Raw genomic sequence first — 55,458 nt, forward strand, 5'->3', positions numbered from 1 at the left:
GGGTTAGGGGGTGGGGGTTTGCCTTGTTGCCAGGGTGACGTCGACCCGGGTGAGCTTGCCGTCGCGGACGACGTCGATGGTCGCCTCGTCGCCGGAGGAGTACTGGCGGACGTAGCCGGTGAGGGCGGCGGAGCCGTCGACGGCGCGGTCGTCGATCGCGGTGACGACGTCGCCGCGCTGCAGGCCCGCCTCGGCCGCGGGCGAACCCTGCTCGACCTGCTCGACCCGAGCGCCGGCGCGGGTGACGCCGTCAGCCTCGACCGTCGTGTCGGTGAGCCCGACGCCGAGGAAGGCGTGCTCGACGCTGCCGTCCTCGACGAGCTGCTGGGCGACGTCGGCGGCCTGGTCAACCGGGATCGCGAAGCCGAGCCCGATGCTGCCGGACTGACCGCCGCCACCGGAGAGCGTGGCGATCGAGCTGTTGATGCCGATGACCTGCCCCCTCGCGTCGAAGAGCGGGCCGCCGGAGTTGCCGGGGTTGACCGCGGCGTCGATCTGGATCGCGTTCGTCACGACCGACTGGGTGCGGCTCTGCGTGACGACCGGGCGGTCGAGGGCGGAGATGATGCCGGTGGTCGCCGTCGAGTCCAGCCCGAGCGGGTTGCCGACCGCGAGGACGCCCTGGCCGACGGCAAGGTCGGCGGAGCTGCCGAGCGTGGCCGGGGAGAGGTCGGCCGGCGGGTCGACGAGCCGGACGACGGCGAGGTCGGTCGTCTCGTCCTGGCCCACGAGCGCGGCCTCGTAGAGGCGGCCGTCGGCGAGGGAGACGGTGAGCTCGCGAGCGCCGTCGACGACGTGGCTGTTGGTGAGGACGTGCCCCTCGTCGTCGATGACGACGCCGGAGCCCTGGCCCTGCCCGGACGCGGTCGTGACGTCGATGGCGACGACCGACTCGCGCACGGCGGCGGTGACCGCCTGCCAGTCCGGGGTGGCCGACGTCGAGCTGGCGGGGACGACCTGCGTGGGCGCCGCCGCCGTCGGGGTGTCGAGCGCAGGTGAGTCGAAGGCACCGGTGACGGTGGCCGTGCCGAGGCTCGCGAGGAGCGCGGCGGTCGCGGCGGTGCCACCGAGGGCGGCCCAGCCGCGGCGGCGGCCGTGCGGGAGCACGCGGCTCGCGCGGCGCTCGGCGAGCTCGTCGACCGAGGGCACGCGGGTCACGGGGTCGGGGGCGGGGAGGCTGGGAGCGCCCAGGAGCATGGCGTCGACCTCCGCCTGCTCGCGGGCGGCCCGCTCGTCGCGGGCGATGTAGGCGTCGCGTCGCGCGTCGCCGGTGCTGCCGAAGTGGGTCATGGTGGTCCTCCTGGGTCTGCCTGTATCCCTAGGGAACACCCCGGACCTTGTCCGGCTCTGGGTGCTCCCTGGGAGCTTCCTGGGTAGGGCGCCGCGCGCACGCCGCGGATACGATCGAGGCCGGACGACCGGGCGAGGAGGACGGGTGCGACGGACCAGGCGGCACCGCGTCGAGCGGCTCTCCGTCGACGGCACCAGCCGCCCACGCAGCGACGTCCTCGCCGGTGAGGAGCCGATGGAGCTGCGCGTGGACGGCACCGCGTGGACCGTCACCATGCGCACCCCGGGCGACGACTTCGACCTCGCGCTGGGCTTCCTCGTCTCCGAGGGGGTGGTGTGGGACGCGGAGCAGGTGTCCGGCGTCGCCTACGGACCGGGGGTCGATTCGGACGGCACCCGCAGTTACAACATCGTCGACGTCCACCTGTCCCCGGGTGTCGCACCGCCAGGCACCTCCCACGAGCGCCACGTCTACACCTCCAGCGCGTGCGGCATCTGCGGTACGTCGTCGATGGACGCCGTCACCCGCGCCTCCCGCTTCCCCGTCGCCGACGACGTCCGCGTGCCTCTCGCCGAGCTGCTCGCCATGACCGACCGCCTCCGGACCGGGCAGCGGCTCTTCGCCGAGACGGGCGGGGTTCACGCGGCCGGGCTCTTCGCCGTCGCCGACGACGGGCGGGCGGAGCTGCTGTGCCTGCGCGAGGACGTGGGCCGGCACAACGCCGTCGACAAGGTCGTGGGCTGGGCGCTGCGCGAGCGTGGCCTGCCGCTGCGCCGCTGCGTGCTCCAGGTCTCCGGCCGGGCGTCCTTCGAGCTCGTCCAGAAGGCCCACATGGCCGGCATCGCCGTGCTGTCCGCGGTCAGCGCGCCCTCGGCGATGTCGGTGGAGCTCGCGGCCGGGGTGGGGATGACGCTGGTGGGCTTCAGCCGCGGCGACTCCGCCAACGTCTACGTCGGCCGCGAGCGCATCGTGTCCTGAGCGGTCGCCGCCGACCTGTCCCGCCGCGCCCGTGCCCGCACCCTCTTTTCAGCTTGGGACGCCCTTTCCGATCACGGCTCGCCCTTCCTGGCGCCTGGTGATGAGGAAGACGTGCGACGCATCGTGACCGCGCGTGCGACGGCGTCGCTCACGTGCTTTCCTGCCCTCGCGGTGTGAACCGCACCTCCTCACCACGCTCCACACGCTCGCGCTGGGGCACCACGGTGTACTTCGGGTCGCGCGCGGAGGCCTGGCCGGCCTCGAAGATGCCCATCCGGGTGCAGAAGGACCCGGCCGCGAGCGCCGCGCCGCTGAGGACCGCAGCCCACCGGCGCCGCCCGCCGAGCAGCGTGCCGACGGCGCCCGCCGCCGTGAACGCCTTGGCGGCCCGCATGTAGCGCCCTCCGGTCCCGCTGTGGAGCGGCTCGGCCATGAGCCCCATCGAGCGCTCCATCACCTGCTCGGCGACGAGCTCGACGACGGCGCCCGCCGCCGCCAACCGCCGTGCGGGGCCCGCCTGGGCCACGGGCGTCGCGACCATGGCCACGCCACCGGACGCGGCCGCTGCCGACGCGCAGAAGACGAACGGCAGCTCCCGGTACCCGGCCTTCCACGTGGGAGTGGAGGTGTCGGACAGGAGCACGGCGGTGTACGCGGCCACCGGCGGGGCCGTGAGCGCCGCGAGCACGCCCGTGGGACCGGAGACGGTGCGCAGCAGGCGCGACGGACCGCCGTCGAGCCCGGCGACGCGTGCGATCTCATCGAGGGCGGCGACACCTGCGGGAGCGCCGTAGATGCTCAGCAGCCACGTCCCCACGGACATCGGCGAGGTGAGCTTGACCGTGCGCAGCATGTTGAGGAAGCGCTCGGGACGCCCGAGGTCGCTCACCAGCGCGCCGAGGCTGACGCCGAGCGCGCCCGCGGCGCTGAGGCGCCCCGCCCGCCGCAGCGCCGGACGCCCGGTGAGCTGGGCGCCCGCGGCGAGGAGCGAGGACCCGGCCGCGACCCCGCCCGCGAACATGTACAGCGGGATGCGCACGTCCCACGGCGCGGGCTTGACCACCTGGCGTCCGTAGTAGGAGGTGAACTCGGCCTCCGGCACCGGCTGCTGCTCGGAGCGGTCCCGGCGGGTGCGGGGACGGCGCCCACCGACATGCGTCGCCGTCATCGCTTCCCCAGGAAGGCGAGCGCTGCACCGGCGAGCAGCGCCCCGGCGGCGGCGGTGGCGCGGTTGAACATCTGCGGCAGGTCGCGGGTGGGGACGACGGGGTCGGGCGGCAGGCCGTAGACCTCCGGCTCGTCGAGGAGGAGGAAGAAGGCACCGGTGCCGCCGACGCCGTCGTTCGGGTCGTGGCCGTAGAGGCGGGCCTCGGCCACGCCCTGCTCGTGGAGCTCCGCGCGACGCCGCTCGGCACGCTCGCGCAGCTCGTCGACGTCGCCGTACTGGATGGACTGGGTGGGGCAGGCCTGCGCGCAGGCGGGCTGGAGGCCGTCCCCGAGGCGGTCGTAGCAGAGGGTGCACTTCTGGGCGATGCCGACGTTGAGCGCCCCGGCCGGGCCGCGGCGCCGCTCGATGACCCCGTAGGGGCAGGCCGGCACGCAGTAGCCGCAGCCGTTGCACACGTCGTCCTGGACGACGACGGTGCCGAACTCGGTGCGGAACAGGGCACCGGTGGGGCACACGTCCAGGCACCCGGCGTGCGTGCAGTGCTTGCACACGTTGGAGGACATGAGCCACCGGAAGTCGGCCTGCGCCCCCTCCTCGTCCGCCATCTGGGGACCGGAGCCGTCGGGGCCGCCCGTGTCGGTCTGCGGGGCGGAGGCGACGGTGCCGGGCGGCATGCTCGTGCCCTGGCCCCCGGTGGGGGCGGGCGGGCCGCTGCCGGGCATGCCGAGGTTGACGGTGGGCCGCTGCTGCTCGATGAAGGCGACATGGCGCCAGGTGTTGGCGCCGAGGGAGCCGGTGTTGTCGAAGGACTGGCCGAGAAGGTCGAGGTCCTCCCCGCCCGGCACGAGGTTCCACTCCTTGCACGCGACCTCGCAGGCCTTGCAGCCGATGCACACGCTCGTGTCGGTGAAGAAGCCCTTGCGCGGCGGCGGGTCCTCGTAGCCGGCGTCGAGCGCCGGGTTGACCGGCCCGAACAGGCTGTTCGCCATCATGGGCTCCCTTCGGCTGGTCCGGCTGGGGTGTCCGTGGAGACGTCGGACCGCACGACGGCCCGGGGGTCGGCCGTGACGATCGGCCGCTCGACGTCCGTGCCGGCGCGGGACCGGTAGCCCGCGAGCATCTCGAGGAGCGCGGGGCCGCGAGGACGGCGTCCGGGCAGCACGTCACAGGTGCCCGCCTTCGTCTCCTGGATGAGGACGTTGGGGTCCAGGCTGATGCCGAAGAGGTCGTTGGCGGCGTCACCCGTCACCAGGCCCCGGCTGCCCCAGTGGTAGGGCAGCCAGACCTGGTGGACGGTGCGGCCCGCCACCCGCAGGGGACGCAGCCGGTCGGTGACGACGACGCGCCCCTCGACGGCGGCGCGTGCGGTGACGACGTGGCACCAGCCCAGGTGCTCCAGCCCGCGCTCCTCGGCCAGCACCGGGGACACCTCGATGAACATCTCCGGCTGGAGCTCGGCGAGGTACGCCAGGGTGCGGCTCATCCCGCCCGCGGTGTGGTGCTCGGTGAGCCGGCTCGTGGTGAAGACGATCGGGAACACCTCACTTCCGCTGCCGGGCGGGCTGGGGTTCATCGGGTTGATCGGCTCGCGGTACTCGATGCGGGTGGGGTTGGCCTGCTGGCCGTACAGCGAGTTGCGGAAGGGCGACTCGACCGGCTCGTAGTGGGTGGGCAGCGGGCCGTCGACGAGCCCCGAGGGGACGAAGAGTGCGCCGCGGCCGTCGCCCTGCATGATGAAGGCATCGGTGCCATCGATCGCCTCGACGCCGGTGGCCCCGGGCTCGTGGCGGTAGGTGGGCGGCTTGGTCCGCTCGAAGTCGGGGATGTCGTGGCCCGTCCACTCCCCCTTCTCCTCGTCCCACCACACGTAAGCCTTGCGTTCGCTCCACGGCCGGCCCTCGGGGTCGGCGGAGGCGCGGTTGTAGAGGATCCGGCGGTTGGCCGGCCACACCCAGCCCCACTCCAGGGCCACCCAGTCCTGGTCGCGGCCGGGCTTGCGCCGGGCAGCCTGGTTGACGCCGTCGGCGAAGACACCGGTGTAGATCCAGCAGCCGCCCACGGTGGTGCCGTCGCCGCGCAGCTCGGTGAAGCTCGACAGCGGGCGGCCGGTGGCGACCTCGTAGCCGTTGATCTCCTTGAGCACCGCCTCGGCGCTGGGTTCGTCGTGCTCGCCGTGCACCGGGTAGTCCCAGGCGAGGTCGAGGAGCGGACGGTCGCGCTCGAGGTTCCCCTGTGCCAGACGCTCTCGCATGATGCGGCCCAGGTGGTAGAAGAACCACAGCTCCGAGCGGCGGTCCCCGGTGGGCTCGACCGCCTTCTCCCGCCACTGGAGCATGCGCTGGGTCTGAGTGAAGCTGCCCTCCTTCTCCACGTGGGAGGCGGCGGGCAGGAGGAAGACCTCGGTGCCGCACTCCTCGGTGACGATCTCGCCGGTCTCGATCTCCGGGGAGTCCTTCCAGAAGCTCGCGCTCTCGATCTCGTACAGGTCACGCACGACGAGCCACTCGAGGTTCGCCATGCCCAGCCGCTGGGCCTTGCCGTGCGCGGAGCCGACCGCCGGGTTCTGGCCGAGGAGGAAGTAGCCCTTGACCGAGCCCTCGATCATGTCCAGCACGGTGCGGTAGGTGCCGTGGTCACCGCTGATCCGGGGCATGTAGTCGTAGGCGAAGTCGTTCTCCGCGGTGGCGTGCTCCCCCCAGTACGCCTTGAGCAGGCTCGCGGCGTACCCGGAGGCGTTGCCCCAGAAGCCCTTGGCACCCGGCATCGACATGCTCTCCACCCAGCTGGCGTAGTCCGGGTGGGAGGCGGCGTTGGGCATCTCGAGGTAGCCCGGGAGCAGGTTGAACAGGGTGGGGATGTCGGTGGAGCCCTGGATGCTCGCGTGGCCGCGCAGCGCCATGATCCCGCCGCCCGGGCGGCCCATGTTTCCCAGCAGCAGCTGGAGGATGGAACCGGTTCGGATGTACTGGGCGCCGACGCTGTGCTGGGTCCAGCCCACGCTGTAGACGAGCGCGGTGGTCCGCTCCCGTCCGGACGCCGCGACCCACGCCTCGGCGACCTCGTGGAACTGCTCCGGGGAGATGCCACACGTCTCTGCGACGAGCTCGGGGGTGTAGCGGGAGAAGTGCCGCTTGAGCACCTGGTAGACCGTGCGCGGGTGGCGCAGGGTCTCGTCACGCTCGGGTTCCTCGCCCACCGGCATGCCGTGCGACTCGTGCTGGAGTCCCGAGGCCGTGGCCCTGTTCTCGGCGACCTCGTCCTCGTCCTCACCAGCGCCCTCCGCGCCGGCGTACTGCCAGGTCGAGGTGTCGTAGGTGCGGGTCTCGGGGTCGAAGCCGGAGAACAGGCCGTCGAGGTCCTCGGTGTCGAGGTAGTCCTCGGAGAGGATCGACGCCGCGTTCGTGTACGCGAGGACGTACTCGCGGAAGTCGAGCTCGTGCTGCAGGACGTAGCTGATGATCGCGCCGAGGAACACGATGTCCGTGCCCACCCGGATCGGCACGAAGGTGTCCGCGAGCGCGCTCGTCCGCGTGAACCGGGGGTCGATGTGGATGACCTTGGCGCCGCGCCGCTTGGCCTCCATCACCCACTGGAACCCCACCGGGTGGGCCTCGGCCATGTTCGAGCCCTGGATGATGATGCAGTCCGCGTTCGCGAGGTCCTGCTGGAAACCGGTCGCACCGCCCCGGCCGAAGCTGGTCCCCAGACCGGGGACCGTGGCGGAGTGTCAAATACGGGCCTGGTTCTCGATCTGTACCGCGCCCATCGCGGTGAAGAGCTTCTTGATGAGGTAGTTCTCCTCGTTGTCCAGCGTGGCGCCGCCGAGGCCAGCGATGCCCATGGTGCGGCGCAGGTGACGCCCCTCGGCGTCGGTCTGCTGCCAGGTGGCGGCGCGGGTGGCGAGGACGCGGTCGGCGATCATCTCCATCGCCGTGTCGAGGTCGAGGTCCTCCCACTCGGTGCCGTGGGGGCGCCGGTAGCGGACCGTCTCCAGGCGGTCCGGGCTGGTGACCAGGCTCTTGCTCGCCGAGCCCTTGGGGCACAGCCGGCCGCGGGAGATCGGGCTGTCCGGGTCCCCCTCGATCTGGATGACCTTCTCGTCCTTGACGAAGACCCGCTGCCCGCAGCCGACGGCGCAGTAGGGGCAGACGCTGCGGGCGACGCGGTCGGCGGTGGCGGTGCGCGGCCTGATCTGGTCGGTCTTGCGGGACCGCGCGGCCTTGCCCCGGCCCAGCACGTCCGTGCCGGTCAGCTGCCGCAGCACCGGCCAGCCGAGGAATGCCGCCATCATCGCCCCCTTCGTGTGCTCCCGGTCACCGTAGCGCGCACCTCCGACGTGCGCACGGGAACGGCTCAGCGCACCCGCACGGTCCACTCCTCGGCGGGGACGAGCTCCCCGATGACGGGGTGCCCGGGCAGCTCCCCGACGACGAGCAGCCCCCCGGAGGTCTGCGCGTCGGCGAGGAGGACGAGCTCGTCGTCGTCGACGTCCGCGCGCAGGTGGGGACGGACCCACTCGAGGTTCCGGCGGCTGCCGCCGGGCACGTAGCCGGCGGCGAAGGACTCCCGGGCGCCCGTGACGTAGGGGACCGCCGCGGAGTCGACGACGGCGCTCACGCCGCTCGCCCGCGCGAGCTTGTACAGGTGCCCAAGGAGGCCGAAGCCGGTGACGTCGGTGGCGGCCTGGACACCGGCCGCGAGCGCCGCCAGGGAGGCGTCCCGGTTGAGCGTGGTCATGACGGCGATCGCCTCCTCGAAACGCTCTCCGGTGGCCTTGTGCCGGTTGTTGAGGACGCCCAGGCCGATCGGCTTGGTGAGCGTGAGGGGCAGGCCGGCGCGGCCGGCGTCGTTGCGCAGGAGACGGTCGGCGTCGGCGATGCCGGTGACCGCCTGGCCGTACTTGGGCTCGGGGTCGTCGACGCTGTGGCCGCCACCGAGCACGGTGCCGGCCGCCTCGCACACCGCCGCTCCCCCGCGCAGCACCTCCGCGGCGACGTCGAAGGGGATGCGGTCGCGGGGCCACGCGAGGAGGTTGACCGCGACGACCGGCGTGCCGCCCATCGCGTAGACGTCGGACAGCGCGTTGGTCGCGGCGATGCGGCCGAAGTCGTAGGGGTCGTCGACGACGGGGGTGAAGAAGTCCGCCGTCGCGATGACGGCCCGGGTGCCGTCGATGCGGACCACCGCGGCGTCGTCGCCGTTCTCGATGCCGACGACGAGGTCGGGGTGCGTGCTCGTGGGCAGGCCGCCGAGAACCCGTTCGAGCTCCCCCGGCGGGACCTTGCAGGCGCACCCTCCCCCTGAGGCGTGCTGGGTGAGGCGGAGCTCGGGGTACGTGGCAGTCGTCACTCGGGCCACCCTAGGCCGCTTCCCGGGCGATCACCTGCGCTCGCGCCCCGGCCTGGCTAGGCTGCTCCGCGGAGGCGTACCTCGTCTGGTGACGGGCGCGGTCTTCAAAGCCGTTGTGGTCGAGGACCTCGGCCAGGCGGGTTCGATTCCCGTCCGCCTCCGCCACCGACCCAGGGAGCTCCGTGGTGCCCGATCCCCGGCGCGCGACGCCGCGCACCGACGCCGTCCTGGCCGATCCCACCCTCGCCGCCGCCGCCGAGCGGCTGGGCCCCGCGCTCGTCAAGGACGCGGTGCGCACGGCCATCGAGGAGTGCCGGCAAGGACGCGCGGAGCCGGGTGACGTCGTCGCCCTTGCCCTGGACCTGCTCCCGACGACGGCGACGACGGTGCGTCCGGTCGTCAACGCGACCGGGGTGCTCGTCCACACGAACCTCGGCCGGGCGCCGCTGTCCGCGGCGGCCGTCGAGGCGCTGACGGTGGCGGCGGGCACGACCGACGTCGAGCTCGACCTCGCGACCGGGCGCCGCGGCCGGCGCGGGCGCGGGGCGCTGGAGGCACTGGCCGGGGCGGTGCCCGACGCCGGGGCGGTCCACGTCGTCAACAACGGGGCCGCCGCGCTCGCCCTCGTCACGCTCGCCCTCGCGGCGGGGCGGGAGGTCGTCGTCGCGCGCGGGGAGCTCGTCGAGATCGGGGACGGCTTCCGCATCCCCGAGCTCCTCGAGTCGGTGGGCGCGCGGCTGCGCGAGGTCGGCACGACGAACCGGGTGCGGCTGGAGGACTACGCGGCCGCCGTCGACGGCGGGGACGTCGCCTTCGTCCTCAAGGTGCACCCCTCGAACTTCGCGGTCACCGGCTTCACCTCGAGCGTGCCCGTCGAGCAGCTGGCGACGCTGCCGGTGCCGGTCGTCGCGGACATCGGCTCGGGCCTCCTCGCGCCGCACCCCCGGCTGCCGCGGGAGCCCTCGGCGTCGGCCACGCTGCGGGCCGGGGCCACGCTCGTCACGGCGTCCGGCGACAAGCTGCTCGGTGGCCCGCAGTGCGGGCTGCTGCTCGGCGAGGCGGCGGTGGTCGAGGGGCTGCGGCGTCACCCCTTTGCCCGCGCGCTGCGGGTCGACAAGCTCACCCTCGCCGCGCTCGAGGCCACCCTGAGCGGCCCGGTCCCGCCCGTGCCGGCCGGGCTGGACGCGAACCCCGCGACGCTCCTCGAACGCGCGCGCCGGATCGCGGCGGCGCTGGGGCCGCATATCGCTGCGGACGCCGTGCCGAGCGTCGCGGCCGTCGGCGGGGGCGGCGCGCCCGGCGTCGAGCTCGCCAGCGCCGCCGTCGCCGTCGACGCCGCCTGGGCGCAGCCGCTGCGCACCGGCCCGATGCCGGTCCTCGGCCGCGCCCACCGCGGCCGCCTGCTCCTCGACCTCCTCGCGGTCCCGCCCGAGCAGGACGACGACGTCGTCGCCGCGGTTCGCGCCGTCGCCGCCGCGGGTGCCGGGTGATGCACGTCGTCGCGACGGCGGGCCACGTCGACCACGGCAAGTCCGCCCTCGTCACGGCGCTCACCGGCCTCCAGCCGGACCGGCTGGAGGAGGAGCAGCGGCGCGGCCTGTCCATCGAGCTCGGCTACGCGTGGACCACCCTGCCCGGCGCCGGTGAGGTCGCCTTCGTCGACGTCCCGGGCCACGAGCGCTTCATCAGCACCACCCTCGCGGGGCTCGGCCCCGTGCCCGCCGTGCTCCTCGTCGTCGCCGCGGACGACCCGTGGATGCCGCAGGCCGCCGAGCACCTCGCCGCCCTCGACGCCCTCGGCGTGACGCACGGTGTCCTCGCCGTCACGCGCGCCGACCTCGCCGACCCGGCCCCCGCCCGCGAGCGCGCCCTGGCCGAGCTCGCGACGACGTCCCTGCGCGGCGCCCCCGCCGTCACGGTCTCCGTCCGCACCGGCGAGGGCGTCGCGGAGCTGCGGGAGGCCCTCACCACCATGCTCGCCGGCCTGCCCCGCCCGCCGGCCCACGAGCCGGTGCGGCTGTGGGTGGACCGCAGCTTCTCGATGCCGGGCGCCGGGACCGTCGTCACCGGCACGCTGCCCGCCGGGCGGCTGCGGCCCGGGGACGGGCTCTCCTCCTCCCGGGGCGGGCACCGCGTCCGCGCGGTGCAGTCCCTGGGACGGCCCGTCGAGGAGGTGGAGGGTCCCGCGCGGGTGGCCCTCAACGTGTCCGGACGCGTGGATCGGGGCGAGGCCCTCGTCAGCCCCGGTGCCTGGCACCACACCGAGGTCCTCGACGTGCGGCTCGGCGAGGTGCGGCTGGGAACCGGTGAGCCGCCCCAGCGGCCGCTGCTCCACTTCGGGTCGACGGTGCTCAGCGTCCATCACCGGCCCCTCGGCCCGGGGCTCGCCCGCCTCACCGCCGAGCGGCCGCTGCCCCTCCGGGTCGGGGACCGGGCGTTGCTGCGCGACCCGGGCACCCGGCGGCTGTGGGCCGTCACCGTGCTCGACCCGGCTCCTCCGCCGCTGCAGCGCCGCGGCGCCGCGCGGCTGCGCGCCGACGCGCTGTCGGGCGCGCACGGCGAGGCGGACGCCGCTGCCGAGGTCACGCGGCGCGGCGTCGTCGCCGCCGAGCTGCTCACGAGGATCGGCGTGCCGGTCGACCCGCCGCCGCCGGGGGTGGTGGCCGCCGGCGGGTGGCTCGTCTCCGCGGAGCGTGCCGCTGCCGCGGCGCGGACGGCGGTCGAGGTCGTCACCGAGCACGCGGCGGCCGCACCGCTGGAGCCGGCACTCACCCTGGCCGCGCTGGCCGAGCGGCTCGGGCTGCCGACGGCGGAGCTCGCCGCCGCCGTCGTCGCGGAGCCGCTGCGCGTGGAGGCCGGCCGGGTGCGGCCGGCGGGCGCCGACGACGTGCCCGCCGACGTCCGCGCGGCCGTCGCAGCGCTCCGTGAGCGGCTGGACGGCGCGCCCTTCGCGGCACCGGCGGCCGACGAGCTGCCCGCCCTCGGCCTCACGCCGAAGGTGCAGGGCGCGGCCGTGCGGGCCGGGCTCCTCCTGTGCCCCGCGCCGGGCGTCGTCCTCCTGGCGGGCACCGACGCTCTCGCCGCCGAGCAGCTGGCCGAGCTCCCCCAGCCCTTCACGGTGAGCGAGGCGCGCGGCCACCTCGGCACGAGCCGCCGGGTGGTCCTCCCGCTCCTCGCGCACCTGGACCGCACCGGCCGCACGCGCCGGCTGCCCGACGACCGCCGTCGGCTCACCGGAAGCTGAGCCGGCCGCGGTCCTGCGGTCGCCGGTGGTGCGAGCCTGTCGCATGCTCGTACGTGCCCCGACGTGCCCTGGACGAAGGACGCCATGCCTCACCGAGACGACCGCACCGACTCCGACGAGAGGCTCGTCCCCTCCAGCCCGCCCCCGGAGTACGTGACGGTGCGCCGATGGAAACTGTCGACGGCGCAGGAGATCACGCAGGTCCGCCGCGAGCTCCGCGAGGCCATCGGGGGTGACGGCTCGCCCGCGCGCGGCGCCCTGGCGGTCGTGCCGGAGCGGATGATCCTCGTCGCCTCCGAGCTCGCCGCCAACGCCGTCGAGCACGGCCGCCCGCCGACGATCGTCACGCTGGGCTCGGACGGCGCCCGGAACCTGCTCGAGGTGGCCGACCACGACCCGCGCTCCATCCCGGTGCTCGCCGGCCGCCGCGCCCCGGGAGCCGGGGGCTTCGGGCTGCAGATCGCCCGGCGGCTCGGCCAGGAGGTCGGCTGGTACACGACGCGCACGACCAAGCACATCTGGGTGACCTTCCTACCCCAGGCACCTGCGGCGGCCGGGGCCTAGCCGAGCTCCCGCCGCACGGCCCGGCCCACGCGCTCCGCGAGCCGTTCCCGCTGGTCGCGCAGCTGCGTGCGGTCGAGCGTCACCTCGACGACGGAGCGCCCGACGACCGGCTCGGCCAGCACGTCCGCGAGCTCCGCCCTGCTCGCCACCGCGGTGTGCCGCACGCCGTAGCCGGCGCACAGCGCCGCGACGTCCACCTCCTGGGGCGTGCCGAAGACCCGCTCGAAGGTGGCCGACCGCTCCGGGGCCCCGTGCTCGAGGGTCGCGAAGATCGCGCCACCCCGGTCGTTGAGGAGGACCACCTGGAGGTCGACCTCCTCCTCGAGGGTGCCGCGCAGGAGCGCGCCGGCGTCGTGGAGGAAGGTGAGGTCGCCGAGGACCACCCGGACCGGGGCGGCGGTGGCGAGCGCGAGGCCGGTCGCCGTGGCGATCGTGCCGTCGATGCCGGCCAGCCCGCGGTTCGCGACCACTCGCAGGCCCACCGGGAGCGCGGGGACGGCGAGGTCCCAGTCCCGGACCGTCATCGACGAGCCGAGGACAAGGGCCCCGCGCCGGCCCTGCGCGTGCGCGGCGGCGGCGGACTCGGCCACGGTCCGGGCCACGCTGAGCCCGTCCAGCTCGTCGTGCGCGGCCAGCACCTCCTCGGCGGCGGCTCCGGCCCGCTGCCACCGCGCCAACCAGGCGCCGTCGTCGTCGCCGGTAAGGACGCGCACACCACCCGCGACCCGGGCGGCGGTGCCGGCGACGTCGGGCCACACCGCGCCGGTCGGGGCGACGACGACGACGTCGACACCGGGGCGGGCGAGCAGCGCGCTGACGGGCCGCGAGAGCGTGGGGTGCCCAAGGACGAGGACGTGCTCGACCTCCTCGCCCAGCTCGGCGAGGAGGAGCCGGTAGGCGGCGACCGCGTGGGTGCTGGTCCGCGCGCCGGAGGTCGGCTCCGCGAGCAGCGGCCAGCCCCCGGCCTCGGCGAGACGCGTGGCCTCCGCGCCCGCGCCGTCACCGGCGACGACGACCGTGCGCCCACCCGCGGGCACGTCGACCGTGCCACCGGACTCACGGACCGCGACGACGTCCCGCCGTGCGGGCGGGTCCCCGGGCTGCCAGGCCGTGCCCGGCACGAGCGGGTCACGGAAGGCGACGTTGAGGTGCACCGGGCCGGGGTCACCGGAGCGCGCGCCGGTCGCGGCGGCGAGTGCCCGGACGACCACCTGGCGGGTGGCGGCCGGGGGCGTGTCCGCCGGCAGGTCCGCCTGCCAGCGCGGGGCGGCCGCGAAGATGCCGACCTGCTCGGTGGTCTGGCTGGCGCCGGTGCGGCGCAGCTCGTGGGGGCGGTCGGCGCTGACGACGACGAGGGGGACGCCACTGTGCGCGGCCTCGAGGACGGCCGGGTGGAGGTTGGCGACGGCCGTGCCGGAGGTCGTGACCACGGCGGCGGGCACGCCGTCGGCGCGGGCCAGGCCGAGGGCGACGAACCCGGCCACCCGCTCGTCGACGCGCACGTGCAGGCGCAGCCACCCGGCGTCGTGCGCCGCGAGGAGCGCGTAGGCGAGCGGGGCGCTGCGTGAGCCCGGCGACAGGATGACGTGCCGCACCCCGCCGCGGACGAGCTCGGTGACGAGCTCGCGGGCGAGGAGGGCCGCGGGCGCCTCGGCGCTCACCGGCTCGCCCCCGCCAGCGCGGCGACGTCGGCGAGGCGGGCGCCCCAGCGGCGGCTGACGTCCGGCGGCGCGGCGACGGCGGCGAGGCTCTCGGCGGTCGGGACGGCGGTCGTCACGGGCAGGTAGCCGCCGTGCGGGACGAACGGCTCGGGGACGGTGTCGCGCTGGAGCAGCCGGACGGTGCCGAGCCCGCAGGCGTGGTGGAGCTCGGGCAGGGCGGCGGCGAGCGCGACGCCGGCGGCGATGCCCACCGAGGACTCGAGGGCGGAGGACACGACGACGGGCAGCCCGACCTCCTCGGCCAGCCGCAGGCAGGCGCGCACACCACCGAGCGGCTGCACCTTGAGGACGACGACGTCGGCCGCCTCGGCCCGACGCACGGCGAGGGGGTCCTCGGCGCGCCGGATCGACTCATCGGCGGCGATCGGGACGTCGGTGCGGCGGCGCAGGGCCGCGAGGTCCTCGACGGCGGCGCAGGGCTGCTCGGCGTACTCCAGGCCGCCGGCCGCGCGGTCGAGGACGGCGAGCCGCTCGAGGGCGGTGTCGAGGTCCCAGGCGGCGTTGGCGTCGATGCGGATGTGCCCGCCCGGGCCGAGGGCGTCGCGGACCGCCTCGAGGCGGGCCTGCTCGTGGGCCACGTCCTGCCCGGGCTCGGCAACCTTGACCTTGGCCGTGCTGCAGCCGTCGCTCGCCGCGACGATGGCGGCCGCCTCCTCGGGCCCGACGGCGGGAACGGTGACGTTGACGGGCACCCGGTCCCGGACGGCGGCTGGCCAGCCGAGCTCGGCGGCCTCGAGGGCGGCGGCCAGCCACGGGCGGGACTCGGCGTCGTCGTAGTCCCAGAACGGGGAGAACTCCCCCCAGCCGGCCTCCCCGCGCAGCAGCACGCCGTCCCGGGTGGTGAGGCCGCGGAAGCGTGTGGTCATCGGGCTGGACCAGACGGCGACGGGCGGCGGGACGGCGGGGCACCCGGGCGAGGAGGTCACCTCCCGAGGATAGGGCGGCGAGGGGCCGCGGGGCGCTCAGAGGGCGAGGGCCAGGAGGCGGTGGGCCTCCGCACGCGGGTCGCGGCCCTCGCTGAGGGCGGCGAGGACGGCGCCGTCGACGACGGCGAGCGCCACCTCCGCGCGGCAGCTGCTCCCCGTCGCGGCGAGGAGGCGGCCGACGGCGCTGCCGATGGTCTCCCGGCCCGCCCGGTAGGCCTCCGCGACGTCCCTGGTGCGGCCGGCGCGGGCGAGCTGCTCGTAGTGCCCGCGCACGCCAGCCGGCGGAGGCAGCACGGCGTCGCAGAGCAGCTCGAGCGCCTCCTCCCGGCCCAGCGGCCCCTCCTCGGCGCGCTCGGCGGCCCACTCGGCCTGCTCGGCCCACAGCTCGGCAATGAGCCGCGCACCGGCGCCCCGGAGCTCCTCGAGGTCGCGGAAGTAGTACGTCGTCGCCGACAGCGACGCGCCCGCCCGTTCGGCCACCCGCCGGTGGGTCACCTCGGCCGGACCCCGCTCGAGGACGAGCGAGGCGGCGGCCTCCACGAGGGCCGCCCGGCGGCGCGGACCCCTGCCCTGCTCGGCCGACGGCTCACTCACCGCTCGTCAGCCCCGACATCACGAGCACGACCCGCGCCACGGCATCCTCCAGTACGTCCGTACCACCACAGAACGGGACGAGCGTACAGTCGCAGCCGGTCTTCCGGTCCGCGACGGGCGGGCGCCGCCGCCTAGGGTGGTGCGCATGAGCGAGCCCGTGCCCCAGCCCTTCGACCCGAGCGCCTGGCGCCCGGTGGAGGGCTTCGACCTCACCGACATCACCTACCACCGTGCCGTCAGCGACGGCCGGGACCTGCCCGCCGTCCGGATCGCCTTCGACCGGCCCGAGGTCCGCAACGCCTTCCGCCCGCAGACCGTCGACGAGCTCTACCGCGCGCTCGACCACGCGCGCATGACCTCCGACGTCGCCGCCGTCATCCTCACCGGCAACGGCCCCAGTCCCAAGGACGGCGGCTGGGCCTTCTGCTCGGGCGGGGACCAGCGCATCCGCGGCCGCGACGGCTACCGCTACGAGACCGAGGACGCCGACCCGCTGGCGGGCACCGCGCAGCGACGGGAGCAGATCGACCCGGCCCGCGCCGGCCGGCTCCACATCCTCGAGGTCCAGCGCCTCGTCCGGACCATGCCGAAGGTCGTCATCGCCGCGGTGAGCGGCTGGGCCGCCGGCGGCGGGCACTCTCTCAACGTCGTGTGCGACCTGTCGGTCGCCTCCCGGCAGCACGCCCGCTTCAAGCAGACCGACGCGAACGTCGGCTCCTTCGACGCGGGCTACGGCTCGGGGCTGCTGGCCCGGCAGGCCGGGGACAAGCGTGCCCGCGAGATCTTCTTCCTCGCCCGCGAGTACTCCGCCGAGGACGCCGAGCGCTGGGGCGTGGTCAACGAGGTCGTCGACCACGCCGAGCTCGAGTCCACGGCCCTGGAGTGGGCCCTCACGGTCGCGGGCAAGTCGCCCCAGGCGATCCGGATGCTCAAGCTCGCCTTCAACATGGTCGACGACGGCCTGGCGGGCCAGCAGGTCTTCGCCGGCGAGGCGACCCGGCTGGCCTACATGACCGACGAGGCGGCCGAGGGGCGCGACGCCTTCCTCGAACGCCGTGACCCCGACTGGTCACGCTTCCCGTACTACTACTGACCGCACGAAAAAAGCGGCTGTACCCGCAGCGCCCGGGCCCTCCATCCCTGACAGCCGCTGCGGGTACAGCCTTGTACGTGCCGCGTCGCGCAGGCCTCCACTCCTGCGTGAAGCGGGCACGCCCCCCGTTACCGTGCCTGCCACACCCCCTGCGACATCGGAAGAAGCTCGTGGAGCGCGGTCACGGGTACCAGCATGCCGCGCCGCGCGCGTCCGGGGCATCGGCCACCAGCACCTATTCCGCGCATTTCCGGTCCTGCCCGGGCATGAAGCCAATCTCCCCCTTTCGGACGACCGCACTCAGCGCTGGATGTCGGCGCCTCCCCGGTCGACCCGTACGAGCTCGACCCACGTCGTCCCAGGAGTGAGCGCGGCCGGCCACCGGAGATGATCTGCGGCCGCCGAGCGGGGCGGCGATGCCGGGGTCCATCGGCCGCGCCGAGTGGATCGGCCCGACCACCTCGGGGAGGCGGGAGTGGACGACGGTGTTGTCGACCTTGACGGCCATGACCGGCCGCTCCTCGGCGTCCTCCACGGGCACACCGGTGAGCGGCCACGTGGGGACGGCCTCGGGCGCGGGGCGACCGTCGTCGCGGCGATGCTCGGGGTGGCGGACCCGCGCAACACCGAGGAGGCGCATCCCGTCAGCGCCGCGAGCCGGCGGGCTCGTCCTGCCATGTCGTCCTCCCTGTCCCCGTGCCGGCACGGGGACGGTGCTCGCGCGGGGTCATAGCCTGACGGCATGAGGTCCCAGGACAGCCGCCCGGTCACCGTGCTCCCCGGCGGCACCGGCGTGCCCGCCGTCACTGCCGTGCTCGCGGCCGTGCCGCAGGCGCTGGAGGGCACCGGGCCCGCGCTGCGGGTCACCGACCCGCTGGCGCCCCCACCCCCCGCGCGGACCGCGCGCGCCGGCGTCGCGGCCCTCGTGGCGACGTCCGGCTCGACCTCGGGCACCGGCCACCTCGTCGCGCTAGACGGCGCCGGACTCGTCGCCTCGGCCCGAGCCACGTCCGCGCGGCTCGCCGGCCCGGGCCAGTGGGTCGCCTGCCTGCCGGTCCACCACGTCGCGGGCCTCCAGGTGCTCGTGCGCTCCGTCGTCGCGGGCACCGAGCCGGTGGTCCTCGACACCTCCGCCGGCTTCCGCGCCGGTGACCTCGCGGCCGCGGTGCGCCGCCTGCGCTCCGACGTGCCCGGGTACCTCTCCCTCGTCCCCACGCAGCTGGCCCGCGTCATGGCCGACGAGGACGCCGTGGCCGCCCTCCGCGGCCTCGCCGCCGTGCTCGTCGGCGGCGCCCGCACCGCCGGCGCCCTCCTCACCGCCGCCCGGGATGCCGGCGTGCCCGTCGTCACGACCTACGGGATGACGGAGACCGGCGGGGGCTGCGTCTACGACGGCGTCCCGCTCGACGGCGTCGACGTCGAGGTTGATGCCGAGGGCCGGATCTGGCTCGCCGGCCCCGTCCTCGCCCGCGGCTACCTCGACGACCCCGCCGCCGACCGCGACACCTTCCGCGAGCGCGACGGCCGCCGCTGGCTGCGGACCAACGACCGCGGCTCCCTCACCGGCGCCACCCTCACCGTCCTCGGCCGCCTCGACGACGTCCTCGTCACCGGAGGCCTCAACGTGTCCGCCGCCGCTGTCGAGCAGGCGCTCGGGGAGCTCCCCGGTGCCGAGGAGGCCGTCGTCGTCGGTGTCCCCGACGAGCACTGGGGGGCGCTCGTGACCGCGGTCGTCGCGGGTGACGACGTGCCCTCCCTGGCGCAGGTGCGCGAGCACGTCGCCGCCCGGCTCGGGCGCCACCACGCGCCGCGGGCGCTCGTCCGGCTGCCCGAGCTGCCGCTGCGCGGGCCGGGCAAGGTCGACCGGCTGGCCGCCGCCCGGCTGGCCACCGAGCTCCTCACCGCGGCCGACCCCCGCGCCGAGCGCATGCCCTGACGGCCGATACCCTGGACGCCGTCCCCCAGCAAGGAGCTCCATGGCCACGTTCGCCGACTGGGTGGAGGGTGCGCGGGTCCGCACGCTCCCCGCAGCTGCCGCCCCCGTCCTCGTCGGCACGGGCGCCGCCTACGACCTCGGCTTCGGCTCCGTCCCCCGCGCCCTGCTCGCCGGCGGTGTGGCCCTCGCGCTCCAGGTGGGCGTGAACTTCGCCAACGACTACTCCGACGGCGTACGCGGCACCGACGACGTCCGCACCGGGCCCCCGCGCCTCACCGGCTCGGGCGCGGCGCGACCGGGGACGGTCAAGGCTGCGGCCTTCGCGTCCTTTGGGCTCGCCGCCGTGCTGGGCCTCGTGCTGTGCGCGCTCGCGGGCACCTGGTGGCTCGTCGCCGTCGGCGCGCTGTGCGTCGTCGCGGCCTGGTACTACACCGGAGGCCGCAACCCCTACGGGTACCGCGGTCTCGGCGACGTGGGCGTCTTCGTCTTCTTCGGCCTCGTCGCGACGCTCGGCACGACCTACACGCAGGCGCTCACCGTGTCGTGGGCGGCGGTGGCCGGGGCGGTCGGCATCGGCCTCATCGCCTGTGCGCTCCTCATGGTCAACAACGTCCGCGACATCCCCACCGACACCGTCGCGGGCAAGCGCACCCTGGCGGTGCGGCTCGGGGAGCGGCGCGCGCGCCTCGGCTACGTCGCCATGGTCGCCGTGCCGCTCGTGCTGTCCGTCGCCCTCGCCCCGGCCCACCCGTGGGCGCTCCTCACGCTCCTGCTCGTGCCGGTGGTCCTGCACCAGGCGCGGGTGGTGCTCGGCGGGGCGCAGGGCCGCGAGCTCATCGTCGTGCTGCGCGACACCGGGCTCCTCGAGCTCGGCTACGGCGTGCTGCTCGGCCTGGGCCTGCTCCTCTAGTCCGTGCGGCGGCCCTCGCCGTCGATGATGGCGTCCTCCTCGGCGGCGTCCTGGGCGATGGCCTCGTCGAGGGAGTCCGCCGTGCGGCGGCGGCGCTCGGCGATGACAGCGGCGGCGGCGTCGGCCTGGCGCGGGATGAGCAGGTAGGACAGCAGCGCCCCGACGATGATCGCGACGACGGCGACGAGCCAGCCGCGCAGGCCGAGCAGCCACAGGAGCGCGAAGGCGCCGGCGACGAGCGCGAGGCGCAGGAGCGTGTAACGCAGGATGGGCACCCCACCAGCCTACGTCGCCGTCCGGGCCGGGCCCCCGGCGCTGCTCTCTCGGCTTAGGCTGGAGGGAACATGAGATTCCTGCCGGTCATCCTCCTCGTCGCCCTCGTCGTCTACGCCCTCGTCGACTGCGTCCGCTCCGACGACGCCGACATGCCCGTGGGCCTGCCCAAGGCGGTATGGGTCGTCCTCATCGTCGTCTTCCCGGGCGCCGGGGCCCTGGCCTGGCTCGTCGTAAGCCGGGTGAGCCGCCAAGCCACCGGCCAGGTCCGGGGAGGCGGCGGCACCGTCGCCCACCCCTCGCGCCGGCCCGCGCCACGCCCGCTCGCCCCCGACGACGACCCCGAGTTCCTCGCCGGCCTCGGCCGCCGTCGAGCCGTCGAGCCGTCGGCGCCCGAACCGGCCGCCGACGCGGACACCGACGACGACGGGACGACCGAGGACGGCGAGCCCGGCCCCCGCTGAGCCCTCCCCCGTCGACGCCGAGAGCCGGATTCCTCCGTGGAGGAATCCGGCTCTCGGCGTAGCGGGGTGGGTTCGGCGGCTCAGAAGGCGTAGCCGTGGACCGTGTCGGCGAAGAGGTTGACGACGTAGTAGTTGACGAGCAGCAGCCCGAAGCCGGACAGGCCGAGGTAGGCGGCCTTGCGTCCGTCCCAGCCGCGCGTGGCGCGGGCGTGGAGGTAGGCGGCGTAGACGACCCACACGACGAAGGTGCCGACCTCCTTGGGGTCCCAGTTCCACGGCCGGCCCCACGCGTGCTCGGCCCAGATGGCGCCGGCGATGAGCGTGAAGGTCCACAGGAGGAAGCCCACGGCGTTGAGCCGGTAGGCCAGGCGCTCGAGCTCGGCGGAGCTGGGCAGCACGTCGGCGAGCCGGCCCCAGAAGCCGCGGTCACGCTCCGTGGCCGCGGCATCGGTGGCGGCAGTCGCGCCGCCGGAGCCGCCGGCGAGGGCGACGGCGGGCTCACGCTCGGCCACGGCTCGGCCGGCCTCGCCGCGGGCCTTGACGAGCTGGACCACCGAGATCGCGGCGGCCACCGAGAACACGCCGATCGCCGTCGTCGCGACGGACACGTGGATGACGAGCCAGTAGTGATCCAGCGCAGGGCGCACGCCGTCGGCCTCGATGTAGAGGACGGAGACGGCCAGGCCGAGCGCGAGGAGCACCGGGGTGATGACGAGCGCGCCGAGGTAGCGCAGATCGCGCCAGCGCTGGACGAGGAGGAAGGTCGTCACCGCGACGAGGGTGAAGACGATCGAGAACTCGTACATGTTCGCCCACGGCACGCGGCCGGCGGCGATCCCGCGGGTGACGACGCCGATCGCGTGCAGGGCCAGGCCCGCCGTCGTCGTCGTCATGGCCACGCGCGCCGCCTTGCGCGGCCGGTCGGCGGGGCCGCCGTCACGCAGCGCGGACAGGTCGATGCCGAAGGCGACCATCGCGATGCCGTAGGCGGCCATCGCGCCGTAGATCGCCAGCAGGCTCAGCTGGCCGAGGTCGTTCACGTGTCCTCCTGAGACGTGGGCGCGACGGCCCGGACTGCGGTCATGACTCGCTCGAGCTCGGGCTCGAGACCGGGGTCGTCGCCGCGAGCGAGGGCGGCCGCCTCGACAACTGTACGCCCGGCGTCGCCCTCGCTGATCTTCACCCACAGGCGGCGACGCGGCGCGAATAGCGACGCGGACAGCCCGGCCATGGCGAGGAGCGCGGAGACGAGCAGGACGGTGAGCGAGGGGTCGTAGCGTAGGTCGAGGGCGGCGAAGCGCGGCAGGGAGTCGAAGGTGATGGTGCCCAGGCCGTCGGGCAGCTCGACCGACTGGCCCGGCTCGAGGAGGACCTTGGCGGTCTCCTCCCCGACCGCCACGGGCGTCATGCCCTCGGTGTCGAGCTCGTAGACGTTCTGCGGGACGCCGTCGTCCAGGCCGAGGTCGCCGGTGTAGACGTCGAGGATGACGAGCGGGGCGTTGGGCTGCGGGTGCACCGAGCGGGCCCCGGCCTCGTCGACGACGGCACTGGGCAGCAGGTACCCGGTGAAGCCGAGCTGCTCGAGACCGGGCGAGACGTCGGGGACCTTGACGACCCCGCGGGAGGTGTAGAAGTCGTCCTCCGGCAGGAAGGGCACCGGCTGGGAGAAGGCGACCTCCCCCTCGGCGTCACGCACGGTGAGGTGCGGAGCGTAGCCGTTGCCCGCGAGGTAGACGTTCGCCCCGGCCGCGTTGATGGGGTAGTTGACCCGGATCGTGTCGGTCCGCACCTCCCCGTCCGGCTGGGTGATGGTGACGTCGGCGGCGAAGTCGCGCGCCTGGGCGTCCAAGGTGAACTCCGAGGTGAGCTCGTCGAGGGTGACGGTGAAGGGCTCGAGGTCGTCGGTGTCGACGAGCGTGCCGGGGGTGAAGGAGTCGTAGTCGACGACGGCGTTGGCGAAGGAGCGCCCCTCGACGACGACGGCCTGCCCGCGGTAGCTGAGCATCTGCCCGGCCCCGAGGGCGACGAGCACGCCCACGAGGGACAGGTGGAAGACGATGTTCCCGGTCTCCCGGAGGTAGCCGCGCTCGGCGCTGATCCCGTCCAGCGTCTGGGCGACCCGGAAGCGCCGGCCCAGGACCCCGCGCACCGCCCGGGTCACCTCCTCGGGCGACGCCGTCGTCGTGTGGGTGGCGTGGACCGGGAACCGGTCCAGGCGCCGAGGCACGCGCGAGGGGGCCGCCCGCAGCGCCCGGACGTGGGCGCGCGTGCGGGGCAGGATGCAGCCGATGAGCGAGACGAACAGGAGGAGGTAGATCGCCGCGAACCACGGCGCGCCGTAGACGTCGAAGACGCCGAAGCGTTCGAGCCACTCGGCGGCACCGGGGTTGTCGGCGTAGTAGGCCGCCACGGCGGCCGGGTCCTGCGGCCGCTGCGGGAAGAAGGCACCCGGCAGCGCCGCGAGGGCGAGCAGCATGAGGAGCAGCAGCGCCACCCGCATGGAGGTGAGCTGGCGCCAGGCCCAGCGCAGCCAGCCGCGCACGCCGATCCCGGCGGGGGCGGACGTGGCGGGTGGTGCGTCGTCGGCCTCGTCCATCGTGCGCAGGCCCTCGGGGCGGTAGCTCATCACACCACCGTCACGAAGCCGGCGACCAGGCCCTGCACCCAGTTCGCGAAGTGCCCCCACAGCCCGGTGACGAGCGCGAGGCCGACCAGGACGAGCAGCGCTCCGCCGATCCGCATGATCGTCACGCGGTGGCGGCGCAGGAAGCCCATCGCGCGCGTCGTGCGCGAGTAGAGCAGCGCGATGACGACGAAGGGCACGCCCAGGCCCAGGCAGTAGGCCGCGGCGAGCAGCGCCCCGCGGGCGGGGTCCCCGCCGTCGAGGGAGAGGAGGAGGACCGCGGACAGGGTGGGGCCGATGCACGGCGCCCAGCCCAGCCCGAAGACGACGCCGAGCAGCGGCGCCCCCCACAGGCCGGCCCGCGGGCTGAGGTGGAGGCGGCGGTCACGCTGGAGGAAGGGCACGGCGCCCATGAACGCCAGTCCCATGAGGATGACGACGACGCCCATCACCCGGGTGATGACGTCGAGCCAGGGCGCCAGGGCCACCCCGAGCGCCCCGAAGACGACGCCGAGGAGCACGAAGACGGCGCTGAAGCCGAGGACGAAGAGGAGCACGCCGAGGAGCAGGCGCCCCTGCCCCGTCGACGTCCGCGTCGCCGTCGCCGTGCGGCCGGTGCCGCCCGGGCCCTGGCCGAGCGCGCCGGCCATCCCGCCGAGATAGCCGACGTACCCGGGGATGAGTGGCAGGACGCAGGGGGAGGCGAAGGAGATGGCGCCGGCGAGGAGCGCGACGGGCACGGCAGCGAGGAGCGAGCCGCTGAGGACGGCGGACTGGAAGGTCTGCGCCAGCCCGTCCCAGCTCATCGGGCGGCCTCGGCGAGGACGTCGTCAATCATGCCGCGGACGACGCCGGCGTCGATCTGCCCGAGGACGCGGCCGGCCACCCGGCCCTCGGCGTCCAGGACGACGGTCGTGGGCATGGCCTGGAGCGGGACGACGCCCTGGAGCGCCGCGACCCCGCTCGCCGCCTCGTCGTGGAGGCTGGGGTAGGGCACCTCGAAGCTGCGCTCGAAGGCTTGCGCGGTGGCGGGGTCGTCGCGCGGGTTGACGCCGAGCAGCCGGACCCCGGCGTCGGCGTAGTCCGCGTCGATGGCGGCGAGGTCGGGCGCCTCGGCGCGGCAGGGCGGGCAGGCGGCGTACCAGAAGTTGAGGACGACGACGTCGCCGCGCCAGTCCGCGAGCGTCACCTCCTCGCCGTCGTAGGTGGTGCCCACGAGCTCGACCGGGCCGGTCCGCTCCCCCTGCTCCCACGTGGTCCACGAGCCGTCACCGGCCTGATAGCCCGCGCCGGTCGAGTCCTGCGGCGTCTCCGCGGCCGGGGCGCAGCCGGACAGGGCGAGCGCGGTGAGGGCGAGGGCGGCGAGGGCGCGCGCCAGGCGCCTCATCCGCGCTCCTCGGCGTCGGCACGCGGCACGGCCGCACCGGAGGCGCCGGGCAGGAGGTCGAGCGCGCCCGCGACGAGGTCCGCGGCGGGCTCCCAGTAGGCCAGGCCCACGAGCCGGGGGCCGTCGAAGGTGAGGGAGGTGAGCGAGGCGAGGGAGCACTGCCGCCTGCGGGGGTCGTGCCACAGCGGGCGGCGCTCGAGGAAGAGGCGGGTGACCCAGATGGGCAGCTGGTGGCTGACGAGGAGCGCCTCGCCGCCGTCCTGCGCCTCGAGGCGACGGCGGGCGTCGCCCACGGCGGCCGTCATCCGGGCGACCTGGTCGCGGTAGGGCTCGCCCCAGCTGGGGCGGGCCGGGTTGACGTAGCGGCGCCAGTAGCGCGGGCTGGCGAGCGTGGCCCGCTGCCTGCCGACGGTCGTGCCCTCGAAGTCGTTGGCGGCCTCGATGAGCCGCTCGTCGGTGCCGAGCTCCAGGCCGAAGGCCTGGGCCGTGGGAAGGGCCGTCTCCTGGGCCCGCTGGAGCGGGGAGGCGAGGACGAGGCGGAGCTCGTGCCCGTTGCCGTGGAGGACCTCGGCGACCCGCTGCGCCATCTGCTGCCCACGGTCGGACAGGCGGAAACCCTCGAGCCGGCCGTACAGGACGCCGCCGGGGTTGTGGACCTCGCCGTGGCGCAGCAGGTGCACCGTCGTTCGGGACATGTCCCTAGTGTCGCAAACTCCCCGGGGCGCTGGGTGCGGGCCCCCGAGGTCGGACCGTGAGGTCCGTCCCACCCTTCGACGCGGGCGGCGGCCTCTCTTGCATCGTGGCACGCAGAGGGCTTACGGTTGAACACTCAAGTGCATACGCATCGACCTGAAGGACATCCCATGACTCTCGCCCCCGCCACCTACACCATCGACCCGTCGCACACCGAGATCGGCTTCACGGTCCGTCACGCCGGCATCTCCAAGGTCCGCGGCCAGTTCACCGAGTTCTCCGGCGACATCACCGTCGCTGAGAGCTTCGCCGACTCCGCCGTCAACGTGATCATCCAGTCCGCGTCCGTCGACACCCGCGACGAGAACCGCGACAACCACCTGCGCTCCGCCGACTTCTGGGACTCCGAGAACAAGCCGACCTGGACCTTCGCCAGCACCGGCGTCGAGGGCAGCGGCGAGGAGTTCTCCGTCCACGGCGACCTCACCATCAACGGCGTGACCAAGCCCGCCACCCTCGCGGTCGAGTACAACGGTGCGGCCACCGACCCCTTCGGCAACAAGCGCGTCGGCTTCTCCGCCAGCACCGAGGTCTCCCGCAAGGAGTTCGGCCTCACCTGGAACGCCGCCCTGGAGACCGGCGGCGTGCTCGTCGGGGACAAGATCCGCATCGCCATGGAGATCTCCGCCATCGCCGCGGCCTGACCTCCCACTTCTTCCCGCCGACAGCCGGATTCCTCCGCGGAGGAATCCGGCTGTCGGCGTCAGTGACATCAGTCGGCGAGCGCGGCGCGCACGCGGGCGGGGTCGAGGTGCCAGAAGCCCTGGACGGTGCCGTCGACCTCGACGACGGGCACGTACTCCCCGTACCGGGCCTGCAGCTGCGGGTCGGTGTCGACGTCGACCTCCCGCCACCCGGCGCCGGCACGGTCGCACTCCTCGACGACGACGACGCGCGCCTCGTCGCACAGGTGGCAGCCGGCGCGGGAGTAGAGGACCACTCGGGACTCGGGCACGCGCCGATCCTACGTGCGGCACCCTAGGCTGGGCAGGTGCACGCGACGACGGAGGTCCCCGGAGGCGGCGGCGCCGTGGTCGCGGCCTTTTTCGACGTCGACAACACGATCATCCGCGGCGCCAGTGCCTACCACCTGGCCCGGGAGCTGTACCGGCGCGACTTCTTCGGCCTGCGCGACATCGCCTTCTTCGCCAGTCACTCCGTGCGCTACTTCTTGTTCGGTGAGGACGTGCGGCGCATCGCCGCGGTGCGCGGCCGGGCGCTGGACATCGTCCGGGGCCGGACCGTCGCCGAGGTCATCTCGATCGGCGAGGAGGTCTACGACCAGGTCCTGGCCAACAAGATCTTCCCCGGCGCGCGGGCGCTCATCGAGGAGCACCTCGCCGCGGGGCACGAGGTCTGGCTCGTCACCGCCACCCCCGCCGAGGTCGCCGACCTCATCGCCGGCCGGCTGGGCACCACCGGGGCGCTGGGCACCATCGCCGAGCACGAGGACGGCGTCTACACCGGTGAGCTGCGCGGCAACATGCTCCACGGCGAGGGCAAGAAGGCCACCGTGCTGGCCCTCGCGCACGAGCGGGGCCTGGACCTCGCCCGCAGCCACGCCTACGGCGACTCCGTCAACGACATCCCGCTGCTCTCGACGGTCGGCTCCCCGTGCGTCATCAACCCGGAGCCACGGATGCGCCTGCACGCCATGGACGTCGGCTGGCCGGTGCGTGACTTCCGCCGTCGTCGGCGGGACGTCAAGCAGGACGTGCGCACCGGTGTGCGCGGCGCCGGCTGGGCCGGTGTCGTGTGGGCCGCGAGCGCCGTGCTGCGCGCCCTGCGGCGGCGGCTCGTCGGCTCCTGAGCCGGACATGCGCCAGGCCCGGCAGTCTGCCGGGCCTGGAAGCGGTCACTTCTTGTTGCGACGCTGGTGGCGCGTCTTGCGAAGCAGCTTGCGGTGCTTCTTCTTCGACATACGCTTGCGGCGCTTCTTGATGACAGAGCCCATGGGACCTCGCAGTGCTGTGGTGTGCCGGATGGTGGCGCGCGGGACTACACGCAGAACTCGGCGAGTCTACCGCCTCCTCGGCCTCCCCGCGGCTCTGGGACGCACGTCACCCCGGGTAGCGCCCCCCGGCGGGGATCCGCTTGCGCGGGTGGACGACGCTGCCGGCCCCCACGAGGGTGACCTCACCGTCCCCGCCGACCTCTGCGCGGCCGCGCACGCGCGCCCCCTCGTCCACGACGCTGCGCCGCACGACGGCGCCGGGTCCCACCCGCACGTCGTCCAGGAGCACGGAGTCGACGACCTCCGCGCCGGGCGCCACCTGGACGCCGGGTGCGAGGACGCTGCGCCGCACCGTGCCCTCGACGACGACGCCGGGTGAGAGCAGGGAGTCCGCGACCTGCCCGCGGGCGTGGACGCGGGCGCCGACGTGGCGCTGGGCCGGGGTGCGGATCGGCCACGCCGGGTCGTCGAGGTCGAAGGGCGGCTGCTCGAGCAGCTCCATGTGGGCCGCCCAGTAGGCCTCGACCGTGCCGACGTCCTGCCAGTAACCGCTGTGCCGGTAGTCAGCGGCCGCGCCGCGGCCCACCATTGCGGGCAGCACCTGCTCGCCCAGGTCCCCCAGGCCGTCCTCGCCGGCCTCCTCGGCACAGGCCTCGAGCGTCTCGAGGAGCGCGGCGGGGGTGAAGGCGAAGACCTCGGTCGTCACGGTCCGGGTGGGCGGGTCGTCGGGCTTGAGGACGTACTCCGTCACCCGCCCGTCCTCGGCGCGCACGACGCCGTAGCGCGAGCAGTCACCGTCGTGGCGGGTGGTGACCATGGTGACCTCGGCGTCCCCGGCGACGTGCTGGGCGACGACGTCGGCGTAGTCCATCCGGTAGACGGCGTCGGCGGAGGCGACGAGGACGACGTCGGGGCCGTGCCGGCGGATCCTGTCCGCCTTGCGCCACAGCGCGTCGGCCGTGCCCTCGTGCCAGCCTTCCCGCTCGTCCCCGCGGTGGGGGCCCAGGACCATGAGGCCTCCGCGGGAGCGGTCCAGGTCCCACGGACGGCCGCCCGCGAGGTGCGCGGTGATGGACTCCGGCTCGAACTGCTCGAGCACCCACACGTCGCGCACCCCGCTGTTGGCGGCGTTGGACAGCGGGAAGTCGACGAGCCGGTGGCTGCCACCGAAGCGCAGCGCGGGCTTGGCCCGGTGCTCGGTGAGGGTCTCCAGCCGGGATCCTGCGCCGCCGGCGAGGACGATGAGCAGGGTTCGCGTGGGCGCCATCGCGTGATCGTCTCGCGGCCGCGGGCCGCGCGCGAGGGCAGGCTCAGCGGGCCTGGGACTCCGGGGACCAGTCGCCGATGCCGCTGCTGAGCATCTCCTCGACGGCCAGCTGCGGCACGCGGAAGGAGCGGCCCACCCGGACGGCGGGGATCTCCCCGGCGTGCACCATGCGGTAGACGGTCATCTTCGAGACCCGGAGGAGCTCGGCAACCTCGGCCACGGTGAGGAACCGCGGTGCCTGTTGCTCGGCCATGTCCACCTACCTGTCATGTGTGGCGCGTTCGCGCGGAGATACGCGACGACTCTAGAGCCTCCGGGCTTTTTTGGGAAACGTTCCGCCGGCTACCTGAGGTGCGGGTCCAGGCCGTGGAGCGGGAACACCGCGCCCCGCGTGGCCATGACGGCGCGGTCGACGGCGTCGTCGGGGTTGTAGCCCGCGGACCACGGCCGGTAGGCCGCGTCGACGCCGTCGGTCATCCGCTCGGGCGGCTCGACGTCGGTCAGCCCGGTGACGTCCGCCCGCCAGGTCTCGGGCACCGCCGTGGCCGGGTCGAGGGGGCGGCCGGCGACGACGGCGGCCAGGTGCGCCCACACCCGCGGCACGACGCTGACGACCTCGTAGCCCCCGCCCCCGGTCGCCACCCAGCGCCCGCCGGCGTGCGCGTCGGCGAGCTCGGCCATGAGGAGGGCGGCGCGCCGCTGCGCATCGACGGAGACGGCGAGCTCGGCGAGCGGGTCCAGCCGGTGGGAGTCGCAGCCGTGCTGGGTGACGAGCAGCTGGGGCCGGAACTCCTCGACGAGAGGGACGACGACGGCGTCGAGCACCCGCAGCCAGCCGGCGTCACCGGTGCCCGGGGGCAGCGGCACGTTGACCGCGCTCCCGCGCGCGCCGGGTCCGCCGAGGTCCTGGGCGTAGCCGGTGCCCGGGAAGAGGGTGCCGGGGTGCTGGTGGACGGAGATCGTCAGGACGCGGTCGTCGTCCCAGAACGCCCGCTCGACACCGTCGCCGTGGTGGGCGTCGAGGTCGACGTAGGCGACCCGCTCGGCGCCCGCCTCGAGGAGCGCGGCGACGGCCACCGCGACGTCGTTGTAGACGCAGAAGCCGGAGGCCCGGTTCGGCATCGCGTGGTGCATGCCGCCGGCGAGGCTGAGCGCTCGGCTCGCGCGGCCCTCCCAGACGGCGGTCGCGGCCGCGAGCGTGGACCCGGCGATCCGGGCGCCGGCCTCGTGGATCTGTCCGAAGATCGGGTTGTCCGTCTCCCCGAGCCCGCGGGCCGGGTCGGGCGTCCCCTCCCCGGCGGCGCGCACGGCCGCGAGGTAGCCGGCCTCGTGGACGCGGAGCAGGGCGTCGTCGGCGGCGGGCGCGACGTCCGTGACGGTGAAGGCGTCGAGGAGGCCGAGGTCGGCGAGCAGCCGGTGCGTCAGTGCGAGGCGGAGAGGGGCCATCGGGTGGCCGGCGCCGAAGTTGTACTCCAGCAGGTCCTCGCTCCACGGGAGCAGCGGCTTGGGCATGCTTCACGGTAGCGCGGGCCGGAGTCTGACAAGGTGTGCGGGTGACAGCTGTGAGGACGGCGCGCACCCCCTGGCCCGGGCGTGCCCTGAGAGCGTTGCGCGACGCCGTCGACCACGTCGCGCACCGTTCCCCCGCGCGGCTGGCACTCCTCGTGTTCGCCGCGATCATCGCCGTCGTCACCGCCCTGCTGTCGCTGCCGGCGGCGACCCACGCCCCCGAGCCGGCCCGCTTCGTCGACGCCCTCTTCACGGCCGTCTCGGCCGTGTGCGTCACGGGGCTCACGACGGTGTCGACGGCGACCTACTGGTCCACCTTCGGGCAGGCGGTCATCATCGTCGGGGTCAAGATCGGCGGCCTCGGCGTCATGACGCTCGCCTCGATCCTCGGTCTGGCGATCTCCCGGCGGATCGGCCTCACCCAGCGTCTGCTCGCCGCCTCGGAGACGAAGACGACCCGCCTGGGGGAGGTCGGCACGCTCGTGCGCGCCGTCGTCGTCGCGTCCCTCGCCGTCGAGGCGACCCTCACCCTCGTCCTCGTCCCCCGCTTCCTCACGCTGGGGGAGTCGCTGGACGCGGCGCTGTGGCACGCGTTGTTCATGGCGGTCTCGATCTTCAACAACGCCGGTTTCGTCGTCCTCGAGGTGGGGATGGAGCCGTTCGTCGGGGACTGGTGGATGTGCCTGCCCATCATCGTCGGCGGCGGGATCGGCGCACTGGGCTTTCCCGTCATCCTCAACGTCGCCGGGCGCCTGCGGGGGCAGCGGCGCCTCTCCCTCCACTCCAAGCTCACGATCGTCACCTACGGGCTGCTCGCCGTCGGCGGCTCGCTCGGCTTCGCGTTCTTCGAGTGGCGCAACGCCGCGACCCTTGGGCAGCTGCCCGTGGCCGACCGGGTGCTCGCCTCCCTCATGGCCGGGGTGAACTCACGGTCCTCGGGGCTGAGCACCGTCGACCTCTCCGTCGCGAGCGACACGACGTGGTTCCTCACCGACGCGCTCATGTTCGTCGGCGGCGGGTCCGCGTCCACCGCGGGCGGCATCAAGGTGACGACCTTCGCCGTCCTCGTCCTCGCCATCGTCGCCGAGGCCCGCGGCGACCGGGACGCCGAAGCCTTCGGACGCCGGATCGGCACGACGACGATCCGGCTGGCCGTCGCCGTCGCCTTCCTCGGCGCCACGCTCGTGGGTGTCGCGACCCTCCTCCTCCTCGCCCTCACGGACTACCAGCTCGAGCTCGTGCTCCTCGAGGTCATCTCCGCCTTCGCGACCGTCGGGCTGAGCACCGGCATCACCCCCGACCTGCCCGACGCCGGCAAGTACGTGCTCAGCGCGCTCATGTTCGCCGGCCGCCTCGGCACCGTCACCATGGCCGGTGCGCTGGCCCTGCGGCAGCGGCGCCGGGTCATCCGCATGCCGTCCGAGCCGCCGATCGTCGGCTGAGCCGGGCACACTGGGGGCCGAGACGAAAGGGACGGTGACACATGGCGCAGCGCAACCTGCCCCGCTCGGGCGCGGTGCTCGTGATCGGGCTCGGCCGCTTCGGGGCCGCGCTCGCGGCGACGCTGGAGGACATCGGGCGTGAGGTCCTGGCCGTGGAGAAGGACGAGCACCTCGTCTCCCAGTGGTCCGGGCGCCTGCCGGTGGTCGAGGCGGACGCGTCGAACCCCGACGCCCTCGAGCAGCTGGGCGCGCAGGAGTTCTCCGTCGTCGTCGTCGGGGTCGGCACCTCGCTGGAGGCGAGCGTGCTCATCACGGCAAACCTCGTCGACATGGAGGTGCCGCAGATCTGGGCCAAGGCGACCTCCGGCGAGCACGGGCGCATCCTGCGGCGCATCGGCGCCCACCACGTCGTCTACCCCGAGCACGACGCCGGGCAGCGCGTGGCGCACATGGTCTCGGGCCGCATGCTCGACTACATCGAGATGGAGGACGGCTTCACGATCGTCAAGATGCGCCCGCCGCGGGAGACGCAGGGCTTCACGATCGGGCAGTCGCAGATCCGCGCGCGCTACGGCGTCACCGTCCTGGGCGTGAAGTCGCCGGGCGAGGCCTTCGAGTACGCGACCGAGGACACCCGCATCAGCCCCGGGGACACCATCATCGTCTCGGGCGACTCGAGCCTCCTCGAGACCTTCGCGGCCCGGCCCTGACCGTCCCGGCTCGCGCGGGCGCGCGTCACTAGGATGGGATGTGAGCGTTCACGCCCGGTGACGCCAGGAAGGACGACGACGTGATCACCCCCGAAGGAGATGTCCTCACCCTCACCGCCGGTGACTACCGCGCCACCGTCGTCAGCGTCGGCGCCGGCCTCGCCGGCCTCACCTGGCGCGGCGGGCACGTCGTCGTCGGGCACGACCCGGGCGAGCTACCCGTCGGCTACCTCGGCAAGACGCTCGTCCCGTGGCCCAACCGCATCGCCGACGGCCGCTACGAGTTCGGCGGGGAGACGCACGAGGTCCCGGTCAACGAGCACGAGACCAACGCCGCCCTCCACGGCCTGGCCTGCTGGGTGGACTGGGACGTCGCGTCGGCCACGGACGAGAAGATCACGCTGACGACAGACCTCGCACCCCGCTACGGCTACCCGTTCTGGCTGCGCTCGACCGTCACCTACCGCCTCGACGCCGAGGCCGGCCTCACGGTGAGCATCACCTCGACCAACCTCGGCGACGTCCCCGCCCCCTACGGCGCCTCCTCCCACCCCTACCTCAGCTGCGACCTCGCGCCCGTCGACGAGTGCACCCTGACGGCCCCCGGCGCACGCGTCCTCGAGGTCGACGAGCGGCTGCGGCCCGTGGGACTGCGGGACGTCGGCGGTGACCTCGACCTGCGCGAGCCCCGCCCCCTTGGCGCACGCCGCGTCGACCACGCCTTCACCGCCCTGCCGGACGGCGGCTGGGCCGTGACGCTCGCGCACCCGGGTGCACCGTTCAGCGCCCGGATGACGGCGGACGCCCCGTGGGTGCAGGTCTACTCCGGCGAGAAGGTCGACCGCCGCGGGGTGGCCGTCGAGCCGATGACCTGCCCACCCGACGCCTTCAACTCCGGCACCGACCTCGTCGTGCTCGCACCCGGCGAGGCGCACACCCTGACGATGCGGATCGACGCGGTCCCGACCGCCTGAGCGGTGGGGCGTCGGCCGCCGTGTCGGTGGCCCAGGCTACCGTCAGCCCATGGCCTCGACCAAGACCCAGCGTCCCGCCTACCGGTGCACCGAGTGCGGCTGGAACACGGCCAAGTGGGTAGGCCGCTGCGGGGAGTGCCAGGCCTGGGGCACGGTGAGCGAGGCCGGCGCCCCCGCCGGCAGCCGCGCGCCCTCCCCCGCCCGGCCGGCGCTCGCCGCGCAGCCCATCAACGACGTCGACGTCGACACCGCGCGCGCCCGGCGCACGGGCGTCGGCGAGCTCGACCGCGTGCTCGGTGGCGGGATCGTGCCCGGCGCCGTGGTTCTCCTCGCCGGGGAGCCGGGCGCCGGCAAGTCCACCCTCCTGCTCGACGTCGCGGCCCGGACCGCCGAGCAGGGCACCGGGTCGGTGCTCTACGTGACCGGCGAGGAGTCGGCCAGCCAGGTGCGGCTGCGCGCGGAGCGGATCGGCGCGATGGCCGAGCGGCTCCTCCTCACCGCCGAGAACGACCTCGCCACCGTCCTCGGGCACATCGAGGCCGCCGACCCCTCGCTCGTCGTCGTCGACTCGGTCCAGACGATCTCCTCCGGCGAGGTCGACGGCGCCGCGGGCGGGGTGAGCCAGGTCCGCGAGGTCGCCGCGGCCCTCATCGGGGCCGCCAAGCGGCGCCACGTCCCCGTCATCCTCGTCGGGCACGTGACCAAGGACGGCTCGCTCGCCGGCCCGCGGGTGCTCGAGCACCTCGTCGACGTCGTCTGCCAGTTCGACGGCGACCGCCACTCCCGCCTGCGCCTCCTGCGTGCCACGAAGAACCGCTACGGGCCCACCGACGAGGTGGGCTGCTTCGAGCTCACCGACACCGGGATCAGCGGCCTCGCCGACCCGTCCGGGCTCTTCCTCTCGGAGTCGCGCACCACCGCGGTGCCGGGCAGCTGCGCCTCGGTCAGCCTGGAGGGCAGGCGGCCGATGCCCACCGAGATCCAGGCGCTCGTCGCCCCGAGCGCGCTGAGCAACCCCCGCCGCACCACGTCCGGGCTCGACGGCTCGCGCACGGCAATGACCCTCGCCGTCCTCCAGGCGCGGGTGGGCCTGGACCTCGGCGGGCGGGACATCTACGTCTCCACCGTGGGCGGGGCGCGCGCGGTCGAGCCGGCGGTCGACCTCGCCGTCGCGCTCGCCGTTGTCTCGGCCGCGATGGACCGCCCGCTGCGGGGAGGGGTCGTCGCCATCGGCGAGGTGGGGCTCACCGGGGATGTCCGGGCCACCGTCGGGGTCCAGCGCCGGCTGAGCGAAGCGGCCCGGCTCGGCTTCACCACCGCCCTGGTCCCCCGCCACGGAGCCGACCAGCTCAAGTCTGTCCCGGGACTGTCGACCCTCCCGGTCGCCAACGTCCACGAGGCGCTGCTCGCGGCCCTGCCCGGGTCCACGCCGCCCGCCCCGCAGGGCACGGAACGGCACGTGCGCGCCGTAAGATGACGCCCGGGGCGTGCGTGCGGCGCTCCGCCCCGCGACCCGAGGAGAACCCGTGCCCGACAAGGCCGACACCCTGCTGCGCGCCACCCTGCAGGCCGTCGCACCTGGCACCGAGCTGCGGGACGGCCTCGAGCGCATCCTTCGCGGGCGCACCGGTGCCCTCATCGTCCTCGGCTACGACGACCTCGTCGAGACGATCTGCTCCGGCGGCTTCGACCTCGACGTCGAGTTCTCCGCCACCCGCCTGCGCGAGCTGGCCAAGATGGACGGTGCCGTCGTCGTCGACTACGCCCGCCAGCGCATCCGGCGTGCCAACGTCCAGCTCATGCCGGACACGAGCGTTGAGACGAGCGAGTCCGGCATGCGGCACCGGACCGCCGAGCGGGCGGCCAAGCAGACGGGCTACCCCGTCATCACGGTGAGCCAGTCGATGCGAATCGTCGCCCTCTACGTCGACGGCGTGCGCCACGTCGTCGAGGACTCCAGCGCGATCCTCTCCCGCGCCCACCAGGCCCTGGCCACCCTCGAGCGCTACAAGGCGCGTCTCGACGAGGTGTCCGGCACGCTGGCGGCGCTGGAGATCGAGGACCTCGTCACCGTCCGGGACGTGACGACCGTCGTCCAGCGCCTCGAGATGGTCTCGCGGATCTCCGCGGAGATCGACGGCTACGTCGTCGAGCTCGGCGCCGACGCACGCCTGCTGTCCCTCCAGCTCGACGAGCTCATCGGCGGGCTCGCCCCCGACCGCGAGTTCATCATCCGCGACTACAGCGCCCGGGCCGCGGACAACGTCGCCGGCGTGCTCACGCGGCTGGCCGCGCTGTCCTCCGCCGAGCTCATCGAGATGTCGGCGATCGCCCGCGCCCTGGGCATCGGCGGCCCCGACGGCCAGTCCCTCGACGACCCGCTCAGCCCGCGCGGCTACCGGATGCTCTCCCGCATCCCGCGCCTGCCCTCCCCCGTGGTCTCGGCGCTCGTCGAGCACCTCGGCCCGCTGCAGAAGCTCCTCGCGGCGAGCACCGAGGACCTCCAGCAGGTCGACGGCGTCGGGCCGCAGCGGGCCCGCTCGGTTCGTGAGGGCCTCTCGCGCCTGGCCGAGTCCTCGATCCTCGAGCGCTACGTCTGAGCGGTCCGCGGCTCAGCCGAGGCTGAAGACCTCGGTCTCACCGAGCGGTGCGCCGTCGAGCGCGACGGCGAGGCGGTAGGTGCCCGGGCCGGCCTGCGGCTGCCCGTCGGGGCAGCCCGGCGCGGAGCGGTGACCGTCCCAGCTCACGGTGACGGGCGTCGTCGCGCCGGTGTCGAGCAGGAGCTCCTCGGCCGCGTCACCCGCGCAGTGCGCCGAGGACCACACGGCGTCGCTCCCGGACTCGATCTCGGTGACGAGCGCGCCGGACGCGACGTCGACGAGGCAGGGGACCTCACCGGTGTTGCGCATGCTCACCTCGACGCTCACGCCGGCGCCGGACGGCTTCACCGCGACCTGGGCGGTGACGTCCTCGGCGGCACAGACGGCCACATGGCCGGGCGAGGGCGGCGGTGGCTGCGTCTCGGTCGACTCCGCGGCAGCGGGTCCGGCCGGCGCGTCTGCCGCCGCGTCACGGTTGCCCAGCACAGTGGTGACGCCCCACACCACACCCGCCACGACGAGCAGCAGGAGCAGCAGCACGACGGCGCGACGGCGCCGGTAGACCGCGGCCGAGGGCCGCACCGGTCGCCGCGTCGGGTGGAGGCTCGAGCGTGTCACACCCCGACGGTAGGCAGGTTCCGGCGCGAGACGCGGACGGCTCGCCGGGACGGGGCACACTGGGAGCAATGCTCACCGACCTCCACGCGACGGTGGCCGACTGGTACGCGGCCCACGCCCGCGACCTCCCGTGGCGACGTCCCGGCACGACCCCGTGGGGCGTGCTCGTCAGCGAGGTCATGTCCCAGCAGACCCCGGTGGCGCGCGTCGCACCGGCCTGGGAGGCGTGGATGGCGCGGTGGCCCGAGCCGGCCGACCTCGCGGCGGCCGCGCCGGCCGACGTGCTGCGCGCCTGGGACCGGCTCGGCTACCCGCGCCGCGCCCTGCGGCTGCGCGAGTGCGCCGAGCAGGTCGTCACGCGCTTCTGCGGGGTGGTGCCCCAGACGGAGGAGGAGCTGCTCAGCCTGCCGGGCGTCGGCGGGTACACGGCCGCCGCCGTCGTGAGCTTCGCCCACGGGGGACGCGCGCTGGTCCTGGACACGAACGTGCGCCGCGTCCTGGGCCGCGTCGCCGCCGGCCGCGCGCTGCCGCCTCCCGGGCTCACCGCCGCGGAGCGGGCGGGCGCCGCCGAGCTGCTGCCCGCCGAGGCCGCCGCGTCCGTGCGGTGGAACGAGGGCGTCATGGAGCTCGGCGCCCTCGTGTGCACCGCGCGCTCTCCGCGCTGCCCCGCCTGCCCGCTGGCGGACCGGTGCCGCTGGCGGCGGGCCGGCGCCCCGCCCGCCGCCCGCGCCCCGCGCCGGCAGGCGTGGCACGGGACGGACCGTCAGGCGCGGGGGCGCGTCATGGCCCGGCTGCGGGAGCTGCCCGACGGCGTGACGCTCGACACCGAGGAGCTCCTCCTCCCTCTGCGGGAGGGCGCCGAGGACGCGGCCCAGGCGGACCGGGCCCTGGCGTCGCTCCTCGCGGACGGTCTCGTGGCGGAGCCCTCCCCGGGCTGCTGGGCGCTGCCCGGCTGAGCTACGGGGCCTCGTACCCGGCGTCGGAGCACAGCTCGGCGAGCGTCCCCTGCGCCGCCGCGGCCTCGGTGACGTCGATGGTCGTGAGGTCGGGGAAGGGCGGCTCCTCGCCCTCCGGCACCTCCTGCTCGCCTGCCTCGTTGACGGCTGTGACGGCGGCCGTGAACGGCGCGGCGACCCCCGCGAGAACGGGCACCATGTCGGGGGGCGCGTCGCGGGAGAGCTCCCGCAGCCGTTGCTCGAGCGCGTTGACCTCCGTGTACGTCGCGGCGTCGACCACCTGGCCGGACTCGAGGGACACGCGGGCCGCCTCGGCGCGCTCGGCCAGCGGTGTCCCGGTCCCCTCGTAAAAGGCCTCGCAGGCGGTGACCTGCTCGCTGTCCCGCTCGGCGGCGTCCGTGGGCCGCTCGAGGGTCTCCTCGTCGTTCGTGCTGCAGCCCGCAGCCAGGGTGAGGAGCACGGCGGCGGACAGTGCGGCGGATCGGCGTCTCATGCCACGAGGTTACGAGCGTGCCCGACGGCCCGCGCGCCGGGCCAGGCGGACCTCAGCGTCCGGCGACGGCGGCCCGGACGCGGTAGACGTCGGTCGGTTCCGGCGGGTCGCCGGCCGCAGTCCGCCGGGCCAGTACCCGGCACGCCCAGGCGGCCCCCTCCACGTGGGAGGCCGGCGTGGTCTCGACAGCACCGCGCGCGAGCACGGTGAGCCCGAGCCAGGCCGTCGACTCGCGCAGGGCTAGCAGCGGAGCCACCCCCGCCGGGTCGTCGCGCAGCGTGCGGCCCGCCGCGGCGGACATCTCCTGCATGGTGAGTGCGAGGTCGCGCAGCGCGTGCCGGCCCGCGCTCGTGCGGTGCGTCCCTGCGCCCAGGTGCTCGACCGCCGTCGCCACGGCGACGAGCACCCGCGCGATGCATGCCGCGAGCAGCCGCGGCGCCCCGCGCGCGAGCACCACCCACGGCACGAGCGCCCCGATGACGACGCCGACGGCGGTGTCGAGCAGCCGCTCGCTCACGACAGGAGTCACCGACAGGTCCGTCCCCGCGGTCCCGATCGTCAGGGCGAGCGGCGTGATGAAGACGACGGCGACGGCGTAGGCCCGGGCGACGAAGAGCTCGACGAGCCCCTGGAGGAGGACGACCACGGCGACGACGAGCCACGGGCTGTCCGCGGCGCCCACGTGGACGAGGAGGAAGATCCCGAGGCCGACGACCGTCCCGACCAGGCGGTGCGCCGCGCGGACCGCCGTGCCCCGACGGTCCAGGCCGGTGTGGAGCACGAGCATGGTCGCCGCCATCGTCCAGTAGACGTGGTCGACGTCGAGCGCGGACGCGAGGAGCCCGGCGGCCGCCACCCCGACGGCGACCCGCACGGTCGCCTGGAGCGGGTTGCTCGGCCAGCGCGCGGCGTGCCGGAGGAGCTGGCGGGCCGTCGGCCGGCCGAGGGGTGCCTCGGCCTGCTCGGCCGCGAGCTCCGGGTCCGGGGCGTCGCCGGGCAGGAGATGGGCGGAGTAGGCACGCTGGACGCCGCCGAGCTCGGCGAGCAGCGCGTCCGCCCGCTCGCCGCGCGCACGGCCGTCGGCGAGGGTTGCCCAGCCGTGGTGGAGGGCGTCGCCCGCCGCGGCGCTGCGCCGATACGCCTCCTCCCCCGCGCGCGGCCCGGAGAGGAAGGCGTCGACGGCAGCCCGGGCACGCGCGACCGCGTCCCGCTGGGGGCCGTGGGGACGCACGGCGAGGTCGGCCATGGCGACGACGACGGCGAAGGCCGCCCCCACCGCCGTCGAGATGACGAAGCCGGCCGGCGCGACGCCGTGCATGGGCAGGTACCCACCGAGCCCGGCGACGAGGACGAAGAAGAAGGCGCCGGGCACGCCGACGCGCAGGGAGTGGCACAAGAAGGTGGCGACGGTCGCGACTCCGACGACGAGCGCCACGGACGCCGGTGCACTGCCGCTCGCGAGGGTGCCGAGACAGGCACACAGCACGAAGGACGCCGCGACACCGAGCAGGAGGCGCAGCCGCGAGCGCCAGGGCCGGCCGGCCGCGTAGAGGACGGTGAAGGCGCCGGTCCCCATGAGCAGCCCGGCCGGCTGGTCACCGAGAAGCGTCATTGTCGTCACCGGCGCCCCGATGGCGACGGAGGCGCGGACCGCCACCTGCCAGCGGCTCGGCGGCCGCACGGTCCACCGCAGGCCGCACAGCGGATGACGCCGGCGGGCAGGGCGGTCGGAGGATCGGTGGGTCGCCACGGCCTCCAACACTAACGAGGAGCGACGTAGGGTGCCGGTGTGGAGAGCCTCTCGGTGCCGCCGGACGTCCGGCTGGCACGCACCGTCCGTGCCCTGCGCGACGCCGTCGTGGGCTGCGGGGCCGCGTGCCTCGGGCTCGCCGTCGTCGCGGCGGCCATCCTCGCGCTCAGCGGCTCCGACCCGCTCCTCGCCGGCCCCACGCTCACCATCCTCGGTGGCGGGCAGCTCCTCGCGCTCGTCGGCGCAGCCGTCGCGGCCCTCGGGCTCCGCGGCGCGCTCGCGAGGCGCCCGCTCGCCGGCGTCGTCGGGGCAGCCCGGGGCCGGCTGCGGTGGGTCGTGCGGGCAGTGCTCGTGTGGAGCGCGGGCGCGGCCGTCGGCTGGGCGCTGGCCGACCCCGCCCGGGCCGTGCTCTTCCTCGCGCTGGGCGCCGTCACGGCGCAGCTCGCCGTCGTCGTCCTCCTCGTGCGCCGGCGCCTGCCCGGCGAGGGCTGAGCCGTAGCCCCGCCCACGCTGCACGCCCCCTGCCAGCACTCGACGCGGCGGCTCCTCGGGCTCGCCGATCCACCGGGGGCCGGGAAGTCGACCGTCGCCGCATGGCTCGTGGCCGCCCTCGCGCCGCGCTCGTCCGGGGCGGTGCGGGACCGGGCCGACCTCGTCGTCGTCCTCGCGGGTCAGAGCTCGAGGAGCAGGCGCGAGTTGCCCAGGGTGTTGGGCTTGACGCGCGCGAGGTCGAGGAACTCGGCGATGCCGTCGTCGTGGGAGCGCAGCATCTGCGCGTAGACGTCGGTGCCCACCGGCGTGCCCTCGATGACCTCGAAGCCCATCCGCTGGAAGAACTCGACCTCGAAGGTGAGGCAGAAGACGCGCTTGAGCCCCAGCACCCGCGCGCGCTCGATGAGCGCGCCGAGCACGTGCCAGCCCACGCCGCGGCGGTGGTGGTCGGGGTCGACGGCGAGGGTGCGGACCTCGGCGATGTCGTCCCACATGACGTGCAGGGCGCCGCAGCCGACGACCTGCCAGCTGCCGTCGTCGCCGGGCAGCTCGGCGACAAGGAACTCCTGGATCGCCTCGAAGTAGCTGATGAGCTCCTTGGAGATCAAGATGCGTTGCTCCGCGTAGGGCGCGACGAGTTCGTAGATGCGCCGCGCGTCGGAGGGGAGGGCGGGCCGCACGATGACCGAGGGCCGCTCGGTCCCCTCGGGGTAGGCGCCGCTCGTGCTCATCGCCCGATGATGGCACGCCGGACCCGCGCGCCGCGGTCGGCGCCACACGACGGCCACCCGGCCGGACTGACACCAAGACTTGAACAGTTCCAGTCTTTGGCCTAGCCTCGACCCATGCCTACCGACCACGCCGAGCTGCTGCGCGCCGCCGACCTCCGGGTCACCGCACCGCGTCTCGCGGTCCTGGCGGAGGTCGAGGCGCACCCCCACGCGACGGCGGAGGAGATCCGGCGTCTCGTCAAGGAGCGTCTCGGGACGGTGTCCACCCAGGCGGTCTACGACGTCCTGCACGCCCTGACGGACGTGCGTCTGCTGCGGAGGATCGAGCCGGACGGGTCGCCCGGCCGCTTCGAGCTCTTCCGCGAGGACAACCACCACCACGTGGTGTGCCGGACGTGCGGCGCCGTCAGCGACGTGCCCTGCGCCGTGGGGCACGCCCCCTGCCTGACGGCGAGCGACGACCACGGTTTCTCGATCGACACCGCCGAGGTCGTCTACTGGGGCACCTGCCCCGCCTGTCGCACCCAGTCCTGAGACCCGAGTCGGCACGCCGTGCCGATGCACGCACACAAGGAGAATGAATGTCCGCGGACAACAACCTGCCGCTCACCACCGCCGCCGGCGCGCCCATCTGGGACAACGACAACGCCGTGACCGCCGGCGCGCGCGGCCCGATGCTCCTCCAGGACGTGTGGTTCCTGGAGAAGCTCGCCCACTTCGACCGTGAGGTCATCCCCGAGCGGCGCATGCACGCCAAGGGCTCTGGCGCCTGGGGCACCTTCACCGTCACGCAGGACATCACCAAGTACACCAAGGCCGCGCTCTTCTCCGAGGTCGGCAAGCAGTCGGAGATGTTTGCCCGCTTCTCCACCGTCGCCGGTGAGCGCGGTGCGGCCGACGCCGAGCGCGACATCCGCGGCTTCTCCCTGCGCTTCTTCACCGAGGAGGGCAACTGGGACATGGTCGGGAACAACACCCCGGTGTTCTTCCTGCGCGACCCGCACCACTTCCCCGACCTCAACCGCGCCGTCAAGCGCAACCCGCGCACGAACATGCGCGACGCCGAGATCAACTGGGACTTCTGGACCAACCTCCCCGAGGCCCTCCACCAGGTCACCATCGTCATGTCGGACCGCGGGATCCCTGACGGCTACCGCCACATGCACGGCTTCGGCTCGCACACCTACTCGTTCATCAACGCGCAGAACGAGCGCTTCTGGGTGAAGTTCCACTTCCGCACGCAGCAGGGCATCAAGAACCTCACCGATGCGGAGGCCGCCAAGACCGTCGCCGAGGACCGCGAGTCGGCCCAGCGCGACCTCTACGAGGCCATCGAGCGCGGCGACCACCCCAAGTGGACCTTCTCGATCCAGGTCATGCCCGAGGCGGACGCCCAGAACTACCGCTTCCACCCCTTCGACCTCACCAAGGTCTGGTCGAAGAAGGACTACCCGCTCATCGAGGTCGGCGAGTTCGAGCTCAACCGCAACCCGGAGAACTACTTCCAGGACGTCGAGCAGGCCGCCTTCACCCCGGCGAACATCGTGCCCGGCATCGGCTACTCCCCCGACCGCATGCTCCAGGGCCGCCTGTTCTCCTACGGTGACGCCGCCCGGTACCGCCTGGGCGTCAACCACCACCAGATCCCGGTGAACCACCCCCGCGCGGCAAAGTTCGTCAACACCTACCACCGCGACGGCCAGGGCCGGGTGGACGGTAACGGCGGCAGCATGCCCAGCTACACGCCCAACAGCTACGGCCGCCTCCAGAACGCCCCGGCCTACCGCGAGCCCAGCCAGGCCGTGGGTGCCGTCGCCGACCGGTTCGACTACCGCGAGGACGACCACAACTACTACGAGCAGCCCGGCGACCTCTTCCGGCTCATGAGCCCCGAGGAGCAGCAGCGCCTCTTCGCCAACACGGCCCGCGCCATCAACGGCGCGTCCGACGCGACCGTCGAGCGCCACATCCAGAACTGCACCCTGGCCGACCCGGCCTACGGTGAGGGTGTGCGCCGCGCCATCGCGGCCCTCAAGGCCGGGACGCTCGACTCGCTCGACGCGAACCCCAACAACGAGCCGGCGATGACCAACGCCTGACCCTCACCCCTCCCGGGGCTGAGGACGGCAGCGAGGGCCCGGACGACCACCACGGTCGCCCGGGCCCTCGCGCGTCTCAGGCCAGGAGGTGGGAGCGACCGAACATCTGGGCCGTGGCCCGGGCGCTGGGGGTGCCGGAGTCGAGGTCCGCGCCCGCGTCGCGGAGCACGGTGACGACCTCCTCCTCGCCCTTGAACAGGGCGCCGGCGATCGGGGACTGGTCGCGCGCGTTGCGCAGGTCGACGTCGGCGCGCCGCTCGACAAGCGCCCGCACCGTGTCCGCCTTGCCGTGGTAGGCGGCGAGCATGAGCATCGTGTTGCCCTCGGCATCACGGGTGTCGACCGGCAGCCCGTGGTCGATCAGCTCGAGCACCTCCGTCGTCCCACCCTGCCGCGCCAGCTCCATGGCCATCGCGACGACCTTTGCTGCCTGCTCGTCGGAGAGTCCCATGCCGCCACTGTAGGCGGCGACCCTGCAGAACCCCCTGATGACCGGACCTGCGGACCTCGCGAGCCTGGGGCTGGCGGGCACTCTCCACGAGCCCCGCGAGCGCCGCCGTCAGCTACGGCGTCGAGGGGGAGAGCGCGCGGGGCAGCCCTCGCCCGCCAGCGTCTACGTGCGGCGGGCGGGCGGGCGGCGGCTGGTGAGCCACCAGCACACGCCGCGCTGGTCAGGCGGGCGCGACCGGTCCGAGGAGCACGGTGGCCCACGCGCGGTGGACCGACTCGTCGTCGCTCGGGTGGAAGATCCCGGCGAGGACGTCGCGGTACAGCCGGGAGAGCTCGCTGCGGCTGAAGTAGGACGAGCCGCCCGAGACGCGCACCGCCTTCTCGACGACGTCCTTGGCGGTCTCCGTCGCGCGCGTCTTGACGGCGGACAGCTGCGGCAGCCACAGCGGCCCGCGGTCCACCTGCTCGTCGACGTCGCGGGCGATCTGCGCGATCTGCGGGTAGATGCCGTCGAGCTCGATCGCGGCGTCGGCGAGCCGGTAGCGGATGTCGGGGTCGTGGGCGTAGGTGGCGCCGCCGGCGGCCATCGAGCGGCGCTTGCGCACCGTCTCGACGGCGACGTCGATCGCCCGCGCCGCGATACCGGTGTAGACGCTGGCGAGGAGGATCTCGAAGGCGGCGAAGATCCCGAAGACGAACGGGTCCGTCGTCGGGCCGGGCGCGATGCGGCGCACGATCCTCTCGGCGGGGGCGTGCGCACCGGACAGGACGGTGGTGCAGGACTGGGAGGCGCGCATCCCCATCGCGTCCCAGTCCTCGCGCACCTCCACTCCCCCGCCGTCGCGGGTGACGAAGCCCCAGACGTTGCGGTCCTCCGCGCCGGTCCGGTCGGTGCCGAAGGTGCCCAGGCGGGTCCAGGCCGGGGAGAAGGAGGTGAAGATCTTCGTGCCGTGGAAGGAGTAGCCGCCCTCGCCGTCGGGCACGGCGTCGCTCGCCGAGCCGAACAGGACGAGGTCGTTGCCGGCCTCGGAGACCCCGAAGGCGAAGATCTCCCCGGCGGCCGCCTGCTCGAGGATGAAGTCGCAGGAGTGGTCGCCGCGGGCCTGGACGGTGCGGGCCACCGCCACCCACACGTGGTGCATGTTGACGGCGAGCGCCGTCGCGGGTGCCGCGCCGGCCAGCCGCATCTGCTGGCGGGTCATCTCCTCCAGGCTGAGCCCGGCGCCCCCCAGCTCGGTGGGGACCATCGCGGTGAGGTAGCCGGCCCCGACGAGCTCGGCGAGGTCCTCGGTGAAGAAGATGTTCTCGCGGTCGTAGCCGGCCGCGCGGTCCCGGATCCGGTCGAGGAGGGCGTCGGGCAGCAGCTCGGTTGTCATGACCCGAGCGTAGGTCCGTCGGCGGGCCTCTTCCCGTGGACGCGTCGAGGGGCTAGGTTCTGGCAGCATGGCCGATGACGCGACGACGCGTGGCGGGGGCACCTTCGCGCGAGTCCTCGGCGCGCTCGTGGTCGTCGTCGTGCTCGCCCTGCTCGCCTGGGCCCTCCTGCGCGAGGACGGCGCCGCGCCCGCCGCGACCGGGACGCCGGCGCCCACGGGCGGCGGCTGCGCGCAGGAGCTCACCGTCCCGGTGACCACCACTCCGGACTTCGCTCCCGTCGTCGTGGCGGCCGCGGACCGGCTGGATGACGAGGACCCGTGCACGACCTTCGCCGTCGCCACGAGCTCCTCGGCGGCCACGGCGGAGCAGGTCCGCAGCGGCGTCGTCCCCTCCCGGGTGTGGATCCCCGACTCCGAGGTGTGGGTGGAGCGGGTCAACCAGGACCCGCAGGCTCCAGCGCTGACCGCCGGCCCGGTCCTCGCCACGACCCCCGTCCTCGTCGCCGTCCCGGCGACGCTGGCGGAGTCGACGGGCGCGGGCGGGACGCAGCCGTGGCGGGAGATCCTCACCGGCCCGCTCGTCCCGCGGATCGCCGACCCCGTGACGTCGACGGCGAGCCTGCTCCTCCTCCACTCCGCCCACGCGGCGCTGCGCGGCACGCCCGAGGGCGACGAGCTCCTCGGCGCGGCCATGATCCAGATGTCCCGGCTCGTCGCCGACCCGGACCAGCTCCTCACCTACGCGGGCGATGACGCCGAGGCAGCACCCGCCGTCGTCGCCACCGAGCAGCAGGTCGCGGGGCAGCGCGCCGGCAACGTCGTCACCCCGCTGGAGGCCCTCGTCCCGGCCGAGGGGACCGGCGCCCTCACCTTCACGTGGGTGCCGCTGCCCGGCACCGACAACGGGGTGGGCATGCGCGGCGCGCTGGCCGCGCTCGAGGAGGCCCTCACCGACGAGGCCGGTGCGGCGGACGTGAGGGCGGCCGGTTTCCGGGCCCCCGGAGACGACACCGGGCCGCAGCTCCCCGGCATCCCCGCGGACGCGGTCGCCCCGCTGCCGCAGCCGACGGCGGCCGAGACTGACGCCGTCGTGACGGTGTGGCGCACCGTCGCAGTCGACATGCGCATGCTCGCCGTCATCGACGTCTCCGGCTCGATGCTGCAACCGGCCGGCGACCAGACGCGGATCGCCCTCGCCGGCGCCTCCGCCCAGACCGCGCTGAACGTCTTCCCGCTGAGCTCCCAGGTGGGACTGTGGGTGTTCTCCACCGACCACCCCGGCGGCACCGACTGGACCGAGCTCGCACCGATCGCCCCGCTCCACGGCGAGGAGGGAGGCGGCGGGCACCGCGAGGAGCTGCTCGCCGCCACCGACACTCTCGCCGAGCACGCGCGCCCCGGCGGGGACACCGGCCTGTACGACACCGTGCTCGCCGCCTACCGGCAGGTGCAGGACACCTACGAGCCCGGGTACGTGAACTCCGTCGTCCTCCTCACCGACGGCGTCAACGAGGACGACGACGGCATCTCCCTGGACGAGCTCCTCGCGGAGCTGCAGGCCCGGATCGACCCGAGCCGGCCGATCCCCGTCATCACCGTCGGCATGGGGCCCGGCGCCGACGAGGAGGTGCTGCGGCTCATCGCCGCCCAGACCGGTGGGCGCAGCTACCTCGCGCGCGACCCCGCCGACATCCGCACCGTCTTCGTCGACGCGCTCACCCACCGCCCCCGCCCCGGGTAGGGCGCCGGCCACGAGGTGCCGCTGGGCCCGCCGTCGCGCGGCGCGCCGTCCTTCGTGCTTCCGTATGTGCAGGAGGCCCGATGGCGCAGCAGGCAGTCCCGGACCGGACCGCGACGAGAGCGGGACGACGCCCGTCGCGGCGCTTCATGATGAGCAAGGCGTTGCGCGACTTCCTCGCCGACGAGTGCCTGGACCGGTCCGCGGCGCTGACGCTCTTCTCCGTCCTCGCGATCCCTCCGCTCGTCATCATGCTCACCTCCGTGCTCGCCCTCGCCGGGCAGGGACCGGCGAGCACCGACACGATGCTCGAGATCGTCAGCCAGCTCGCCCCGGACGAGGACGCGCTCGACGTCATCAGCGAGCCCGTCCGTTCCGTGCTCGAGCACCCCGCGGCGGGGTGGACGCTCGCGCTCGGCGTCGGGTCCTCGCTGTGGATCGCGGCCGGCTACGTCGGTTCCTTCGGCCGGGCGATGAACCGGATCTACGGCGTCGAGGAGGGACGCCCGGCGCTGCAGCTGATCGGCTGGCACCTGCTCACCACACTCGTCCTCGTCGTCTTCGCCACCCTCGTCACGCTGTTCGCGGTCGTGTCGGGCCCGGTCGCCCGGGCCGTCGGCCAGACGCTGGAGGTGGAGGCGTCGGTCACCGTGTGGGAGCTGGCCCGCTGGCCGGTCGTGCTGCTCGCCGGGCTCGTCGTCATCTCCCTGCTCTACTTCACGACGCCGAACGTCCGGTACCAGCGCTTCCGGCTCGTCTCCCCCGGCTCGCTCCTGGCGCTGGGCATCGCGCTCGTCGCGTCCTTCGGCTTCCAGCTCTACCTGCGGCTCGCCGGGTACTTCGAGACGACCTACGGCGCGACCCTGGCGGGCATCGTCGTCCTCGTCCTGTGGCTGTGGCTCATCAACATCTCCCTCCTCCTCGGCGCCGAGCTCGACCGCGAGCTGGCCCGGGCCCGCCAGCTCGTCAGCGGCGTCGAGGCCGACCGCCGCATCCAGGTGGACGTCCGCGACGAGCGCGCCAGCCACCGCGCCGCAGCCCGTCGCACCGCCGACGAGGCGCGGGCCCGCAGCCTGCGCGAGTCGTGGACGGACGGGCGGGAGTAGCCGCCCACGTCACGCCCCGGTCCCGGTCCGGTCACGGTTCGGCCACCCCGGTGCCACCCACGGCCAGAAGTCGCTACGGTCCGGGCATGAGACTCCTGCGGACAGCGGTGCTCGGCCTGATGGTCCTGCTCGGCCTCGTCGCGTGCTCGGGTGGCAGCGCCGACGACAGCGGCGGCGCGCAGAGCGAGGCGGGCGGCGCCGACATGGCCGTGGAGGAGGCCGCCGACTCGGACCCGGGCCCGCGGGAGGTCGTGACGACGGGTTCCCTCACGCTCGTCGCCGCGGACCCGCTCACCGCGATGGACGAGGTCGTCGGGCTCGTCGAGGGGGTGGGCGGCTACGTCGAGGAGCGCGCCGAGCACGCGGCCACGGACGAGGCCGAGGCCTCGGGCTGGCTCACCGTCCGCGTCCCCGCGGCCGAGCTCACCGGCGTCATCGACGGCCTCGAGGCCGTCGGCGAGACGCTGGACCTGTCGATCTCCTCCGAGGACGTCACCCGTCAGGGGCGCGACCTCGACGCCCGCATCGCCGCCCTGGAGACCTCGACCGAGCGGCTCCTCGGCCTCATGGCCGAGGCCGACTCGAGCCAGACGCTCCTCGCCGCGGAGGACGCGCTGAGCGAGCGGCAGTCCGAGCTCGAGGCGCTGCAGGCCGAGCGCGCCCACCTCAGCGAGCAGGTCGCGATGTCCTCGCTCCACGTGAGCGTCGGCGCGGACAGTCCCGTCCAGCTCGCCACCGGCGGCTTCGTCGGCGGCCTGCAGGACGGCTGGGCCGCGCTCGTCGGCTTCGCCGGCGGGCTGCTCGTCGTCCTCGGAGCAGTCCTGCCGTGGCTCGTCGCCCTGGGGGTGCCGCTCGCCGTCGTCGTCGTCGCGCTGCGCCGTCGCCGGCGCCGGGAGCCGGCGACGGCCTAGCGCCGTCAGAGGCGCTTGACCAGCGGGAAGGTGATCGTCTCGCGGATGCCGTGGCCGGTGAGGGCCATGAGGAGGCGGTCGATGCCCATCCCCATGCCACCGGCCGGCGGCATGCCCTGCTCCATCGCCTGGAGGAAGTCCTCGTCCAGGACCATGGCCTCCGGGTCACCCGCGGCGGCAACGAGCGCCTGCGCCGCGAAGCGCTCGCGCTGGACGACCGGGTCGACGAGCTCGGAGTAGGCGGTGGCGAGCTCGAAGCCGCGCACGTACAGGTCCCACTTCTCCACGACGCCCGGCACCGAGCGGTGCTCGCGGGTGAGCGGGGAGGTGTCCACGGGGTAGTCGCGGACGAAGGTCGGGGCGTGGAGGTGGTCGCCCACGAGGTGCTCCCACAGCTCCTCGACGACCTTGCCGGGCGTGTAGTGCGGGGCGACGGGCACCTCCAGACGCTCGGCGTGGCGGGTGAGCTCCGCGAGCGAGGTCTGCGGGGTGACCTCCTCACCGAGGGCGGCGCTGAGCGAGGGGAACAGGGACAGCTCGTCCCACTCGCCCCCGAGCTCGTACTCGCTGCCGTCCGCCAGGGGCACGGTGGTGGTCCCCAAGGCGTCCTGCGCGGCCTGCTGGACGAGGTCGCGGGTGAGCTCGGCCATCGTGTCGTACGAGCCGTAGGCCTCGTAGGCCTCGAGCATGGCGAACTCCGGGGAGTGGCTGGAGTCGGCGCCCTCGTTGCGGAAGTTGCGGTTGATCTCGAAGACACGGTCGATCCCGCCCACGACGGCCCGCTTGAGGAAGAGCTCGGGCGCGATACGGAGGTAGAGCTCGACGTCGTAGGCGTTCATGTGGGTGGCGAAGGGGCGTGCGGCCGCCCCACCGGGCTGCACCTGGAGCATCGGCGTCTCGATCTCGAGGAAGTCGCGCTCGTCGAGGTGGCGGCGCAGCGACCTCACGACGGCGGCACGGGTGCGGACCATGTCGCGGGCGGCCGGGCGCATGATGAGGTCGAGGTGGCGGCGGCGCACGCGCCCCTCCTCGGAGAGCGCGACCTGCTCGCCGTCCTCGGTCTCGTAGGTCTTGGGCAGCGGGCGCAGGGACTTGGCGGCCAGCCGGTAGGAGTCGGCGAAGATGCTCAGCTCCCCGCGGCGGGAGGCGATGACGCGGCCCTGGACGAAGAGGTGGTCACCGAGGTCGACGTCGGCCTTGAAGGAGGCCAGCGCCTCCTCCCCGACCTCCGCGCGGGAGAGCATCGCCTGCAGGCGCGTGCCGTCCCCGCTCTGGAGCGTGACGAAGCACAGCTTGCCCGTGTTGCGCAGGTACATGACCCGCCCGGCGACGCCGACGACGTCGTCGGTCTCCTCCCCGGCGGCGAGTCCGGCGTACCTCGCCCGGACGGCGGGGATCGTCGTCGTCACCGGGAGGGTGACAGGGTAGGGGTCGACACCCTCGGCCAGCATCCGGGCGCGCTTCTCGGCACGCACCCGGACCTGCTCGGGAACGTCCTGGTCGTGGTCCTCGGGGGCCGGCACGGTGGGGGTCGTCTCACTCACCCCCCGATCCTATCCAGCAGCACGTCGGGGCCGGGCCCGGCGCTATCCTCGTCCGGACGCGCCGGGCCGAGGCGGCGCACGAGGGGATGGGTGATGGGCGCGACGAGCATCGGCGCGACAGGCGACGCAGAGCCCGGTCCCGGCGCGGACGCCGTCAGCCAGCCCGGCCTCTTCGACATCCCCCCGGGTGCTCGCCGCACGCCCGTGCGGGTGGTGCTTCTCACCGGGCCCTCGGGCTCGGGCAAGACCTCGCTCACCGGCCGGCTCGGCCTGCCGGTGGTCTCGCTGGACGACTTCTACCGCGACGGCGACCACCCCGAGCTGCCGCGCCGGTACGGGATCGTCGACTGGGACGATCCGCGCAGCTGGGACCGCGAGGGGGCGCTGGCCGCGCTCCTCGAGATCGCCCGCACCGGCCGCGCGGAGGTGCCGCTCTACGACATCCCGACCAACCGGCGCACGACGATCACCCAGTTCGACGCCGGCGGCAGCCCCATCGTGCTCGCCGAGGGCATCTTCGCCGCCGAGCTCATCGCCGAGTGCCGCGACGAGGACATCCTCGCGGACGCGCTGTGCCTGTGGCGCCCGCGCCTGCAGACCTTCTGGTTCCGGCTCCTGCGCGACCTCGGCGAGGCCCGCAAGCCCCCGCTCACGCTGCTGCGCCGCGGCCTCAACCTTGCGCGCATCGAGCCGGGGAAGGTCGCCGAGCTCGAGCGTCGCGGCGCCCGCAGGATGCGCGTTGCCGAGGCCGAGCAGTACATCCGCTCGCTGGCCACCCACCCCTAGTCCGCATATGCGGGAAAAGCACGGCCTCGGCGCGCGTGACACCGCACTTTTCGCGCATATGCGGAGAGGGGGCGGTGGTCATGCGAGGAGGGCGGTGATCGCGAGGATCACCGGGACCGAGCCGATCGTCGAGAGGAAGATCGCGTCACGGGCCAGGACGACGCCGCGGTCGTAGCGGCTGGCGACGACGAAGACGTTCTGCGCCGTGGGGAGCGCCGCCAGCACGGCGACGGCGTAGAGGGCGGTGTCCTGCAGGCCCAGCGCCATGCCGATGAGGTACGCGAGGGCGGGCTGGACGAGGAGCTTGAGCCCGACGACGAGCACGAGCTCACGCGCCGGCGAGCCCGCCCCCGGCCTGGGACCCAGCCGCAGCGAGACCCCGTAGGCGAGCAGCATCGCCGGCACGGCCATCCCGCCGAGGAGGTCGACGGGCGCGCGGACGATGCTGGGCAGCTGCAGCCCGGTGAGCGCGAGGACGAGCCCGAGCACCGCGCCGAGCATGAGCGGGTTGCGGGCCGTGCGCAGGGCGAGGCGCCGCGCCCCCGTCCCGCCTCCGGACGTCGTCCGGTCGAGGACCGCGAGGGCGAGCGGCTGCAGCACGACGAGCTGGAGGAGGATGACGGGCGCGACGAGCGCGGCGTCCCCGAGCACGTACGCCGCGACCGGCAGGCCGAGGTTCGCGGCGTTGACGTACATCGAGCACAGCGCGGCAACGACCGTCTCCGGTGCCGGCCGCCGCGCGACCACCCGCGACACGAGCAGGTAGAGGGTCAGCGCCCCGGCGACGGCGCCCGCGGTCGCCACGAGGTTGGCCGAGAAGACGGCGCGGACGTCGGCGTCGGCGACGACCGTGAGCAGCAGCGCGGGGCTGGCCACCCAGAAGGCCAGCCGGACGAGCATCGTCTGGCTGGCGTAGGTGAGGAAGCCGACGTGCGCGAGGACGGCGCCGAGGGCGATGAGCGCTGCGAGCGCGGCGAAGCCCTCGAGGACGCCGATCACCTCAGCGTGGCCCGGTGACTGCCTCGGCGCGGTAGTCGGCGAAGGGGACGCCGCTGGGCTCGACGTGGTAAGGCACCTCGTCCGCCGCGGCGGGCAGCTGAGCCGGCTCCTGGCCGACGTCGAGGATGCGGTTGCGCTCATCGACGAGGACGACCGACGGCTCGTAGCTGCGCGCGTCGGCGTCGCTGAGCATGCCGTAGGCGATGAGGATGACGAGGTCGCCGGGGTGGACGTGGTGGGCGGCCGCCCCGTTGATCTGGATGTCGCCCCTGCCCCGCTCTCCCGGGATGACGTAGGTGGTGAGCCGCGAACCGTTGGTGATGTCGACGACGTCGACCCGCTGGCCGGGCAGGAGGTCCGCGGCGTCCAGCAGGTCGGCGTCCACGGTGACGGAGCCGACGTAGTGGAGGTCGGCCGCGGTCACGGTGGCGCGGTGGATCTTGCCGATGAGCATGGGGCGCTGCAGCGAGCTGGGCGCTGGCATCGTCACTCGTCCTTCCGGAGGTCGAGAATCGTGTTGTCGATGAGCCGGGTGGTCCCGACCCAGGCGGCGGCGACGAGGAGGATGGGGCCGCTCGCGTCCACGGGCACGGGCTCCATCGTCTCAGGGTCGACGAGCTCCAGGTAGTCGAGCCGCACGTCCGGCTCGGCGGCCAGACGCTCGCGCGCGGCAGCCAGCACCTGCTCGGCCCCGGCAGCGGCGACCCCGCGGGCCGCGTCGAGCGCGCCGGAGAGCGCGAGCGCGGCGGCCCGGTCGGTGTCGCCGAGGTAGGCGTTGCGGCTGCTCATCGCCAGGCCGTCGGGCTCGCGGCGGATCGGCACGCCGACGACCTCGACGTCGACGTCGAGGTCGCGCACCATCGCCTGGACGAGCGCGAGCTGCTGAGCGTCCTTCTGCCCGAAGAGCGCCACGTGCGGCCTGGTGAGGTGGAGGAGCTTGAGGACGACGGTGAGGACACCGGCGAAGTGGGTGGGCCGGGTGGCGCCCTCGAGGACGGTCGCGAGCGGGCCCGGCTCCACCCGCACCCGCGGGTCGCCGTTCGGGTACATCGTCCCGGGGTCCGGGGCGAAGACGACGTCGGCGCCCACGTCGGCCAGCTTGGCGAGGTCCGCCTCGAGGTCCCGCGGGTAGGCGTCGAGGTCCTCCCCCGGCGCGAACTGGAGCGGGTTGACGAAGATGGTGACGACGACGTGGTCGGCCCGGCGCCGGGCCTCGCGCACGAGGTCGAGGTGCCCCTCGTGCAGCGCACCCATCGTCATGACGACGGCGCGCGTCCCGCGCTGCCGGTCGAGCACCTCCCGCAGGTCCGCCCGGGTGCGCACGAGCACGGGCGACGGCGCGGGCTCCGCGGCTGCGTCGTCGTCGGCTGCCGGCTGGGCCGGGACGGGGGCCTCGGCGACCGCGTCGAGCAGGAGCTGGGCGGCGGAGTCGGTGAGGCGGCCCGCCGACCAGGCCCGCTGCGTGGTGACGCGGGCGAGGGTGCGGTAGGCCGTGGGGAGGTCGGCGAGGCCGGAGTCCTCGGCCGCGACGGCCACGAGGCTGGCCAGGTGCTCGGCGACGGTGCCGGCGTCCCCGCGCAGCACGGGACCCGTGAGTGCGAGCTCGCCGTCGCGCAGGGTGCCGTCGAGGGCCGCGGTGAGAAGCGGGCCGAGATAGAGCCCCGGCTCGTCGACGCCGGCGCGGCCGAGCACGCGCATCGCCTGGGTCACGAGGGTGACGAGGTGGTTGGCGCCGTGCGCGAGGGCCGCGTGGTAGAGCGCGCGTGCCGACTCCGGCAGCGCCACGGGCTCGCCGCCGATCTCGACGACGAGCGCCTGGCCGATCGGCAGCACCGGCGCGGGCGCGGTGACGGCGAAGGGGCAGCCGACGAGCCGGGAGAGGTCGATGCTCGTGCCGGTGAAGGTCATCGCGGGGTGCAGGGCCACGGGGATCGCTCCTGCGCGCTGCGCGGGCGCGAGGACACCGGTGCCGTAGCGGCCGGCGGTGTGGACGACGATCTGTCCGGCCTGCCAGCCGCCGGTGTCGGCGATGCCCTGGACGAGACCGGCGAGGGCGTCGTCCGGGACGGTGAGAAGGACGAGCTCGGCGCGCTCGACGATCTCGGGGACCTCGAGCACCGGGACCCCAGGCAGGAGCGCGTCGACGCGGTCGCGGCTGTCCTCGGACACCGCGCTGGCGCCGACGACGCTGTGCCCGGCGGCCCGCAGCGCGCTGCCGAGGACGGCGCCGACGCGGCCCGCGCCGACGACGCCCACGCCGAGTCGTCCCGGTCGGGACGACGGCGGGACGTCTCCAGGCACGCTCGCGGTCACCGCGTCATTATCGCCCCGCCCGCCGGCACGGCGCCGGTGACGTCCGACACCGCCGGCCGTTTTCAGCGGCCGGTGGGCGGACCCTGGACCGGCGGCCCGGCCGGCGGCGGCAGCACGTCGTCGCGAGGCGCCGGCGGCTCCGGAGGCGGCAGCACGTCGTCGCGAGGCGCGGTGGCGGGCGGCGGCGGGCTCGGGGGCGCGCCGGCGGGAGGCGCGGCCTGCACGGGCGGTCCGGCCGGAGGCGCCTGCACCGGCGCACCCGTCGGCGGTGCCGGCACCGGCACACCCGTCGGCGGTCCCTGGACGGGTTGGCCCACGGGCGGCGCCTGGACGGGCGATCCCGTCGGGGCCACGTGGACCGGGCCGCCCACGGGGGGCGGAGGCACGTCGGCGCCGGGCTGCTGGTCGACGCGGCCGACGAGGCCCACGCGGCGCATCCACTCCTCGGGGGACTCTCGGTGGCGGGCGGCGCGGGAGCGCTCGGAGGCCTCCCCGAGGATGGCGAGCGCCGTCATCTGCTCGAGATGGTGCGCGGTAGTCGCGACCGAGCCGCCCACGGTAGCGGCGACGACGTTGGCGATCCCGACGCGTCGCTCCAGCGGCCCCTGGCTCAGGGCCAGGGACTGGGTGCGCTCGTGCGGCACGATCGCCAGCGCGCGGTTGAAGCGGCCGGTGCGCATGAGGACGGCGCTCTCGGTGAGCTGGATTCCGTTGCGCCGCCACGAGAGCGGGTCGAGCCAGCGGGCGCTGCGGGGGCTCGTGGCGAAGCCGGCGGCGTCGCCGGAACCCTCGAGCGCGGCGTCGATGACGGCCTGCGGGCCGGGGACGCCGAGGTCGGGCAGGACGAGCCACAGGGCAGTCAGCGCGTCGCCCCGGGAGCCGACGGGCAGGAGCACGGTGCCCGTCGTCGACTCCATCTGGTTCTCCAGACCCCCGTAGCCCGCGACGTTCACCTCCACGCGCCACCAGCCGCGGCGGCGCCACAGGAGCGGCTGCTTGAGCCCGACCGTGTGGATGCGCCCCGGCGGGACCGTCTGGGTGCGCTGCTCGAGCAGCCCGTAGCGCAGGCGGATGCCGTCGGCGGAGATCGCGGCACGGAAGTTGAAGCCGCCGGTGAACCGGCCCCACAGGTAGGTGCCCCAACCGATGAAGCCCGGCAGCGCACCGGCGAGCGGCGCGAAGCTCTCGGCGGCGATCGCCGCGACGAGAAGGCCGACGAGGACGAGCACCAGCGCGATCATCGAGCCCGAGAGCATGAGCGAGCCGACGAGCCGGCCGGTGGGGACGGTGAGGAGCTCCCGCTCGCCGTCGGGCCGGGGCGGGGTGACGGCGGGAGCGCCGGCGGGAGCCTGCTGACCGCCCGACG

General features: G+C 74.6%; 54 protein-coding genes, 1 tRNA gene and 1 pseudogene (1 of these 56 only partly in view). 24 read left to right on the forward strand and 32 right to left on the reverse strand.

The window, feature by feature from the left end; translation table 11 throughout:
• Positions 1-3: 3 nt before the first annotated feature.
• On the reverse strand, positions 4-1,290 hold the full coding sequence (locus tag M3148_RS04135; protein WP_251303401.1) for a S1C family serine protease: 1,287 nt from the start codon (positions 1,288-1,290) through the stop codon (positions 4-6).
• A 145-nt stretch (positions 1,291-1,435) separates the two neighbouring features.
• Between M3148_RS04135 and fdhD the strand changes: the two genes are divergently transcribed.
• Positions 1,436-2,269 (forward strand): formate dehydrogenase accessory sulfurtransferase FdhD, encoded by an 834-nt coding sequence (gene fdhD, locus M3148_RS04140; RefSeq protein ID WP_251303402.1) that lies wholly within the window; start codon positions 1,436-1,438, stop codon positions 2,267-2,269.
• A gap of 148 nt (positions 2,270-2,417) precedes the next feature.
• Here the strand turns inward: fdhD and nrfD are convergent, their stop codons facing one another.
• The 4 genes from nrfD to selD all read right to left on the reverse strand — a co-directional run bounded on the left by nrfD (position 2,418) and on the right by selD (position 8,786).
• Positions 2,418-3,437 carry an NrfD/PsrC family molybdoenzyme membrane anchor subunit gene (gene nrfD / locus M3148_RS04145; RefSeq protein WP_251303403.1) on the reverse strand — a complete coding sequence of 340 codons (1,020 nt, stop codon included), beginning with the start codon at positions 3,435-3,437 and terminating at the stop codon, positions 2,418-2,420.
• Positions 3,434-4,426: a 4Fe-4S dicluster domain-containing protein gene (locus tag M3148_RS04150; protein WP_251303404.1), complete on the reverse strand. Its 993-nt coding sequence runs from the start codon at positions 4,424-4,426 to the stop codon at positions 3,434-3,436. The genes nrfD and M3148_RS04150 overlap by 4 nt, the downstream gene beginning before the upstream one ends.
• On the reverse strand, positions 4,426-7,725 hold the full coding sequence (gene fdh / locus M3148_RS04155; protein WP_251303405.1) for a formate dehydrogenase: 3,300 nt from the start codon (positions 7,723-7,725) through the stop codon (positions 4,426-4,428). The genes M3148_RS04150 and fdh overlap by 1 nt, the downstream gene beginning before the upstream one ends.
• Before the next feature lie 65 nt (positions 7,726-7,790).
• Positions 7,791-8,786, reverse strand: a complete 996-nt coding sequence (gene selD, locus M3148_RS04160) for a selenide, water dikinase SelD (RefSeq protein WP_251303406.1) — start codon at positions 8,784-8,786, stop codon at positions 7,791-7,793.
• Between the two features lie 70 nt (positions 8,787-8,856).
• Between selD and M3148_RS04165 the strand changes: the two genes are divergently transcribed.
• From M3148_RS04165 to M3148_RS04180, 4 genes are all read left to right on the forward strand, one after another.
• Positions 8,857-8,951: transfer RNA gene (locus M3148_RS04165), tRNA-Sec, on the forward strand.
• 20 nt (positions 8,952-8,971) lie between these two features.
• Positions 8,972-10,276, forward strand: coding sequence for an L-seryl-tRNA(Sec) selenium transferase (gene selA / locus M3148_RS04170; protein ID WP_308203209.1), 1,305 nt, complete (start codon positions 8,972-8,974; stop codon positions 10,274-10,276).
• A complete protein-coding gene (locus tag M3148_RS04175; RefSeq protein WP_251303776.1) occupies positions 10,276-12,030 on the forward strand; it encodes a SelB domain-containing protein in 1,755 nt (584 codons plus the stop codon). The genes selA and M3148_RS04175 overlap by 1 nt, the downstream gene beginning before the upstream one ends.
• An 84-nt stretch (positions 12,031-12,114) precedes the next feature.
• Entirely contained in the window at positions 12,115-12,594 is a 480-nt protein-coding gene (locus M3148_RS04180) for an ATP-binding protein (protein ID WP_251303408.1), read from the forward strand.
• Here the strand turns inward: M3148_RS04180 and menD are convergent.
• Genes menD through M3148_RS04195 form a run of 3 tightly spaced genes read right to left on the reverse strand, consistent with a single transcriptional unit; the run spans position 12,591 to position 15,835 of the window.
• A complete protein-coding gene (gene menD / locus M3148_RS04185; RefSeq protein WP_251303409.1) occupies positions 12,591-14,255 on the reverse strand; it encodes a 2-succinyl-5-enolpyruvyl-6-hydroxy-3-cyclohexene-1-carboxylic-acid synthase in 1,665 nt (554 codons plus the stop codon). The genes M3148_RS04180 and menD overlap by 4 nt on opposite strands.
• The gene (locus tag M3148_RS04190; RefSeq protein WP_308203210.1) at positions 14,252-15,241 is read right to left on the reverse strand and encodes an o-succinylbenzoate synthase; all 990 of its coding nucleotides are present in this window, start codon (positions 15,239-15,241) and stop codon (positions 14,252-14,254) included. The genes menD and M3148_RS04190 overlap by 4 nt, the downstream gene beginning before the upstream one ends.
• Positions 15,242-15,277: 36 nt before the next feature.
• Positions 15,278-15,835: a TetR/AcrR family transcriptional regulator gene (locus tag M3148_RS04195; protein WP_251303410.1), complete on the reverse strand. Its 558-nt coding sequence runs from the start codon at positions 15,833-15,835 to the stop codon at positions 15,278-15,280.
• 145 nt (positions 15,836-15,980) lie between these two features.
• Between M3148_RS04195 and M3148_RS04200 the strand changes: the two genes are divergently transcribed.
• The gene (locus M3148_RS04200; RefSeq protein WP_251303411.1) at positions 15,981-16,928 is read left to right on the forward strand and encodes a 1,4-dihydroxy-2-naphthoyl-CoA synthase; all 948 of its coding nucleotides are present in this window, start codon (positions 15,981-15,983) and stop codon (positions 16,926-16,928) included.
• A gap of 235 nt (positions 16,929-17,163) precedes the next feature.
• On the opposite strand, the gene M3148_RS04205 is transcribed toward M3148_RS04200, so the two are convergent.
• Entirely contained in the window at positions 17,164-17,568 is a 405-nt protein-coding gene (locus M3148_RS04205; RefSeq protein WP_251303412.1) for a DUF3048 domain-containing protein, read from the reverse strand.
• A gap of 102 nt (positions 17,569-17,670) precedes the next feature.
• On the opposite strand from M3148_RS04205, the gene M3148_RS04210 reads away from it, so the two are divergent.
• Both M3148_RS04210 and M3148_RS04215 read left to right on the forward strand, forming a co-directional pair.
• A complete protein-coding gene (locus M3148_RS04210) occupies positions 17,671-18,864 on the forward strand; it encodes an AMP-binding protein (protein ID WP_251303413.1) in 1,194 nt (397 codons plus the stop codon).
• Positions 18,865-18,904: 40 nt separating this feature from the next.
• Positions 18,905-19,774 (forward strand): 1,4-dihydroxy-2-naphthoate polyprenyltransferase, encoded by an 870-nt coding sequence (locus M3148_RS04215; RefSeq protein WP_251303414.1) that lies wholly within the window; start codon positions 18,905-18,907, stop codon positions 19,772-19,774.
• Here M3148_RS04215 and M3148_RS04220 read toward each other — a convergent pair.
• Complete coding sequence (locus M3148_RS04220) at positions 19,771-20,049, reverse strand: DUF4229 domain-containing protein (protein ID WP_251303415.1); 279 nt, start codon at positions 20,047-20,049, stop codon at positions 19,771-19,773. The genes M3148_RS04215 and M3148_RS04220 overlap by 4 nt on opposite strands.
• Positions 20,050-20,118: 69 nt before the next feature.
• Between M3148_RS04220 and M3148_RS04225 the strand changes: the two genes are divergently transcribed.
• The gene (locus tag M3148_RS04225; protein ID WP_251303416.1) at positions 20,119-20,511 is read left to right on the forward strand and encodes a PLD nuclease N-terminal domain-containing protein; all 393 of its coding nucleotides are present in this window, start codon (positions 20,119-20,121) and stop codon (positions 20,509-20,511) included.
• Between the two features lie 80 nt (positions 20,512-20,591).
• On the opposite strand, the gene ccsB is transcribed toward M3148_RS04225, so the two are convergent.
• From ccsB to M3148_RS04250, 5 genes are read right to left on the reverse strand one after another with little or no spacing between them, the layout of a single operon-like run.
• Positions 20,592-21,551 (reverse strand): c-type cytochrome biogenesis protein CcsB, encoded by a 960-nt coding sequence (gene ccsB, locus M3148_RS04230; protein WP_251303417.1) that lies wholly within the window; start codon positions 21,549-21,551, stop codon positions 20,592-20,594.
• Positions 21,548-23,137 carry a cytochrome c biogenesis protein ResB gene (resB, locus tag M3148_RS04235; protein WP_251303418.1) on the reverse strand — a complete coding sequence of 530 codons (1,590 nt, stop codon included), beginning with the start codon at positions 23,135-23,137 and terminating at the stop codon, positions 21,548-21,550. Before resB ends, ccsB begins: the two co-directional genes overlap by 4 nt.
• Positions 23,137-23,940 carry a cytochrome c biogenesis CcdA family protein gene (locus M3148_RS04240; protein ID WP_251303419.1) on the reverse strand — a complete coding sequence of 268 codons (804 nt, stop codon included), beginning with the start codon at positions 23,938-23,940 and terminating at the stop codon, positions 23,137-23,139. The genes resB and M3148_RS04240 overlap by 1 nt, the downstream gene beginning before the upstream one ends.
• The gene (locus M3148_RS04245; RefSeq protein WP_251303420.1) at positions 23,937-24,521 is read right to left on the reverse strand and encodes a TlpA family protein disulfide reductase; all 585 of its coding nucleotides are present in this window, start codon (positions 24,519-24,521) and stop codon (positions 23,937-23,939) included. The genes M3148_RS04240 and M3148_RS04245 overlap by 4 nt, the downstream gene beginning before the upstream one ends.
• The gene (locus tag M3148_RS04250; RefSeq protein WP_251303421.1) at positions 24,518-25,216 is read right to left on the reverse strand and encodes a histidine phosphatase family protein; all 699 of its coding nucleotides are present in this window, start codon (positions 25,214-25,216) and stop codon (positions 24,518-24,520) included. The genes M3148_RS04245 and M3148_RS04250 overlap by 4 nt, the downstream gene beginning before the upstream one ends.
• A gap of 168 nt (positions 25,217-25,384) precedes the next feature.
• Here M3148_RS04250 and M3148_RS04255 point away from each other — a divergent pair, with 168 nt between their 5' ends.
• Positions 25,385-25,918: a YceI family protein gene (locus M3148_RS04255; RefSeq protein WP_251303422.1), complete on the forward strand. Its 534-nt coding sequence runs from the start codon at positions 25,385-25,387 to the stop codon at positions 25,916-25,918.
• 68 nt (positions 25,919-25,986) lie between these two features.
• On the opposite strand, the gene M3148_RS04260 is transcribed toward M3148_RS04255, so the two are convergent.
• Positions 25,987-26,229: a glutaredoxin family protein gene (locus M3148_RS04260; RefSeq protein WP_251303424.1), complete on the reverse strand. Its 243-nt coding sequence runs from the start codon at positions 26,227-26,229 to the stop codon at positions 25,987-25,989.
• 36 nt (positions 26,230-26,265) lie between these two features.
• Here M3148_RS04260 and M3148_RS04265 point away from each other — a divergent pair, with 36 nt between their 5' ends.
• Positions 26,266-27,084 carry an HAD family hydrolase gene (locus tag M3148_RS04265; protein ID WP_251303425.1) on the forward strand — a complete coding sequence of 273 codons (819 nt, stop codon included), beginning with the start codon at positions 26,266-26,268 and terminating at the stop codon, positions 27,082-27,084.
• Between the two features lie 45 nt (positions 27,085-27,129).
• Here M3148_RS04265 and M3148_RS04270 read toward each other — a convergent pair whose 3' ends face one another.
• The 4 genes from M3148_RS04270 to M3148_RS04285 all read right to left on the reverse strand — a co-directional run bounded on the left by M3148_RS04270 (position 27,130) and on the right by M3148_RS04285 (position 30,007).
• Entirely contained in the window at positions 27,130-27,228 is a 99-nt protein-coding gene (locus M3148_RS04270) for a 30S ribosomal protein bS22 (RefSeq protein ID WP_005504750.1), read from the reverse strand.
• Between the two features lie 106 nt (positions 27,229-27,334).
• The gene (locus M3148_RS04275) at positions 27,335-28,495 is read right to left on the reverse strand and encodes a glucose-1-phosphate adenylyltransferase family protein (protein ID WP_251303426.1); all 1,161 of its coding nucleotides are present in this window, start codon (positions 28,493-28,495) and stop codon (positions 27,335-27,337) included.
• A 43-nt stretch (positions 28,496-28,538) separates the two neighbouring features.
• A complete protein-coding gene (locus M3148_RS04280) occupies positions 28,539-28,748 on the reverse strand; it encodes a helix-turn-helix domain-containing protein (protein WP_110852582.1) in 210 nt (69 codons plus the stop codon).
• Positions 28,749-28,837: 89 nt separating this feature from the next.
• Positions 28,838-30,007: an acetoin utilization protein AcuC gene (locus M3148_RS04285; RefSeq protein ID WP_251303427.1), complete on the reverse strand. Its 1,170-nt coding sequence runs from the start codon at positions 30,005-30,007 to the stop codon at positions 28,838-28,840.
• Positions 30,008-30,048: 41 nt separating this feature from the next.
• Here M3148_RS04285 and M3148_RS04290 point away from each other — a divergent pair, with 41 nt between their 5' ends.
• The 5 genes from M3148_RS04290 to disA all read left to right on the forward strand — a co-directional run bounded on the left by M3148_RS04290 (position 30,049) and on the right by disA (position 35,730).
• The gene (locus M3148_RS04290; RefSeq protein WP_440136898.1) at positions 30,049-31,446 is read left to right on the forward strand and encodes a TrkH family potassium uptake protein; all 1,398 of its coding nucleotides are present in this window, start codon (positions 30,049-30,051) and stop codon (positions 31,444-31,446) included.
• 41 nt (positions 31,447-31,487) lie between these two features.
• Positions 31,488-32,156, forward strand: a complete 669-nt coding sequence (locus M3148_RS04295) for a potassium channel family protein (protein WP_251303428.1) — start codon at positions 31,488-31,490, stop codon at positions 32,154-32,156.
• An 80-nt stretch (positions 32,157-32,236) separates the two neighbouring features.
• Complete coding sequence (locus tag M3148_RS04300; RefSeq protein ID WP_251303429.1) at positions 32,237-33,130, forward strand: aldose-1-epimerase; 894 nt, start codon at positions 32,237-32,239, stop codon at positions 33,128-33,130.
• Between the two features lie 49 nt (positions 33,131-33,179).
• Positions 33,180-34,607: a DNA repair protein RadA gene (gene radA / locus M3148_RS04305; protein WP_251303430.1), complete on the forward strand. Its 1,428-nt coding sequence runs from the start codon at positions 33,180-33,182 to the stop codon at positions 34,605-34,607.
• A 49-nt stretch (positions 34,608-34,656) separates the two neighbouring features.
• On the forward strand, positions 34,657-35,730 hold the full coding sequence (gene disA / locus M3148_RS04310) for a DNA integrity scanning diadenylate cyclase DisA (RefSeq protein ID WP_251303431.1): 1,074 nt from the start codon (positions 34,657-34,659) through the stop codon (positions 35,728-35,730).
• Between the two features lie 12 nt (positions 35,731-35,742).
• On the opposite strand, the gene M3148_RS04315 is transcribed toward disA, so the two are convergent.
• A complete protein-coding gene (locus tag M3148_RS04315) occupies positions 35,743-36,348 on the reverse strand; it encodes a hypothetical protein (protein ID WP_251303432.1) in 606 nt (201 codons plus the stop codon).
• A gap of 68 nt (positions 36,349-36,416) precedes the next feature.
• Between M3148_RS04315 and M3148_RS04320 the strand changes: the two genes are divergently transcribed.
• Positions 36,417-37,304, forward strand: coding sequence for an A/G-specific adenine glycosylase (locus tag M3148_RS04320; protein WP_251303433.1), 888 nt, complete (start codon positions 36,417-36,419; stop codon positions 37,302-37,304).
• 1 nt (position 37,305) lies between these two features.
• Here M3148_RS04320 and M3148_RS04325 read toward each other — a convergent pair whose 3' ends face one another.
• Together M3148_RS04325 and M3148_RS04330 are read right to left on the reverse strand one after the other, a co-directional pair.
• Positions 37,306-37,797 carry a hypothetical protein gene (locus tag M3148_RS04325; protein ID WP_251303435.1) on the reverse strand — a complete coding sequence of 164 codons (492 nt, stop codon included), beginning with the start codon at positions 37,795-37,797 and terminating at the stop codon, positions 37,306-37,308.
• Positions 37,798-37,849: 52 nt separating this feature from the next.
• On the reverse strand, positions 37,850-39,547 hold the full coding sequence (locus M3148_RS04330; protein WP_251303436.1) for an FUSC family protein: 1,698 nt from the start codon (positions 39,545-39,547) through the stop codon (positions 37,850-37,852).
• Positions 39,548-39,586: 39 nt separating this feature from the next.
• Between M3148_RS04330 and M3148_RS04335 the strand changes: the two genes are divergently transcribed.
• Positions 39,587-40,039, forward strand: a complete 453-nt coding sequence (locus M3148_RS04335; RefSeq protein ID WP_251303438.1) for a hypothetical protein — start codon at positions 39,587-39,589, stop codon at positions 40,037-40,039.
• Between the two features lie 179 nt (positions 40,040-40,218).
• Here M3148_RS04335 and M3148_RS04340 read toward each other — a convergent pair whose 3' ends face one another.
• Entirely contained in the window at positions 40,219-40,770 is a 552-nt protein-coding gene (locus M3148_RS04340) for an amino-acid N-acetyltransferase (RefSeq protein ID WP_251303440.1), read from the reverse strand.
• A 114-nt stretch (positions 40,771-40,884) separates the two neighbouring features.
• Between M3148_RS04340 and M3148_RS04345 the strand changes: the two genes are divergently transcribed.
• Both M3148_RS04345 and M3148_RS04350 read left to right on the forward strand, forming a co-directional pair.
• Positions 40,885-41,304, forward strand: a complete 420-nt coding sequence (locus tag M3148_RS04345) for a Fur family transcriptional regulator (RefSeq protein WP_251303441.1) — start codon at positions 40,885-40,887, stop codon at positions 41,302-41,304.
• A 47-nt stretch (positions 41,305-41,351) separates the two neighbouring features.
• On the forward strand, positions 41,352-42,869 hold the full coding sequence (locus tag M3148_RS04350; protein WP_251303443.1) for a catalase: 1,518 nt from the start codon (positions 41,352-41,354) through the stop codon (positions 42,867-42,869).
• 76 nt (positions 42,870-42,945) lie between these two features.
• On the opposite strand, the gene M3148_RS04355 is transcribed toward M3148_RS04350, so the two are convergent.
• Positions 42,946-43,320, reverse strand: coding sequence for an ankyrin repeat domain-containing protein (locus tag M3148_RS04355; protein ID WP_251303445.1), 375 nt, complete (start codon positions 43,318-43,320; stop codon positions 42,946-42,948).
• 220 nt (positions 43,321-43,540) lie between these two features.
• Positions 43,541-44,695, reverse strand: coding sequence for an acyl-CoA dehydrogenase family protein (locus M3148_RS04360; RefSeq protein WP_251303447.1), 1,155 nt, complete (start codon positions 44,693-44,695; stop codon positions 43,541-43,543).
• 67 nt (positions 44,696-44,762) lie between these two features.
• On the opposite strand from M3148_RS04360, the gene M3148_RS04365 reads away from it, so the two are divergent.
• The 3 genes from M3148_RS04365 to M3148_RS04375 all read left to right on the forward strand — a co-directional run bounded on the left by M3148_RS04365 (position 44,763) and on the right by M3148_RS04375 (position 48,450).
• Complete coding sequence (locus M3148_RS04365; RefSeq protein WP_251303449.1) at positions 44,763-46,436, forward strand: VWA domain-containing protein; 1,674 nt, start codon at positions 44,763-44,765, stop codon at positions 46,434-46,436.
• An 80-nt stretch (positions 46,437-46,516) separates the two neighbouring features.
• Positions 46,517-47,539, forward strand: coding sequence for a YihY/virulence factor BrkB family protein (locus M3148_RS04370; RefSeq protein ID WP_251303450.1), 1,023 nt, complete (start codon positions 46,517-46,519; stop codon positions 47,537-47,539).
• 86 nt (positions 47,540-47,625) lie between these two features.
• Positions 47,626-48,450: a DUF4349 domain-containing protein gene (locus tag M3148_RS04375; RefSeq protein ID WP_251303451.1), complete on the forward strand. Its 825-nt coding sequence runs from the start codon at positions 47,626-47,628 to the stop codon at positions 48,448-48,450.
• Positions 48,451-48,455: 5 nt separating this feature from the next.
• On the opposite strand, the gene lysS is transcribed toward M3148_RS04375, so the two are convergent.
• Positions 48,456-49,901: a lysine--tRNA ligase gene (lysS, locus tag M3148_RS04380; protein ID WP_440136901.1), complete on the reverse strand. Its 1,446-nt coding sequence runs from the start codon at positions 49,899-49,901 to the stop codon at positions 48,456-48,458.
• Between the two features lie 186 nt (positions 49,902-50,087).
• On the opposite strand from lysS, the gene M3148_RS04385 reads away from it, so the two are divergent.
• Positions 50,088-50,780, forward strand: a complete 693-nt coding sequence (locus M3148_RS04385) for a uridine kinase family protein (protein WP_251303454.1) — start codon at positions 50,088-50,090, stop codon at positions 50,778-50,780.
• Positions 50,781-50,858: 78 nt separating this feature from the next.
• Here the strand turns inward: M3148_RS04385 and M3148_RS04390 are convergent, their stop codons facing one another.
• The 5 genes and pseudogenes from M3148_RS04390 to M3148_RS04410 form a co-directional block, all read right to left on the reverse strand.
• Positions 50,859-51,779 (reverse strand): AEC family transporter, encoded by a 921-nt coding sequence (locus tag M3148_RS04390; protein WP_251303455.1) that lies wholly within the window; start codon positions 51,777-51,779, stop codon positions 50,859-50,861.
• A gap of 1 nt (position 51,780) precedes the next feature.
• Positions 51,781-52,263, reverse strand: a complete 483-nt coding sequence (gene panD, locus M3148_RS04395) for an aspartate 1-decarboxylase (RefSeq protein ID WP_251303456.1) — start codon at positions 52,261-52,263, stop codon at positions 51,781-51,783.
• A 2-nt stretch (positions 52,264-52,265) separates the two neighbouring features.
• Positions 52,266-53,108, reverse strand: a complete 843-nt coding sequence (panC, locus tag M3148_RS04400; protein ID WP_251303779.1) for a pantoate--beta-alanine ligase — start codon at positions 53,106-53,108, stop codon at positions 52,266-52,268.
• Positions 53,109-53,150: 42 nt separating this feature from the next.
• Positions 53,151-54,080: pseudogene (locus M3148_RS04405) on the reverse strand (Rossmann-like and DUF2520 domain-containing protein); the annotation flags it as partial.
• Between the two features lie 74 nt (positions 54,081-54,154).
• On the reverse strand, positions 54,155-55,458 hold the 3' portion of the coding sequence (locus M3148_RS04410) for a PH domain-containing protein (protein WP_308203211.1). Its footprint extends 535 nt past the window's final position; 1,304 of the gene's 1,839 nt are visible here — the last part of the coding sequence; its start codon lies off the right edge, out of view; the stop codon is at positions 54,155-54,157.

The organism is Georgenia satyanarayanai (assembly GCF_023715365.1).
Classification (GTDB): domain Bacteria; phylum Actinomycetota; class Actinomycetes; order Actinomycetales; family Actinomycetaceae; genus Oceanitalea; species Oceanitalea satyanarayanai_B.

Bases quoted from the DNA above. Each gene is read 5' to 3' on its own strand.
- M3148_RS04135 (WP_251303401.1), bottom strand. From the start codon at position 1,290: ATGACCCACTTCGGCAGCACCGGCGACGCGCGACGCGACGCCTACATC.
- nrfD (WP_251303403.1), bottom strand. From the start codon at position 3,437: ATGACGGCGACGCATGTCGGTGGGCGCCGTCCCCGCACCCGCCGGGAC.
- M3148_RS04150 (WP_251303404.1), bottom strand. From the start codon at position 4,426: ATGGCGAACAGCCTGTTCGGGCCGGTCAACCCGGCGCTCGACGCCGGC.
- M3148_RS04175 (WP_251303776.1), top strand. From the start codon at position 10,276: ATGCACGTCGTCGCGACGGCGGGCCACGTCGACCACGGCAAGTCCGCC.
- M3148_RS04180 (WP_251303408.1), top strand. From the start codon at position 12,115: ATGCCTCACCGAGACGACCGCACCGACTCCGACGAGAGGCTCGTCCCC.
- M3148_RS04200 (WP_251303411.1), top strand. From the start codon at position 15,981: ATGAGCGAGCCCGTGCCCCAGCCCTTCGACCCGAGCGCCTGGCGCCCG.
- M3148_RS04205 (WP_251303412.1), bottom strand. From the start codon at position 17,568: ATGCGCCTCCTCGGTGTTGCGCGGGTCCGCCACCCCGAGCATCGCCGC.
- M3148_RS04210 (WP_251303413.1), top strand. From the start codon at position 17,671: ATGAGGTCCCAGGACAGCCGCCCGGTCACCGTGCTCCCCGGCGGCACC.
- M3148_RS04215 (WP_251303414.1), top strand. From the start codon at position 18,905: ATGGCCACGTTCGCCGACTGGGTGGAGGGTGCGCGGGTCCGCACGCTC.
- M3148_RS04225 (WP_251303416.1), top strand. From the start codon at position 20,119: ATGAGATTCCTGCCGGTCATCCTCCTCGTCGCCCTCGTCGTCTACGCC.
- resB (WP_251303418.1), bottom strand. From the start codon at position 23,137: ATGAGCTACCGCCCCGAGGGCCTGCGCACGATGGACGAGGCCGACGAC.
- M3148_RS04240 (WP_251303419.1), bottom strand. From the start codon at position 23,940: ATGAGCTGGGACGGGCTGGCGCAGACCTTCCAGTCCGCCGTCCTCAGC.
- M3148_RS04245 (WP_251303420.1), bottom strand. From the start codon at position 24,521: ATGAGGCGCCTGGCGCGCGCCCTCGCCGCCCTCGCCCTCACCGCGCTC.
- M3148_RS04250 (WP_251303421.1), bottom strand. From the start codon at position 25,216: ATGTCCCGAACGACGGTGCACCTGCTGCGCCACGGCGAGGTCCACAAC.
- M3148_RS04255 (WP_251303422.1), top strand. From the start codon at position 25,385: ATGACTCTCGCCCCCGCCACCTACACCATCGACCCGTCGCACACCGAG.
- M3148_RS04270 (WP_005504750.1), bottom strand. From the start codon at position 27,228: ATGGGCTCTGTCATCAAGAAGCGCCGCAAGCGTATGTCGAAGAAGAAG.
- M3148_RS04275 (WP_251303426.1), bottom strand. From the start codon at position 28,495: ATGGCGCCCACGCGAACCCTGCTCATCGTCCTCGCCGGCGGCGCAGGA.
- M3148_RS04280 (WP_110852582.1), bottom strand. From the start codon at position 28,748: ATGGCCGAGCAACAGGCACCGCGGTTCCTCACCGTGGCCGAGGTTGCC.
- M3148_RS04285 (WP_251303427.1), bottom strand. From the start codon at position 30,007: ATGCCCAAGCCGCTGCTCCCGTGGAGCGAGGACCTGCTGGAGTACAAC.
- M3148_RS04295 (WP_251303428.1), top strand. From the start codon at position 31,488: ATGGCGCAGCGCAACCTGCCCCGCTCGGGCGCGGTGCTCGTGATCGGG.
- radA (WP_251303430.1), top strand. From the start codon at position 33,180: ATGGCCTCGACCAAGACCCAGCGTCCCGCCTACCGGTGCACCGAGTGC.
- M3148_RS04320 (WP_251303433.1), top strand. From the start codon at position 36,417: ATGCTCACCGACCTCCACGCGACGGTGGCCGACTGGTACGCGGCCCAC.
- M3148_RS04325 (WP_251303435.1), bottom strand. From the start codon at position 37,797: ATGAGACGCCGATCCGCCGCACTGTCCGCCGCCGTGCTCCTCACCCTG.
- M3148_RS04340 (WP_251303440.1), bottom strand. From the start codon at position 40,770: ATGAGCACGAGCGGCGCCTACCCCGAGGGGACCGAGCGGCCCTCGGTC.
- M3148_RS04345 (WP_251303441.1), top strand. From the start codon at position 40,885: ATGCCTACCGACCACGCCGAGCTGCTGCGCGCCGCCGACCTCCGGGTC.
- M3148_RS04350 (WP_251303443.1), top strand. From the start codon at position 41,352: ATGTCCGCGGACAACAACCTGCCGCTCACCACCGCCGCCGGCGCGCCC.
- M3148_RS04355 (WP_251303445.1), bottom strand. From the start codon at position 43,320: ATGGGACTCTCCGACGAGCAGGCAGCAAAGGTCGTCGCGATGGCCATG.
- M3148_RS04360 (WP_251303447.1), bottom strand. From the start codon at position 44,695: ATGACAACCGAGCTGCTGCCCGACGCCCTCCTCGACCGGATCCGGGAC.
- M3148_RS04365 (WP_251303449.1), top strand. From the start codon at position 44,763: ATGGCCGATGACGCGACGACGCGTGGCGGGGGCACCTTCGCGCGAGTC.
- M3148_RS04370 (WP_251303450.1), top strand. From the start codon at position 46,517: ATGGCGCAGCAGGCAGTCCCGGACCGGACCGCGACGAGAGCGGGACGA.
- M3148_RS04375 (WP_251303451.1), top strand. From the start codon at position 47,626: ATGAGACTCCTGCGGACAGCGGTGCTCGGCCTGATGGTCCTGCTCGGC.
- lysS (WP_440136901.1), bottom strand. From the start codon at position 49,901: ATGCTGGCCGAGGGTGTCGACCCCTACCCTGTCACCCTCCCGGTGACG.
- M3148_RS04385 (WP_251303454.1), top strand. From the start codon at position 50,088: ATGGGCGCGACGAGCATCGGCGCGACAGGCGACGCAGAGCCCGGTCCC.
- panD (WP_251303456.1), bottom strand. From the start codon at position 52,263: ATGCCAGCGCCCAGCTCGCTGCAGCGCCCCATGCTCATCGGCAAGATC.